Origin of the sequence: Bradyrhizobium sp. RP6 (genome assembly GCF_003837805.1) — a bacterium.
In the GTDB taxonomy this organism is placed as follows: Bacteria; Pseudomonadota; Alphaproteobacteria; order Rhizobiales; family Xanthobacteraceae; genus Bradyrhizobium.
This window is the reverse complement of sequence record NZ_RQIT01000015.1, coordinates 55,734-112,171: the sequence shown is the minus strand read 5'-3', so window position 1 is coordinate 112,171 and position 56,438 is coordinate 55,734. Positions and strand designations below refer to the sequence as shown.

General features: G+C 64.7%; 50 protein-coding genes, 1 tRNA gene, 1 pseudogene and 1 riboswitch (1 of these 53 only partly in view). Of the genes and pseudogenes, 24 read left to right on the top strand and 28 right to left on the bottom strand.

What is annotated here, in order from left to right:
* The 7 genes from hemJ to EHH60_RS24595 form a co-directional block, all read left to right on the top strand.
* A protein-coding gene (gene hemJ / locus EHH60_RS24625) for a protoporphyrinogen oxidase HemJ (protein ID WP_124162000.1) crosses the window boundary here: on the top strand, window positions 1-185 show its end. It extends 238 nt beyond the left edge of the window; only the last 185 of its 423 coding nucleotides appear in the window; its start codon lies beyond the left edge, outside the window; its stop codon occupies window positions 183-185.
* 250 nt (window positions 186-435) lie between these two features.
* Complete coding sequence (rho, locus tag EHH60_RS24620) at window positions 436-1,701, top strand: transcription termination factor Rho (protein ID WP_061880048.1); 1,266 nt, start codon at window positions 436-438, stop codon at window positions 1,699-1,701.
* 312 nt (window positions 1,702-2,013) lie between these two features.
* On the top strand, window positions 2,014-3,372 hold the full coding sequence (gene mnmE / locus EHH60_RS24615; RefSeq protein WP_124161999.1) for a tRNA uridine-5-carboxymethylaminomethyl(34) synthesis GTPase MnmE: 1,359 nt from the start codon (window positions 2,014-2,016) through the stop codon (window positions 3,370-3,372).
* A 388-nt stretch (window positions 3,373-3,760) separates the two neighbouring features.
* Window positions 3,761-5,641, top strand: coding sequence for a tRNA uridine-5-carboxymethylaminomethyl(34) synthesis enzyme MnmG (mnmG, locus tag EHH60_RS24610; RefSeq protein WP_124161998.1), 1,881 nt, complete (start codon window positions 3,761-3,763; stop codon window positions 5,639-5,641).
* A gap of 138 nt (window positions 5,642-5,779) precedes the next feature.
* Window positions 5,780-6,421: a 16S rRNA (guanine(527)-N(7))-methyltransferase RsmG gene (gene rsmG / locus EHH60_RS24605; RefSeq protein ID WP_245454577.1), complete on the top strand. Its 642-nt coding sequence runs from the start codon at window positions 5,780-5,782 to the stop codon at window positions 6,419-6,421.
* Window positions 6,422-6,449: 28 nt separating this feature from the next.
* A complete protein-coding gene (locus EHH60_RS24600; RefSeq protein WP_124161996.1) occupies window positions 6,450-7,325 on the top strand; it encodes a ParA family protein in 876 nt (291 codons plus the stop codon).
* Between the two features lie 173 nt (window positions 7,326-7,498).
* On the top strand, window positions 7,499-8,383 hold the full coding sequence (locus tag EHH60_RS24595; RefSeq protein WP_199751925.1) for a ParB/RepB/Spo0J family partition protein: 885 nt from the start codon (window positions 7,499-7,501) through the stop codon (window positions 8,381-8,383).
* A gap of 272 nt (window positions 8,384-8,655) precedes the next feature.
* On the opposite strand, the gene holA is transcribed toward EHH60_RS24595, so the two are convergent.
* From holA to leuS, 3 genes are all read right to left on the bottom strand, one after another.
* Complete coding sequence (holA, locus tag EHH60_RS24585) at window positions 8,656-9,684, bottom strand: DNA polymerase III subunit delta (RefSeq protein WP_124162061.1); 1,029 nt, start codon at window positions 9,682-9,684, stop codon at window positions 8,656-8,658.
* A gap of 122 nt (window positions 9,685-9,806) precedes the next feature.
* Window positions 9,807-10,358, bottom strand: coding sequence for an LPS assembly lipoprotein LptE (lptE, locus tag EHH60_RS24580; RefSeq protein ID WP_124161993.1), 552 nt, complete (start codon window positions 10,356-10,358; stop codon window positions 9,807-9,809).
* Window positions 10,345-12,981 (bottom strand): leucine--tRNA ligase, encoded by a 2,637-nt coding sequence (gene leuS / locus EHH60_RS24575; RefSeq protein WP_124161992.1) that lies wholly within the window; start codon window positions 12,979-12,981, stop codon window positions 10,345-10,347. Before leuS ends, lptE begins: the two co-directional genes overlap by 14 nt.
* Window positions 12,982-13,241: 260 nt before the next feature.
* On the opposite strand from leuS, the gene EHH60_RS24570 reads away from it, so the two are divergent.
* Window positions 13,242-14,219: a GGDEF domain-containing protein gene (locus tag EHH60_RS24570; protein ID WP_124162060.1), complete on the top strand. Its 978-nt coding sequence runs from the start codon at window positions 13,242-13,244 to the stop codon at window positions 14,217-14,219.
* Here EHH60_RS24570 and EHH60_RS24565 read toward each other — a convergent pair.
* Window positions 14,216-15,916, bottom strand: a complete 1,701-nt coding sequence (locus tag EHH60_RS24565; RefSeq protein ID WP_124161991.1) for a diguanylate cyclase domain-containing protein — start codon at window positions 15,914-15,916, stop codon at window positions 14,216-14,218. The two genes, EHH60_RS24570 and EHH60_RS24565, sit on opposite strands and share 4 nt — an antisense overlap.
* 109 nt (window positions 15,917-16,025) lie before the next feature.
* On the opposite strand from EHH60_RS24565, the gene EHH60_RS24560 reads away from it, so the two are divergent.
* A complete protein-coding gene (locus tag EHH60_RS24560) occupies window positions 16,026-16,715 on the top strand; it encodes a YggS family pyridoxal phosphate-dependent enzyme (protein ID WP_124161990.1) in 690 nt (229 codons plus the stop codon).
* Window positions 16,716-16,920: 205 nt separating this feature from the next.
* Here the strand turns inward: EHH60_RS24560 and EHH60_RS24555 are convergent, their stop codons facing one another.
* On the bottom strand, window positions 16,921-17,490 hold the full coding sequence (locus EHH60_RS24555) for a L,D-transpeptidase family protein (RefSeq protein ID WP_199751963.1): 570 nt from the start codon (window positions 17,488-17,490) through the stop codon (window positions 16,921-16,923).
* A gap of 202 nt (window positions 17,491-17,692) precedes the next feature.
* Between EHH60_RS24555 and EHH60_RS24550 the strand changes: the two genes are divergently transcribed.
* Both EHH60_RS24550 and EHH60_RS24545 read left to right on the top strand, forming a co-directional pair.
* The gene (locus EHH60_RS24550) at window positions 17,693-18,379 is read left to right on the top strand and encodes a response regulator transcription factor (RefSeq protein ID WP_024338712.1); all 687 of its coding nucleotides are present in this window, start codon (window positions 17,693-17,695) and stop codon (window positions 18,377-18,379) included.
* Between the two features lie 60 nt (window positions 18,380-18,439).
* The gene (locus EHH60_RS24545) at window positions 18,440-18,883 is read left to right on the top strand and encodes a Crp/Fnr family transcriptional regulator (RefSeq protein WP_124161988.1); all 444 of its coding nucleotides are present in this window, start codon (window positions 18,440-18,442) and stop codon (window positions 18,881-18,883) included.
* A 123-nt stretch (window positions 18,884-19,006) separates the two neighbouring features.
* Here EHH60_RS24545 and EHH60_RS24540 read toward each other — a convergent pair whose 3' ends face one another.
* The 8 genes from EHH60_RS24540 to EHH60_RS24505 form a co-directional block, all read right to left on the bottom strand.
* The gene (locus EHH60_RS24540; RefSeq protein WP_124161987.1) at window positions 19,007-19,822 is read right to left on the bottom strand and encodes an exodeoxyribonuclease III; all 816 of its coding nucleotides are present in this window, start codon (window positions 19,820-19,822) and stop codon (window positions 19,007-19,009) included.
* Between the two features lie 154 nt (window positions 19,823-19,976).
* A complete protein-coding gene (locus tag EHH60_RS24535) occupies window positions 19,977-20,729 on the bottom strand; it encodes an outer membrane lipoprotein carrier protein LolA (protein WP_124162059.1) in 753 nt (250 codons plus the stop codon).
* 152 nt (window positions 20,730-20,881) lie between these two features.
* Window positions 20,882-23,362: a DNA translocase FtsK gene (locus tag EHH60_RS24530; RefSeq protein ID WP_124161986.1), complete on the bottom strand. Its 2,481-nt coding sequence runs from the start codon at window positions 23,360-23,362 to the stop codon at window positions 20,882-20,884.
* Between the two features lie 9 nt (window positions 23,363-23,371).
* The gene (locus tag EHH60_RS24525) at window positions 23,372-24,586 is read right to left on the bottom strand and encodes an aminotransferase class I/II-fold pyridoxal phosphate-dependent enzyme (RefSeq protein WP_124161985.1); all 1,215 of its coding nucleotides are present in this window, start codon (window positions 24,584-24,586) and stop codon (window positions 23,372-23,374) included.
* A 312-nt stretch (window positions 24,587-24,898) separates the two neighbouring features.
* Window positions 24,899-26,347, bottom strand: coding sequence for an ammonium transporter (locus EHH60_RS24520; RefSeq protein ID WP_124161984.1), 1,449 nt, complete (start codon window positions 26,345-26,347; stop codon window positions 24,899-24,901).
* A gap of 37 nt (window positions 26,348-26,384) precedes the next feature.
* Window positions 26,385-26,723 carry a P-II family nitrogen regulator gene (locus EHH60_RS24515; RefSeq protein ID WP_008142813.1) on the bottom strand — a complete coding sequence of 113 codons (339 nt, stop codon included), beginning with the start codon at window positions 26,721-26,723 and terminating at the stop codon, window positions 26,385-26,387.
* 310 nt (window positions 26,724-27,033) lie between these two features.
* Complete coding sequence (locus tag EHH60_RS24510; protein ID WP_124161983.1) at window positions 27,034-28,335, bottom strand: ammonium transporter; 1,302 nt, start codon at window positions 28,333-28,335, stop codon at window positions 27,034-27,036.
* A gap of 128 nt (window positions 28,336-28,463) precedes the next feature.
* Window positions 28,464-28,802, bottom strand: a complete 339-nt coding sequence (locus EHH60_RS24505) for a P-II family nitrogen regulator (RefSeq protein ID WP_124161982.1) — start codon at window positions 28,800-28,802, stop codon at window positions 28,464-28,466.
* 235 nt (window positions 28,803-29,037) lie between these two features.
* On the opposite strand from EHH60_RS24505, the gene EHH60_RS24500 reads away from it, so the two are divergent.
* Window positions 29,038-29,928 carry a GYF domain-containing protein gene (locus EHH60_RS24500; protein ID WP_124161981.1) on the top strand — a complete coding sequence of 297 codons (891 nt, stop codon included), beginning with the start codon at window positions 29,038-29,040 and terminating at the stop codon, window positions 29,926-29,928.
* Window positions 29,929-29,967: 39 nt separating this feature from the next.
* Here the strand turns inward: EHH60_RS24500 and tesB are convergent, their stop codons facing one another.
* Window positions 29,968-30,831, bottom strand: coding sequence for an acyl-CoA thioesterase II (gene tesB / locus EHH60_RS24495; RefSeq protein ID WP_124161980.1), 864 nt, complete (start codon window positions 30,829-30,831; stop codon window positions 29,968-29,970).
* A 205-nt stretch (window positions 30,832-31,036) separates the two neighbouring features.
* Here tesB and EHH60_RS24490 point away from each other — a divergent pair, with 205 nt between their 5' ends.
* Entirely contained in the window at window positions 31,037-32,257 is a 1,221-nt protein-coding gene (locus tag EHH60_RS24490) for a ubiquinone biosynthesis hydroxylase (RefSeq protein ID WP_124161979.1), read from the top strand.
* A gap of 67 nt (window positions 32,258-32,324) precedes the next feature.
* On the opposite strand, the gene EHH60_RS24485 is transcribed toward EHH60_RS24490, so the two are convergent.
* Window positions 32,325-32,522, bottom strand: a complete 198-nt coding sequence (locus EHH60_RS24485; RefSeq protein WP_018459670.1) for a Trm112 family protein — start codon at window positions 32,520-32,522, stop codon at window positions 32,325-32,327.
* A gap of 59 nt (window positions 32,523-32,581) precedes the next feature.
* A complete protein-coding gene (locus tag EHH60_RS24480) occupies window positions 32,582-33,112 on the bottom strand; it encodes a TetR/AcrR family transcriptional regulator (RefSeq protein WP_124161978.1) in 531 nt (176 codons plus the stop codon).
* 95 nt (window positions 33,113-33,207) lie between these two features.
* On the opposite strand from EHH60_RS24480, the gene EHH60_RS24475 reads away from it, so the two are divergent.
* The 3 genes from EHH60_RS24475 to EHH60_RS24465 all read left to right on the top strand — a co-directional run bounded on the left by EHH60_RS24475 (window position 33,208) and on the right by EHH60_RS24465 (window position 34,582).
* Window positions 33,208-33,558, top strand: coding sequence for a hypothetical protein (locus EHH60_RS24475; RefSeq protein WP_124161977.1), 351 nt, complete (start codon window positions 33,208-33,210; stop codon window positions 33,556-33,558).
* Window positions 33,559-33,682: 124 nt separating this feature from the next.
* On the top strand, window positions 33,683-33,961 hold the full coding sequence (locus EHH60_RS24470; RefSeq protein ID WP_124161976.1) for a PepSY domain-containing protein: 279 nt from the start codon (window positions 33,683-33,685) through the stop codon (window positions 33,959-33,961).
* Window positions 33,962-33,994: 33 nt separating this feature from the next.
* A complete protein-coding gene (locus EHH60_RS24465) occupies window positions 33,995-34,582 on the top strand; it encodes a cytochrome b/b6 domain-containing protein (RefSeq protein WP_199751922.1) in 588 nt (195 codons plus the stop codon).
* A gap of 129 nt (window positions 34,583-34,711) precedes the next feature.
* On the opposite strand, the gene EHH60_RS24460 is transcribed toward EHH60_RS24465, so the two are convergent.
* Window positions 34,712-35,389: an LON peptidase substrate-binding domain-containing protein gene (locus EHH60_RS24460; RefSeq protein WP_124161975.1), complete on the bottom strand. Its 678-nt coding sequence runs from the start codon at window positions 35,387-35,389 to the stop codon at window positions 34,712-34,714.
* A gap of 32 nt (window positions 35,390-35,421) precedes the next feature.
* Window positions 35,422-36,345: a thioredoxin gene (trxA, locus tag EHH60_RS24455; RefSeq protein WP_199751960.1), complete on the bottom strand. Its 924-nt coding sequence runs from the start codon at window positions 36,343-36,345 to the stop codon at window positions 35,422-35,424.
* Between the two features lie 271 nt (window positions 36,346-36,616).
* Here trxA and EHH60_RS24450 point away from each other — a divergent pair.
* The 4 genes from EHH60_RS24450 to EHH60_RS24430 all read left to right on the top strand — a co-directional run bounded on the left by EHH60_RS24450 (window position 36,617) and on the right by EHH60_RS24430 (window position 40,183).
* Window positions 36,617-36,691: transfer RNA gene (locus EHH60_RS24450), tRNA-Gly, on the top strand.
* Between the two features lie 79 nt (window positions 36,692-36,770).
* A complete protein-coding gene (locus EHH60_RS24445) occupies window positions 36,771-37,757 on the top strand; it encodes an NAD-dependent epimerase/dehydratase family protein (RefSeq protein ID WP_199751919.1) in 987 nt (328 codons plus the stop codon).
* 380 nt (window positions 37,758-38,137) lie between these two features.
* Complete coding sequence (locus tag EHH60_RS24435; RefSeq protein ID WP_124161972.1) at window positions 38,138-39,418, top strand: PQQ-dependent sugar dehydrogenase; 1,281 nt, start codon at window positions 38,138-38,140, stop codon at window positions 39,416-39,418.
* 186 nt (window positions 39,419-39,604) lie between these two features.
* A complete protein-coding gene (locus EHH60_RS24430; protein ID WP_124161971.1) occupies window positions 39,605-40,183 on the top strand; it encodes a c-type cytochrome in 579 nt (192 codons plus the stop codon).
* A gap of 186 nt (window positions 40,184-40,369) precedes the next feature.
* Here the strand turns inward: EHH60_RS24430 and panE are convergent, their stop codons facing one another.
* From panE to EHH60_RS24410, 4 genes are all read right to left on the bottom strand, one after another.
* Window positions 40,370-41,293, bottom strand: a complete 924-nt coding sequence (panE, locus tag EHH60_RS24425) for a 2-dehydropantoate 2-reductase (RefSeq protein ID WP_124161970.1) — start codon at window positions 41,291-41,293, stop codon at window positions 40,370-40,372.
* 123 nt (window positions 41,294-41,416) lie between these two features.
* Window positions 41,417-42,031 carry a 2-hydroxychromene-2-carboxylate isomerase gene (locus EHH60_RS24420; RefSeq protein ID WP_199751916.1) on the bottom strand — a complete coding sequence of 205 codons (615 nt, stop codon included), beginning with the start codon at window positions 42,029-42,031 and terminating at the stop codon, window positions 41,417-41,419.
* A 103-nt stretch (window positions 42,032-42,134) separates the two neighbouring features.
* Entirely contained in the window at window positions 42,135-43,484 is a 1,350-nt protein-coding gene (locus EHH60_RS24415; protein WP_199751913.1) for an MATE family efflux transporter, read from the bottom strand.
* A gap of 88 nt (window positions 43,485-43,572) precedes the next feature.
* Window positions 43,573-44,169: a DUF2239 family protein gene (locus EHH60_RS24410; protein WP_124161967.1), complete on the bottom strand. Its 597-nt coding sequence runs from the start codon at window positions 44,167-44,169 to the stop codon at window positions 43,573-43,575.
* A gap of 150 nt (window positions 44,170-44,319) precedes the next feature.
* Between EHH60_RS24410 and EHH60_RS24405 the strand changes: the two are divergent.
* Window positions 44,320-44,986: pseudogene (locus EHH60_RS24405) on the top strand (glutathione S-transferase family protein).
* A gap of 109 nt (window positions 44,987-45,095) precedes the next feature.
* Here the strand turns inward: EHH60_RS24405 and EHH60_RS24400 are convergent.
* Together EHH60_RS24400 and ggt are read right to left on the bottom strand one after the other, a co-directional pair.
* Entirely contained in the window at window positions 45,096-46,391 is a 1,296-nt protein-coding gene (locus EHH60_RS24400; RefSeq protein WP_124161966.1) for an MFS transporter, read from the bottom strand.
* A 96-nt stretch (window positions 46,392-46,487) separates the two neighbouring features.
* A complete protein-coding gene (ggt, locus tag EHH60_RS24395; protein ID WP_124161965.1) occupies window positions 46,488-48,239 on the bottom strand; it encodes a gamma-glutamyltransferase in 1,752 nt (583 codons plus the stop codon).
* Window positions 48,240-48,340: 101 nt separating this feature from the next.
* Between ggt and EHH60_RS24390 the strand changes: the two genes are divergently transcribed.
* A complete protein-coding gene (locus EHH60_RS24390; protein ID WP_124161964.1) occupies window positions 48,341-49,726 on the top strand; it encodes an MFS transporter in 1,386 nt (461 codons plus the stop codon).
* A 56-nt stretch (window positions 49,727-49,782) separates the two neighbouring features.
* Here the strand turns inward: EHH60_RS24390 and purH are convergent, their stop codons facing one another.
* The 3 genes from purH to EHH60_RS24375 all read right to left on the bottom strand — a co-directional run bounded on the left by purH (window position 49,783) and on the right by EHH60_RS24375 (window position 54,761).
* Entirely contained in the window at window positions 49,783-51,375 is a 1,593-nt protein-coding gene (gene purH, locus EHH60_RS24385; RefSeq protein WP_124161963.1) for a bifunctional phosphoribosylaminoimidazolecarboxamide formyltransferase/IMP cyclohydrolase, read from the bottom strand.
* Window positions 51,376-51,399: 24 nt separating this feature from the next.
* Window positions 51,400-51,481: riboswitch (ZMP/ZTP riboswitch) on the bottom strand.
* 57 nt (window positions 51,482-51,538) lie between these two features.
* The gene (locus EHH60_RS24380) at window positions 51,539-53,257 is read right to left on the bottom strand and encodes a heparinase II/III family protein (protein ID WP_199751910.1); all 1,719 of its coding nucleotides are present in this window, start codon (window positions 53,255-53,257) and stop codon (window positions 51,539-51,541) included.
* A gap of 157 nt (window positions 53,258-53,414) precedes the next feature.
* On the bottom strand, window positions 53,415-54,761 hold the full coding sequence (locus EHH60_RS24375; protein ID WP_124161961.1) for an RsmB/NOP family class I SAM-dependent RNA methyltransferase: 1,347 nt from the start codon (window positions 54,759-54,761) through the stop codon (window positions 53,415-53,417).
* Between the two features lie 188 nt (window positions 54,762-54,949).
* Here EHH60_RS24375 and EHH60_RS24370 point away from each other — a divergent pair, with 188 nt between their 5' ends.
* Entirely contained in the window at window positions 54,950-55,150 is a 201-nt protein-coding gene (locus EHH60_RS24370) for a DUF1674 domain-containing protein (protein WP_124161960.1), read from the top strand.
* A gap of 70 nt (window positions 55,151-55,220) precedes the next feature.
* Window positions 55,221-55,814, top strand: a complete 594-nt coding sequence (locus EHH60_RS24365) for a thermonuclease family protein (protein WP_124161959.1) — start codon at window positions 55,221-55,223, stop codon at window positions 55,812-55,814.
* Between the two features lie 47 nt (window positions 55,815-55,861).
* Here the strand turns inward: EHH60_RS24365 and EHH60_RS24360 are convergent, their stop codons facing one another.
* Window positions 55,862-56,377 carry a L,D-transpeptidase gene (locus EHH60_RS24360; protein ID WP_124161958.1) on the bottom strand — a complete coding sequence of 172 codons (516 nt, stop codon included), beginning with the start codon at window positions 56,375-56,377 and terminating at the stop codon, window positions 55,862-55,864.
* Window positions 56,378-56,438 lie beyond the last annotated feature (61 nt).

The following is a 56,438-nucleotide window of genomic DNA, read 5'->3' as shown; positions in this document are numbered from 1 at the left end:
GGTTGCACGTAAAACTGGCATTGGTCCTGACGATGTCCGCGGTCCACGGCTTTTTTTCCCGTTGGCTGAAGGATTTCGCCGCCGACCGGCGCCCGCGGAGCCAGAAATTCTATCGAATAATCAATGAGGTGCCGACCGTTCTGATGATTTTGATCGTCATCATGGTGATCGTGAAGCCGTTCTAGGCACCGCGCGCCGACGATTAGCTCAGCGCTTCGGCTTGCGGAGCTGGAAGCGATTTTCTATATTGGTGACATCCCACCCAACGCAGGCGGATGTGGTCGTGTCCGGGCTTTCCAGAAGCCGGACACCGCATCAGGTTTGAAGCCTCCCGGCACTCACCTTGCCAGTCCTGCGGACCTTGCCTTCTCACGTCCGCATTTCAGAGCCTCCTCGCACCCCCCTCTTCTCAGGTTACTCCACAGGACCACCCCAATGCGGGAAATTAAACTCCAGGACCTCAAGTCGAAGACCCCGGCTGAGCTCGTCTCGTTCGCGGAAGAGAACGGGGTCGAGAACGCCAGCACGATGCGCAAGCAGGAGCTGCTGTTCGCCATCCTCAAGCAACTCTCGCTCGCCGAGACCGATATCGTCGGTGAGGGCGTCGTCGAAGTGCTCTCCGACGGCTTCGGCTTCCTCCGCTCGCCCGATGCGAATTATCTGCCGGGCCCCGACGACATCTACGTTTCGCCCTCGCAGATCCGCCGCTTTGGCCTGCGCACCGGCGACACCATCGAAGGCCATATCCGCAGCCCGAAAGAGGGCGAGCGCTATTTCGCGTTGCTGAAGGTCAACACGCTCAATTTCGAGGACCCGGAAAAGTCCAAGCACAAGGTCAATTTCGACAACCTGACGCCGCTGTTTCCGAATCAGCGCTTCCGGATGGAAATCGACGATCCGACGCGAAAAGACCTGTCTGCACGTGTGATCGACATCGTTGCGCCGATCGGCAAGGGCCAGCGCGCATTGATCGTCGCGCCGCCGCGCACCGGTAAGACCGTGCTGATGCAGAACATCGCGCATTCGATCACGCACAATCATCCCGAATGCTATCTGATCGTGCTGCTGATCGACGAGCGTCCGGAAGAAGTCACGGACATGCAGCGCTCGGTGAAGGGCGAGGTCGTATCCTCGACCTTCGACGAGCCGGCGGTGCGTCACGTGCAGGTCGCCGAGATGGTGATCGAGAAGGCCAAGCGCCTGGTCGAGCATGGCCGTGACGTCGTGATCCTGCTCGATTCGATCACGCGGCTTGGCCGCGCCTACAACACGGTCGTGCCGTCATCCGGCAAGGTGCTGACCGGCGGTGTCGATGCCAACGCGCTCCAGCGCCCGAAGCGGTTCTTCGGCGCCGCCCGCAACATCGAGGAGGGCGGCTCGCTCACCATCATCGCGACCGCACTGGTCGATACCGGCAGCCGCATGGACGAAGTCATCTTCGAAGAGTTCAAGGGCACCGGTAACTCGGAACTGATCCTGGACCGCAAGGTCTCGGACAAGCGTACCTTCCCCGCAATCGACATCTCGCGCTCCGGCACCCGCAAGGAGGAGCTCATCACCGATCCGCAGGTGCTCAAGAAGATGTACGTGCTCCGCCGGATCCTCAATCCGATGGGCACGATGGACGCGATCGACTTCCTGCTCGACAAGCTGCGCTCGACCAAGAGCAATTCGGAATTCTTCGACTCCATGAACACCTGAGTGCGGTGCAGCAAAGAACCAGAGGGCGCCTTCGGGCGCCCTTTTTTGTACGGGTTTGCTGCAGCAGAGGTGCAGCATGGGAGGGGCGGCTCGCCACCTCGCGCGCTTTCATCTAGCCTGTTGATATTTCGAAATGATCCTTGAGTTTTGCTCGACCTAGTCTCCGTACGAGGAGGCATTCTTGCAGCAGAAATGCTGTAATTATATTGCACTGCAATATATTCGTCGTTGCGAGATCTGGTGCAGCAAATTCTGCCGCACGCCGGCTGAAACGGATGTTTGCGTTTTCAGTGGGAGCCGGACAAATAGGCCATGCATCCGCAAGACCAGACCATTTTTGCGTTGTCATCCGGCCGGACGCCGAGTGCGATCGCCGTGGTGCGCGTCTCTGGATCGCAAGCCGGACTGGTGCTGACAACGCTTGGAGGCCGGCAGCCGGCGCCGCGACAGGCCAGCCGCCGACTGCTCCGGGACCGCGCGGGCCAGCCGATCGACGACGCGGTGGTACTCTGGTTTCCAGGACCGGCCAGCGCAACCGGCGAGGACATCGCCGAATTTCACGTCCATGGTGGTCGAGCAGTACTGGCGGCGCTCCTCGCCGCTATTTCAGATATTCCGAATACACGCGCGGCTGAGCCCGGCGAGTTCACCCGGCGCGCCTTCGAGAATGGCAAGCTCGACCTCACCGAGGCCGAGGGTCTCGACGACCTCATCCACGCCGACACCGACCGGCAACGACGCCAGGCGTTGCGCCAGTTGCAAGGCCTGCTCGGCGATCGCGCGCGCGACTGGCGCGACCGCATCATCGAGGCGTCCGCGCTGATCGAGGCCGGAATCGACTTCTCCGACGAGGGCGACGTGCCGGCCGAATTGATGGCGCCGGCAGTCAAGGCAATCCAGGCGCTGCATGATGAAATCTCAAAAGTCCTTGCGGCACAGGGACAAGCTGAACGTCTGCGCGACGGCTTGGTGGTTGCGATTGCGGGCGAGCCGAACGTCGGCAAGTCGACGCTGATCAATCAGCTCGCGCGGCGCGAGGTCGCGATCGTCTCGCCTCATGCCGGCACCACGCGCGACGTCATCGAGGTGCAGCTCGATCTCGATGGCTATCCCGTCACTGTCATCGACACTGCGGGCATTCGCGAGACCGATGATCCTGTGGAGCAGGAGGGCGTGCGTCGGGCGCGGGCGCGAGCCGAGGACGCCGATCTGGTTCTGTGGCTGGTGGAGGGCGGGCAGGCTGTCGACCCGGAAGCCGTGCGCTCGCTTCGGAGGTCTGGTGACGGTGCTGCTTCGTCGGGCGGCTCGGTCTGGATCGTTCGCAACAAGATCGATCTTGGCGGGGGCGAGAACGGCATGACGCCGGGCGAGTTCGCGATCTCCGCCAGCCGGGGCGATGGCATTCCGGAACTGGTCGAGGCGCTCGTGACATTCTCGGCCAAGTTCTTCGGAACGACCGAGGGCGCATTGGTGACCCGGGCGCGACATCGCGATTTGCTGCGTCAGGCGTCAGGCAGCTTGCGCCGGAGTCTGGAGCTTGTAGAAGATGGCGAAGAGCTGGCGGCCGAAGAGCTGCGTGCCGCCGCTTACGCCCTGGGCCGACTGTTGGGGCGAGTGGACGTCGAGGACGTCCTCGGGGCGATCTTTCAGAGATTCTGCATCGGAAAGTAGCGCTAGTTCTTCATTGTAGAACTAGGACTTGTTCCAATCTTTCCTGCGACAGAAGCAACGGATCTCCGCTTGTTTCACGTGAAACACCGATATAGTTTCGGTGGTTCACCGCGGAATTGATGCCGCTTCGTAAGGTGTGGAAGCTGGGGCTGGAGGTCGATCGTGCTCTCCGTTGGGGGGTCCGATCGTTGCTGCATGAGCCCCGCCATTGCTCGTCCCGGACCCCATACGGTTCACGTGAAACAGAAACGCCTACAACGCCCTTTCTACTGTGCATGGGGTTGTTTTCGCAAAAGTGGATCAGCCTCCGCCTTGTTGTTTCACGTGAAACACTGCCGCCCCGAGTTTCCACTTCCGGCTTTTTTCGCTCTGGGATAGAAGTCCGACTATGCGAACAGAGCGAGAGAGTTTCGACGTCATTGTGATTGGCGGCGGTCACGCCGGCTGTGAGGCCGCGGCCGCTGCTGCGCGGATGGGTGCCTCGACCGTTCTGGTCACGCACCGTTTCGCGACGGTCGGCGCGATGTCCTGCAATCCGGCCATTGGTGGTCTCGGCAAGGGTCATCTCGTCCGAGAGATCGACGCCCTGGATGGCCTGATGGGTCGCGTGGGCGACGCCGGTGGCATCCAGTTTCGTGTTCTCAATCGGCGGAAGGGCCCCGCTGTTCGTGGCCCGCGAGCCCAGGCTGACCGGAAGCTTTATGCGGCTGCCATGCAGACCGCGATCCGGGAGACCGGGGGCCTTTCGGTCATCGAAGGCGAGGCTGACGAGCTGATCGTGGCCGAAGGGCGGGTCACAGGTCTTCGCCTGGCTGATGGTCGGGAGCTGCGCGCAGGTGCGGTTGTGGTTACCACCGGTACATTCCTCCGCGGTCTGATCCATCTCGGTGAGAAGAGTTGGCCCGCCGGCCGTGTCGGCGAGGCTCCTGCGATGGGCCTTTCAAGCTCCTTCGAGCGTGCCGGCTTCACCCTCGGGCGCCTCAAGACCGGCACGCCGCCCCGTCTGGATGGCACCACGATCGACTGGTCCGCCGTCGAAATGCAGCCCGGAGACGAGCCGCCGGAGCCGTTGTCGGTCCTGACCGAGCGGATCACGACCCCGCAGATCCAGTGCGGGATCACCAGGACCACGGCCGCCACCCATGAGGTGATCCGCGCCAATGTCCATCGCTCTCCGATGTACTCCGGCCAGATCAAGAGCTCCGGGCCGCGTTATTGCCCTTCGATCGAGGACAAGATCGTCCGCTTCGGTGACCGCGACGGTCATCAGATCTTTCTGGAGCCGGAAGGGCTCGACGATACGACGGTCTATCCCAATGGCATCTCGACCTCGCTGCCGGAGGAGGTCCAGCTTGCGATCCTCGCCAGCATCCCAGGCCTGGAGCGGGTGAAGATGGTGCGGCCGGGCTACGCGATCGAATACGACCACGTCGATCCCCGTGAGCTCGATCCGACCCTCCAGACCAAGCGCCTGCGCGGGCTGTTCCTGGCCGGCCAGATCAACGGCACCACCGGCTACGAAGAAGCCGCAGGGCAGGGCATCGTGGCCGGGCTGAATGCGGCACTGGCCGCCAGTGGGGCCGCGCTGACGGTGTTCGATCGGGCGCACGGCTATCTTGGCGTCATGATCGACGACCTCGTCACTCGTGGAATTAGCGAGCCCTATCGGATGTTCACCTCCAGGGCCGAGTATCGTTTGACGCTGCGGGCCGACAATGCGGACCAGCGCCTGACCGAAAAGGGTATCGCCCTGGGATGTGTCGGCAGTGCCCGTATCAGGCATCACCGCGCCAAGATGGAGGCTCTCAACGCGGCCCGGACACTGTCGAAGTCTCTGACCGTCACTCCGAACGAGGCGAGCAAGCACGGACTGTCCCTGAACCGCGATGGCCAGCGCCGGTCGGCCTTCGAACTAATGGCGTATCCAGAGATTGCCTGGAGCCAGGTTCGTGCGATCTGGCCCGAACTGGCGGCGATCGATCCTGTCATCGCCACCCATCTCGAGATCGACGCGAAGTACGACGTCTATCTGGAGCGCCAAACCGCCGACGTCGAAGCCTTCCGGCGCGACGAGGGGATGGTGCTGTCGGAGGTCAACTACCAGCTGGTCCCCGGTCTCTCCAATGAAGTCCGCGCAAAGCTTGAGAAGGCCCGGCCGTTCACGGTCGGTCAGGCCGGCCGCATCGATGGTATGACGCCGGCAGCACTTGGCATCCTTGCGGCCTATCTCCGCCGCGAGGCGCGGAAGACCTCGAAGGCGATCGCATAGGCGTTTCACGTGAAACAAACCGGGCCGGGCCGCCGCAGATCGTCATCGGGGAAGAGCGCGGAGGGTGAGGGCGCTAGGCGTCGAACCGAACCGCCGGCCAAGCCGAGAATCGACAAGTCGAGCGCCAACGACCAGGCGCTGGACGCCATTATCGCAGCTGACAAGATCGCGGCGCTCAGGCTCGCTCCCGTTTCACGTGAAACCGAAGCTCAGCTCGATCGCTACATCGCGCTGCTGCGCGCGTGGCAGGCGAAGACCAATCTGGTCGCGCCGTCGACCTTGCCGCATCTCTGGACGCGGCACATCGCCGATTCGCTCCAGCTGGTCGATCTCGCGCCGACCGCAAAACGCTGGGCCGACCTCGGCAGCGGCGGCGGCTTCCCCGGTGTCGTCCTGGCCTGCACCATGGCGGGGACGTCCGGCGCGAGCGTCCATCTCGTCGAGCGAATCGCCAAGAAGGCGGCTTTCCTGCGCGAAGCTATTCGCGTCACCGCATCTCCGGGGGTCGTACATCTCGCTGAGATCGGGGATAATGTGGATAGAATCACCGGCCCCGTCGATTGCGTCACCGCGCGCGCATTGGCTCCGCTACATCAACTCATCGGCTTTGCGGAGCCGCTGATGCGCCAGGGCGCAAAGGCGCTGTTTCTGAAGGGTCAAGATGTAGAGGCTGAATTGACCGAAGCCGCTAAATATTGGAATATTCAACCTCAGCTCCACCAAAGCCGCACGGGTGACGGCTGGATCGTGGAGCTGACGTCCGTCGAACGACGCGGGTGAGGCGTTCAGGGGTGAGTGGGGAATTGCGATGAGCGTGATTGACGAACCGCAGCAAGAACAGGCGGCCCAAGGGTCCCAAGGGACCAGTGAGGTCCCGCATGGTCACCCGCGCATCCTGGCGCTGGCGAATCAGAAGGGCGGTGTGGGGAAGACAACCACAGCGATCAATCTCGGAACAGCACTCGCGGCGATCGGCGAGCGCGTTCTGATCGTCGATCTCGATCCCCAGGGCAACGCCTCGACTGGCCTTGGCATCGATCGCCGCAACCGCTCCTGCTCGATCTACGACGTGCTGGTCGGCGAAGCCGCCTTGCGCGAGGCGGTGGTCTCGACCGCGGTGCCGCGGCTGCACATCGCACCCTCGACCATGGATCTCTCCGGCCTCGAGCTTGAGCTCGGCACCACGCCCGGCCGCGCCTTCAAGCTGCGCGACGCCATCGGCGCGCTCAACAACAACGTCTCCCCGGATGCCGACTACACCTATGTGCTGATCGACTGCCCACCTTCGCTCAACCTGCTCACGGTGAACGCGATGGCGGCCTCCGACGCGATCCTGGTGCCGCTGCAATGCGAGTTCTTCGCGCTCGAAGGTCTGTCGCAATTGCTGCAGACGGTGGAGCAGGTGCGCTCGACGCTCAATCCCAACCTGTCGATCCACGGCATCGTGCTGACCATGTTCGATTCCCGCAACAACCTCTCGAACCAGGTCGTCGCCGACGTCCGCCAGTTCATGGGCGAGAAGGTCTACAAGACCATGATCCCGCGCAACGTGCGCATCTCGGAAGCGCCGTCCTACGGCAAGCCGGTGCTGGTCTACGATCTCAAATGCGTCGGCAGCGAAGCTTACTTGCGCCTCGCCACCGAAGTGATCCAGCGCGAGCGCGAGCTGCGCACGACGCATTGAATCCGATTGAATCCGGGTGAGTCATTCCGGACAATTCGCAGCAGCCGAATTGATCCGGAATCCCGAGATCTGAAATGAACAATGTCGAGATTCTGGGTTCGCGCTTCGCGCGCCCCGGAATGACGGGGACCAAAAGTGCAGGAGCGTTCGAGTTGAATCCAAGGGAGCTGGCGATGGCCGACGAAGCGCGTTCGCGACTGGGCCGAGGTCTTGCGAGTCTGATCGGTGACGTCGGCGGCGAGGCTCAGCATGTCGATCGTCCGCGCGCGCAGCGCAAGGTGCCGATCGAATTCATCAAACCCAATCCGCGCAACCCGCGCCGCACCTTTTTGGAGACCGAGCTCAAGGAGCTCTCCGACTCCATCAAGCAGCACGGCGTGATCCAGCCGATCGTGGTGCGTCCGGTGAAAGGCGCGCAGGATCGCTACGAGATCATCGCCGGCGAGCGGCGCTGGCGCGCCTCGCAGCTCGCCGGCCTGCATGACGTGCCGATCGTTCCGGTCGACATCAGCGACAGCGATGCGCTGGAGTTCGCGATTGTCGAGAACGTGCAGCGCGAAGACCTCAACCCGATGGAGGAGGCGCAGGGCTATCACGCGCTCGCCAACGAGTTCAAACGCAGCCAGGACGACATCGCAAAGGTCGTCGGCAAGAGCCGCAGCCACGTCGCCAACATGATGCGGCTGACGAAACTGCCGGCCGAGGTCCAGGCCTACATCGCGACCGGCGAATTGACGGCGGGCCACGCCCGCGCGCTGATCGGCGTGCCGGATCCGCTCGCCGCCGCCAAACGCATCGTCGAGGAGGGGCTCAACGTCCGCCAGGCCGAGGCTCTGGCGCACGAGGAAGGCGTGCCGGAGCGCAAGCCGCAGAAGGCGCGCGCCGGCGCGAAGGAAAAGGATCCAGATACGATCGACCTCGAAAAGCGCGTCAGCGACGCGCTGGGTCTCAAGGTGACCGTCAATCATCGCGATCCCGGTGGCTCCGTGCAGATCAACTACCGCAACCTCGATCAGCTCGACGAGGTGATGAAGCGGCTGGCGAAGGGCGCGCTGTAGACAGCCCCTGTCATTCCGGGGCGCGCGTAGCGCGAACCCGGAATTCAGAGATTGTGGCGCGAGATTTTCAGGCGCGATTACGCGCCGTAGTTCGGCTCTTCGAGCGCCCCGGATGACCCAGGTATTTGGCGCTCACTGACATCCTCCACGTCGTTGCGAGCGCAGCGAAGCAATCCAGAATCTTTCCGCGGAGAGACTCTGGATTGCTTCGTCGCTCACGCTCCTCGCAATGACGTGGAGAGAGTTGCGGCTGCGTGACGTTGGAGCGGAGCCTATCCCCGCCGCTTTGCATTGGCTGCGATCGCCATCAGCGTGCGCTGGGCGATGGCGGCGGCGAGCGTCGATTGCTTGCGGGTGTCGAGCGCGGCGGTTGCGAGCTGCTCGATGATGGCGGCAAGCCGTGCCGGGCTGAAATTGCGCAGCGCGGTTTCGACCGCGGGCTTTCGCGAAAAATGCAGGCGTGGAAAGCCGCCGTCGAGCACGGCGGAGGCCGGCGTACCGTCGGCGATGGCGAGCGCGGATTTGTGCAGCCATGCGGCCTGCCGCTGCGCGGCGGAGAGGATCACGCCGGGATAAGTGCCGGCGATCATGGCCTTTGCGAACTCGGTCTCGACAATGTCGGGCCGTCCGGCAAAGGCGCCGTCGACGATCGGGTCGAGCTTCAGCTCCGATGCATCGGCGACCACGGCCATGACGTCATCGAGCGTGATCTCGCCCTTGCCGTGGGCGTAGAGCGTCAGTTTGCGCAGCTCGTTGCGCGAGGCCTGGCGGTCACCGCCGAGAAATGACATCAGCGCGGCGCGGGCATCCTGCGCGATCCGCAAATTCGCGATGCGGAGCTCGTCCTCCATCAGCCTGGCTAGATCGCGCTCGGTGTCGGGATAGCAGCCGATCGCCACGGCCGTCTTGGCCTTCTCGCAAGCCTTGCGCAGCGGCGATTCCGGGCGTAGCTCGCCGGCCTCGATCACGATGCGGCAATCCTTCACGCTCATCTCGGCGAGCGTGTCGATGCCGCTGGCAAAGCTGCGCGAGCCGGCGCGAACGCGGATGGCGCGGCGGCCGCCGAACAGCGGCACCGTCATGGCCTCGTCGACGAGGCGCGAAGGCTCGGCGGAGAGCTCGTCGCCGTCGAGCTTGACCAGCGAGAACGGATCGTTGGGATCGTCGACGGCGGACGCGATCAGTGCATCGGCGCGCTCGCGCACAAGGCCGGCATCGGGACCGTAGAGCAGGATGATCGGACGGCCCGCATCAGGGCGGGCGAGGAAAGCGTCGATCTCTTTTCCGCGCAGCGCGACCATGGTCCAGATTGTCATTCCGGGGCGCGCGCAGCGCGAACCCGGAGGTTTGGGATCGAGATTCTCAGGTGCGCAATTGCGCACCGCAGTTCGCTCTTTGGGCGCCCCGGAATGACGGGAGCGAACTACGTCCCCGCGGTGAAGAACGAGGCGAGCCGGGTGGAGATGTTCTCGGCGATCTCGTTGGCGGCGCGATCCTCGGCATCGCGCACGGCGCGGGTGCGCGAGAAGCGCTGGTAGGACCCCGGCATGTCATAGGACACGCGCGAGAAGGTCGAGCCGGTCATGACCGACTTGCCGGTCGCGACATCGATCAGATTGTACTGGGCGTCGATGCCGAGATTTTCGTTCGTCGGCAGTCCCGTCGTGGGGCTGACGATCAGCGAGGAGCGGCTGGTCGTGAAGCGGATATCCAGCCGGTGGGTCGGCGGCATGCCCGTCGCGGTGCCGTACAGCTTGAAAGCCAGCGCGTTGCGGATTTCGACGCCGACGCGGGCCTCGCGGGACGCATTGGGTTTGTCGATCGGGGGCAGCTCGACGCCCATCAGCTTTTCGCGCAGGCCGGGGGTGCCGTCAGTGCGCTCGGCATACATCGGCTGGAAGCAGCCGGCCGTCAGCGCCGCCAATGCAGCAACTGCCAGCAAGCGGGCTGCGATACGGATCCTAGCCGACAACATTCACGATCCTCTTGGGAACGATGATCACCTTGCGGACGGGCTTGCCGTCCAGGGCCAGCTTTACCGCATCGAGGGCCAAAACGGCAGTCTCGATTTCCGGATTCTGGGCCGCTGTTGCAACTGTGACCTCACCCCGCTTCTTGCCGTTGACCTGGACCACCAGGGTCACGCTGTCTTCGACCAGCAAATCGCGTTCGATTTGGGGCCAATTGGCTTCCGAAACCAGCCCCTTCTGGCCCAGAACCCGCCAGCACTCCTCGGCCAGATGCGGCATCATCGGCGAGAACAGCTGCACGAGGATCTCGCTGGCCTCCCGGATCGCCCAGGCCAGATCTGGCGCCAGGTCGGCTGCGGGTTGGCCCGGGCGCTGGAGCACCTCCGAGAACGTATTGGTGAATTCGCGGATATGGGCGAGGCAGACATTGAAGTGCAGCCGCTCGATACCGGTGGTGACCTTGTCTAGCGCGCCGTGGGCGGCCTTGCGCAAGGTCGTCGCGTCCGGGCCGAAGCTGGCCGGCCGGGCCGCCGGTGCGGCGTTGCCGAGTTCGACGGAATCGTTCACCAGCCGCCACAGCCGCTGCACGAAGCGCGAGGCGCCCTGGACGCGCTCGTCGCTCCAGATCACGTCGCGGTCGGGCGGGGAGTCCGACAGCATGAACCAGCGGGCGACATCGGCGCCGTAGGTCTCGATGATGTCGTCGGGGTCGACCGTGTTTTTCTTCGACTTCGACATCTTCTCGATCGGGCCGATCTGGATGTCCTCGCCGGTGGCGAGCAACGTTGCGCGGCGCCCGTTGCCGCCGACCTCGATCTTCACCTCGGCCGGCTGCACATAGGTGCCGTCGGCCTTCTGATAGGTCTCGTGCACCACCATGCCCTGCGTGAACATGCCGGCGAACGGCTCGTCCAGCGCAACGTGCCCGGTCGCCTTCATCGCGCGGGTGAAGAAGCGGCTGTAGAGCAGATGCAGGATCGCGTGCTCGACGCCACCGATATACTGGTCGACCGGCAGCATCCGGTTGGCGACCGCAGGCGTCGTCGGCGCGTTCTCGTTCCAGGGATCGGTGAAGCGCGCAAAGTACCAGGACGAATCCACGAACGTATCCATGGTGTCGGTTTCGCGGCTAGCCTTGCCCCCGCATTTGGGGCAGGTGACGTGCTTCCAGGTCGGATGATGATCGAGCGCGTTGCCGGGCTTGTCGAATGTGGCGTCGTCCGGCAGCTTCACCGGCAGGTCGGCATCCGGTACCGGCACCACATCGCATTTCGGGCAATGGATGACGGGGATCGGGCAGCCCCAATAGCGCTGGCGCGAAATGCCCCAGTCGCGCAGGCGGAAATTCACCTGACGCTCGCCAACCGGTGCGTTGCCGCGCAGCTCCGTCTCGAGACGCTTCGCCACGTCTTCCTTGGCCTGCTCGATGGTCATGCCATCGAGGAAGCGCGAATTGATCATGCGGCCGTCACCGTCATAGGCGGTGTCGGTGATCACGAAGGTCTTGGGATCCTGGCCTTCCGGGCACACGACGGGCGTGTTGCCGAGATTGTACTTGTTGACGAAGTCGAGGTCGCGCTGATCGTGCGCCGGGCAGCCGAAGATGGCGCCGGTGCCATATTCCATCAGCACGAAGTTCGCGACATAGACCGGCAGCTTCCAGGACGGATCGAACGGGTGCACCGCGCGGATGCCGGTGTCGAAGCCCTGCTTCTCCGCGGTGTCGATGATCTCCTGCGCAGTGCCGATCTTCTTGATCTCCGCGATGAACTCCGCAAGCCTGGGGTTCTTCGCAGCTGCCGCCTGCGCCAGCGGATGATCCGCCGAGATCGCCATGAATTTCGCGCCGAACAGCGTGTCCGGGCGCGTCGTGAAGATCTTCAGCTCGCTCTCGCCGGCCGGCGTCGTCGCCGGATCGAGCGCGAAGCGGATCAAGAGGCCCTCCGAGCGGCCGATCCAGTTGCGCTGCATCAGCCGCACCTTGTCGGGCCAGCGGTCCAGCCCGTCCAGCGCGCTCAAGAGCTCCTGCGAGTACTTCGTGATCTTGAAGACCCACTGGTTCATTTCTCGCTGTTCGACCACAGCGCCCGAGCGCCAGCCGCGGCCGTCGATGACCTGCTCGTTGGCGAGCACGGTCATGTCGACGGGGTCCCAGTTCACCTTGCGCTTCTCGCGCTCGGCGAGACCTTCCCGCAGGAAGTCCAGAAACATCTTCTGCTGGTGCTTGTAATAGGAGGGATCGCAGGTTGCGATCTCGCGGCTCCAGTCCAGCGACAGCCCGATCGAGCGAAGCTGCTTCTTCATCGCGGCGATGTTGTCGTAGGTCCAGGCCTTCGGGGCGACCTTGCGCTCGATCGCGGCGTTCTCGGCCGGCAGGCCGAAGGCATCCCAGCCCATCGGATGCAGCACGTTGAAGCCCTTGGCGCGCATGAAGCGGGCCAGCACGTCGCCCAGTGTGTAATTCCGGACATGCCCGATATGGATGCGCCCGGAAGGGTAGGGGAACATCTCGAGCACGTAATATTTCGGCCGCGGATCGTCGTTCCTGGAGACGAAGATCGCCTGCTCGTCCCAGTGGCGTTGCCAGCGCGGTTCGGCGTCGCGGGCGTTGTAGCGTTCGGAGGTCATGGAATCGTTGGGTTTTCGTGGGTTCGGCCGTCTCAAGACGGCGGACTAGGCCATAGAAGACCTCAGGGGGTCAATGGGTTGCCGCGTTCTGGAACTTTGACTGCGCCTCCGCATAACTACGAGGGCCCGCGTTGGGGTGTGATTAAGGGGTCGATGCCAATTTGCGGCCCGACAAGACCCCATGGCCCGCGATGGATTCCAGCTTCGACGATCCCGATTACGACTATGCCGCGTCCATCGCCGGACGGGCGATGCGGAGCATGGCCGAACAGCGGATTGCGCCGATGCCGGCCAATTTTGCGGTCTGGTTCCAGTATTTCGCAGGCAGCCATGACGATCTGCGCAACGCGATCGATCTGCTCATCGACCACAATCGTCCCTTCGATGCGCGAACCAATCAGGATCTGTTCGAGACCTACGTCGCGCCCCAGGTGAGTACCGTCGTGGTCGACACCTCCGAGCGGCTCCAGGCGGTCATGGGGGCCGCGAAGGAGTTTCTGGCGACTGCGATCGCCGACAATCATTCGCAGATGCAGGTCATCAGCCAGGTGGCCGACCAGGGCAGGGCCGGCGTCGATCCAAAATTGCTGGTCGCCCAGCTCATGAACGAGCTTGCGCGGGCCGCCACAAGGGCGACGCGGCTGGAGGCAGGCTTTGCGGAAAAGACCCGCGAGCTCGACGTGATCCGCGATTCGCTGTCGAGGTCCGAGCAGCGCGCCCGGACCGATACGCTGACCGGGCTGGCGAACCGGCGGGCCCTCGACGAATTCCTGCGCAAGGCGCAGGCGACTGCGGAATGGGGCGAGCCGCTCAGCGTGCTCTTGCTCGATATCGACCACTTCAAGGCCTTCAACGACAATTTTGGCCATGGCGTCGGCGACCAGGTGCTGCGCCTGATGGCGAAGGTGCTGCGCGAAAAGGTTCGCGAGCAGGATTTGCCGGCCCGCTATGGCGGCGAGGAGCTGATCGCGGTGCTGCCGGACGCGGATCTGGCCGCTTGCGCTGAGATCGCCGAGCGTATCAGGCGCGCGATTGCCGATTGCACGATCACGCGCCGCTCGACCGGCGAGACCCTGCCCGGCATCAGCGTGTCGATCGGTGTGGCGCAATACCGGGTCGGCGAGGCGATCACCGATCTGATCGAGCGCTGCGACCGCGCGCTCTATCTCGCCAAGAGCGGCGGCCGCAATCGCGTGGTCACGGAGTTCGAGCTCGAGCGGTCCGGGGCCGCGGGCTAGGCGCTTGCTACCATCATCATATCCGCGCCGGTCTCGATCGCCTGCACGCCATGCTCGACGACATTGTTGCGGCCGCGGTGCTTGGCGGCGTAGAGCGCGGCGTCGGCGGCTTCGATCAGGTCGCCGGGACGCAAGGACTCGTTCGGCTTTGTCGCGGCGACTCCGATCGAGACCGTGACGATCATGTGGTTCGAGGTGATGTGCGGCAGGCAGAGTTTCAGCACGGCCGCGCGCACCTGTTCGCCGATTTCGGCGGCGCGCATCACGTCGGTATTCGGCAGCAGGAGACAGAATTCCTCGCCGCCATAGCGTGCCGCAAAGCCCATCGTGTCGGCGGCGATGCCGGACAGCGACTCGCCGAGCCGGGTCAGGCAGGTGTCGCCTTCGAGATGGCCATAGGTGTCGTTGAACAGCTTGAAATGGTCGACGTCGATCATCAGAAGCGCGAGGTCGCTGCCATATTGCTGCGCGCGCATCCATTCGAAGTCGAGCCGGCTCTGGAAGCCGCGGCGGTTGGCGAGCCCCGACAGCATGTCGATCGAGGCCATCACCGTCAGCCGGTCGTTGCTCGCAATCAGCTCGCGTTCGCGCTGGCTCAGCTGCGCAGCCATCGCATTGAAGGCGCGGGCCAGCGGAACGAACTCGGCCGGCAGCCGATTGCGCGCCGCGCGGGCCGACAGGTCGCCCTCGCCGAGACGCTTGGCCATGTCGACGAGCATCTCGATCGGCTTGATGACGAGTTTTTCGGCGGCAATCAGCGCGCCGAACAGGACGAACACGACGACGAAAGCGAGCTGGAGATACGCGGTGCGGATATCGCGGTTGACCGCCGCGGACACCTTGTCTTCGTCGATGCTGGCGATCAGGCGAGCATTGGTGCCGGCGATGCGGATGTAGCTGACCGCGCGGCGGGAGCCGTCGGCGGCGAGGAAAGACAGTGAACCCTCATCCTGGTCGGAACGCAGCGCCTTGTCGGCGATCGCGGACATCAGTGGCATGTTGTCGAGGGGCCGGCCGACTGCACTGTGCTGATCGGCCGGGGCCGCCAGCACGGTGCCCGCGCTGTCGACCAGCACCGCGGTGATGCCGGCGCGGCCGCCCAGATTGCTCATGACCTTCGACATCCAGTCGAGATTGACGGTGGCGAGCACGACGGCATCGGGTACGCCGCTGAAGGCGGAGACCGGATAAACCGCCATCACCGTCGGCGACGGTACCGGCCGCGACAGGATGAAATCGCTGAGAACGAAGCGGCCGGTTTCCTGCGCCTGCTGGAAGTAGGGCCGGTCACTGAGATCGAGGCCGACATACATGTTGTTGGTGGCGCATTGGATGCGTCCGTCCTGGCCGGCGATCAGCAGCGTGCGGATCCAGGGAAGGCTCGACGGCAGGCTTGCGCGCAGCACGTCGCAGCTCTTGCTGATTCCGCCGGCGGAGGCGCGGATGAAGGCCTCCGATTTCAGGATGGTCTCGACCGACGAGATCACCTCGCGCTGCGCATCGGCACTGTGCCTTGCCACCGTGGTGAACTCGGCCGCAGCCTGCGCGATCTGCCGCACACGCGTGTCTTCGAGCGAGCGGATCCGCTCAAGCATCAACGGCGTCACAAGAATGACCGCAAGCAACGCAAGCCGCGCCCGGATTCCCAGAACCTGCTTGAGTTTCGCTCGTTTGCGGTTGAGACTGACGCTTGCCATCTTCGCTACCCACCCCGTGGAGCAAGGTAAAGCGAAGGGTTCAAAAACTGTTTCTTGAACTCGGTAAAATTGGATTTAACCCGGGCTACGATCGCAGCCAAGAGACGTCATGACAGAAGCCAATGCCGCGCCGGTAACCGGCCATTCACCAAACGCGCTCGCCGCGGTCGAAGCTGAAATCGCCCGCGCCTGCAAGGACGCGCGGCGCGACCGCGCCTCGGTGACGCTGATCGCGGTGTCCAAGACTTTCGCCGCCGATGCAATTATCCCGGTCATCGCCGCCGGACAGCGCGTATTCGGCGAGAATCGGGTGCAGGAGGCCAAAACCAAGTGGCCGGCATTAACGTCTGTTTACCCCGATATCGCGCTGCATCTGATCGGGCCGCTGCAATCCAACAAGGCGAAAGACGCGGTCGCGCTGTTCGACGCCATCCATTCGGTCGACCGCCCGAGCATTTGCCAAGCGTTAGCCAAGGAAATCGAATCCCAGAACAAGCACCCGCAACTCTTCGTCCAGATCAACACCGGCGAGGAGCCGCAGAAGGCCGGCATCGCGCCCGACGAGGCCGATGCCTTCCTCGCGAACTGTCGCGACACCTATGGGCTCGCGATCTCCGGACTGATGTGCATCCCGCCGGTCGACGAACCGCCGGCTGCGCACTTTGCTCTCACCGCCAAGATCGCGGCGCGTAATGGGTTGAAGAATCTCTCGATGGGCATGAGCGCCGATTTTGCGACGGCGATCATGCTCGGCGCCACGCATGTGCGCGTGGGGAGTGCGATTTTCGGGCACAGGTAAGAGCCGTTCGCGGGGTACGCGCTCAGCAAACCGCCATCGATTTCGTCGTTGCGAGCCAACGGGGCCGCGCAGAGCGCGGCCCGATGACAGGCTCCGCGAAGCAATCCAGAATCTTTCCGCGGGGACCCTGGATTGCTTCGTCGCAAGGGCTCCTTGCAAGGATGGCGGCGACTTAAACGATTCGGTCGTTGTCGAGCATGCACACTCACCCGATGATGATTCTTGTTCGCGGGCCCAGGCGCCGCAGCAATTGCAGCATCGCAGATTTCGTCATGGAGACGCAGCCCGCGGTCGGGCCGAAATTGTCGCGGGCGAGGTGCAGGAACACCGCGCTGCCGCGCCCGGCAATGCGTGGTCTGGTGTTGTGGTCGATCTCGATAATGAAGTCATAGAGGTGGTCGGCCCGCTTGAGCCGGTCACCGCCCTGCCCCTCTCCGAGCCGGATGCCCTGATTGTATCGGCGGTCCCGTGGATCCTCGCACCAGGCGTCTGCGCCGGTGATCATCCGGGTCGGCAACAACGTCGGGGGGCGGCTGTGCCGGTCGCCCCGCCACCACAGCCGTCTGGGACGGAAGCTGCCCCTGGGCGTGCCGCCATCGCCCTCGCGCTTGTTGGCCAGAATGCCGCCCCGCCCCAATGCAACCGGGATGGTCAGCGTCCCGGCCGTCAGCCAGCCCCGGCGCGGGTTTCCGGCCGCAGCCTTAACACGGATCGCAGACAGCGGCATCGCGCTTCGATTACTGGCGTAACCAACTGAAGTTGCTTTATTTTTCATGTGAACGTGCAATGTCGAATTCATTACAGGACATTCATCAAATCGCCCTGCTATTCTGAGCTAGAGTGCTTTTGGCTTGTGAATCGGTAACAGCCCACTACTTCAACACGAACAACAAAAACAACGGCGACCCTAAACTTCCCCTCGCGGCTGGGTGCGGCATGGATGCGCGCCGAGCCGGACCCTAAAAGGATGACCTCCCATGCCCAACGCCCGCAAGATCCTCATCGTGGATGACGATACCGATCTGCGCGACACGCTGGTGGAGCAATTATCGCTGCACGAAGAATTCGAAGCCTCCGCCGTGGATACCGGCGCCAAGGGCGCGAGCGCCGCCAAGGCAAATTCTCCCGATCTCGTCCTGATGGATGTCGGCCTACCCGATACTGACGGCCGCGAAGTTGTCCGTTCGTTGCGCAAGGGCGGATTCAAGGCCCCGATCATCATGTTGACCGGGCACGACACCGATTCCGATACGATCCTGGGGCTGGAATCCGGCGCCAACGACTATGTCGCAAAACCCTTCCGCTTCGCCGTTCTGCTCGCCCGCATCCGTGCCCAGCTCCGCCAGCACGAAGCCAGCGAGGACGCGGTGTTCTCGGTCGGCCCCTACTCCTTCCGTCCCGGCTCGAAGATGCTGACGGCGGCCAATGCGCGCAAGGTCCGCCTGACCGAGAAGGAAACGGCGATTCTCCGCTTCCTCTACCGGGCCGGCCAGATGCCGGTGTCGCGCGAGACCCTGCTCCAGGAGGTCTGGGGCTATAATTCCGGCGTCACCACCCACACGCTGGAAACCCACATCTATCGGCTTCGCCAGAAGATCGAGAAGGACGCCGCCAACCCCGAGATCCTGGTCACCGAAGCCGGTGGCTACAAGCTGGTGCCGTGATACGTTCCGGAAACGCGCGATTCGTCGTAAATTGGCGCGTTCCTCGAGCCACGGACCGGAATGTCAATCGACGACGACGTAGCGCTTCTCGAGCGTGTCCCGACACTGCGCCTGTTGGGAGACGCCTCGTTGCGCATGGTGGCGATCGGTTCCGAGCAGCGTGACTTCGTCCGCGGTGACGTCCTGTTCAATCTCGGCGACGACGCCGATGCCGGCTTCGTGGTCCAGCGCGGCGCCTTCAGGGTCGAGGACGGCGCCGGCGCCGAAATGATCGCCGGCCCCGGCGCGCTGATCGGCGAGCTCGCACTGGTGGTGCCGATGAAGCGGCCATCGCGCGCGATCGCGCTGGAGCATTCTTCCGTCATCCGCGTTGCACGCAGCCTGTTCCAGCGTGTGCTCGAAAGCGACCCCGCCGCCGCCGTTCGCCTCCGCGACGAATTCGCGGTGCGCTCCAGCCAGATCGCCAGCGATATCCTGATGGCCGGGGCGAAGCTGACGTCGTGAACCTCTCCGTCGTCATTCCGGGGCGCGACGAATTCGCGAGCCCGGAATCCATCGAACCGCAGCGTTAACGGATGAATGGATTCCGGGCTCGCGCTGCGCGCGCCCCGGAATGACGGCAGGGGCTCACACCTCGATCGTCACCGTCACCGGCACGTGGTCCGACGGCCGCTCCCAGCTCCGCGCATCGCGCAGGATCTTGAAGTCGCTGACCGCGTCCTTCAGCGCACGCGAGACCCAGATGTGATCGAGCCTGCGGCCGCGGTCGCCGACGGTCCAGTCGGCGGAACGATAGCTCCACCACGTATAGACCTTCTCCGACATCGGGATGCGCTCGCGCGCGACGTCGATCCATTCGCCGGCGGCGAGTGCCGCCTTCAGCTTCTCGGTTTCGACAGGTGTGTGCGAGACAACTTTCAGAAGCTGCCTGTGCGACCACACGTCGTTCTCGTGCGGGGCGACGTTGAGATCGCCGACCAGGATGTGGCGGTCCTCACCGCGCGGATGCAGCGGCTCGCACGCCTTCATCTCGTCGAGGAAGCGAAGCTTGTGGTCGAACTTCTCGTTCAGCGCGGGATCGGGAATGTCGCCGCCGGCGGGCACGTAGAAATTATGCAGCACCAGCGGCTTTGCGATGCCCGCCTTGGTTCCGAAGGACACGGATATGTGGCGCGAATCCACCTTGTCGCAGAAGGTACGGATGTCCTTGGACTCGAAGGGAATCTTCGAGACGATGGCGACGCCGTGATAGCCCTTCTGCCCGTTCAGCGCGACGTGCTCGTAGCCGAGCCGCTTGAAGCGCTTCAGCGGAAAGGCATCGTCGATGCATTTGGTCTCCTGCAGGCACAGCACCTCCGGCCGCGCGCTCTTCAGGAATTTTGCGACCAGGTCGATGCGCAGCCGCACCGAATTGATGTTCCAGGTTGTCAGGGAAAGACGCATGGGGAATGCGTCTTAGCAAGCTCTCGTCGGGTGGGCAAAGGCGCAAAGCGCCGGTGCCCACTGTCTTTTGCCTATGAATGGCGGGTAAACTCTCTCGTTCCCCGGACGCTGAGCGTCACTTCGTGCCGCACAGCGTCCGGGACACGAGACCGACCTATCCGGGCGACGGGCCGTAATTGGTGAAGTCGATCTTGAACATGCCGGGGTCGAGCTTCTTGCTCGAATCCAGATTGTAGACCGCGATCGTGGTGTCGTAGCCCTGCGGGTCGGTGACGGTCCACTGCTTGAGCTGGCCGTCCTTGGCGCCGAACATCAGGAGCAGCCGGCTGGTGCCGACCAGCGCCTGCTTCTCCTCGATGGTGACGCTGACATAGACGTCGTCGGCCGAGACGCTGACGACGTTGGTGTCCTTCATCAGGTCGATGCGGTCGGACAGCAGGAAGCGCAGCGGTGTCTGCGACAGCGGATAGACGTCCTGGGTCGCGAGCTTGCGGTCGCGCACCACCAGCGAGGATCCGTCGGCGACGATGTCGATCGGGCTCGGCGCGTCATATTCGAAGCGCACCTTGCCCGGCTTCTGGATGTAGAAATCGCCCTGCGTCTTGCTGCCGTCGGGGCCGACCTGGACGAAATTCCCGACCAATGTCTGAAGCGACGACAGATAGGCGCTGACCTTGGCCGCCTGCGCCTTCTGGTTGGCATCGAAGGTCTGGAAGATGCTGCTCGGCACGTTGCGCCGCGGATCCGGGATGACCGGATTGGGCGGCGTCTGCGTCGCGCCGGTGACAGCGGGCCCGCCGGCAGGCGCGCCATCGCGGCCCTTCGGTGCAGGCTTCGGCACGGGCACGGTCTGCGCGAACGACGCCGTGGTCACCATCGCGGCGGTGACGAGAAGCACGCCGGCCACGCGCGCGCTTCGCGCGGCGATGGTGGCAGCGTATCGGATGTCCGGATGTCTGATCAACGCGTCGTCCTGTATGGCTGGGCGCCTTTCTAGCGTGATTTCGGGCAAAAGCAGATATCGATTTTGCGTGAAATGATGCCTCGATGCGGCTCGCCTCACATATGGCTGTCTTCTTCCTCGACCAGAATCTCGCGCTTGCCGGCGTGGTTGGCGGGACCGACGATGCCCTCCAGTTCCATGCGCTCCATCAGTGATGCGGCGCGGTTATAGCCGATTTGCAGGCGGCGCTGGATATAGCTGGTCGAGGCCTTGCGATCACGTTTGACGATGGCAACCGCCTGCTGGAATAGATCGCCGCCGCCATCCCCCCCCATGCCGGTCGCGTCGAACACGGCGCCGTCCTCGTCCTCGGTCGGCTCTTCGGCGGTGACCGCTTCGAGATATTCCGGCTGTCCCTGCGTCTTGAGGTGACGCACCACCTTCTCGACTTCCTCGTCCGAGGCGAAAGGTCCGTGCACGCGGCTGATGCGGCCGCCGCCGGCCATGTAGAGCATGTCGCCCTGGCCGAGCAGCTGCTCGGCGCCCATCTCGCCGAGGATGGTGCGGCTGTCGATCTTGGACGTGACCTGGAAGGCGATGCGGGTCGGGAAGTTCGCCTTGATGGTGCCGGTGATGACGTCGACCGACGGACGCTGCGTGGCAAGGATCACGTGCAGGCCTGCGGCGCGCGCCATCTGCGCGAGACGCTGCACCGCGCCTTCGATGTCCTTGCCGGCGACCATCATCAGGTCGGCCATTTCGTCGACGATGATGACGATATAAGGCAGCGGGTCGAGCGAGAGCTTCTCTTCCTCGTAGATCGCCTTGCCGGTTTCTTTGTCGAAGCCGGTGTGCACCGTGCGCGTCGGCTCCTCACCCTTGGCCTTCAATTCGAGCAGGCGCGTATTGTAGCCGTCGATATTGCGCACACCGAGCTTGGCCATATTCTTGTAGCGCTCTTCCATCTCGCGCACAGCCCATTTCAGCGCGACCACCGCCTTCTTCGGATCGGTCACGACGGGCGTGAGCAGATGGGGAATGCCGTCATAGACGGAGAGCTCGAGCATCTTCGGGTCGACCATGATCAGCCGGCACTGGTCCGGGCGCAGCCGGTAGACCAGGCTGAGAATCATGGTGTTGATCGCGACCGACTTGCCCGAGCCGGTGGTACCGGCGATCAGCATGTGCGGCGTGCGGGCGAGATCGATGATGACAGGTTCGCCGCCGATGGTCTTGCCGAGGCACAACGGCAGCTTTGCCACCGACTCGGTCGCCTCCTTCGCCACCAGCAATTCGCGCAAATAGACTTTCTCGCGATGGGCGTTCGGCAGCTCGATGCCGATCGCGTTGCGGCCGGGCACGACGGCGACGCGCGCCGACAGCGCGCTCATCGAGCGGGCGATGTCGTCGGCGAGTCCGATCACGCGCGAGGACTTGATGCCGGGCGCCGGCTCCAGCTCGTACAGCGTGACGACGGGGCCCGGATTGGCCTTCACGATCTCGCCGCGCACGCCGAAATCCTGCAGCACGCCTTCGAGCGACCGGGAATTGGTCTCCAGCTCGGCCTTGCTGAGTGGCTGGCGATCGCCGGCCTTCGGGGCGGCCAGCATGGAGACGGACGGAAGGTCGAACTTCTCGGAGGACTTCTTCGCCGCGGCCTTCGGTGCAGCCTTCTTGCGTGGGGCGCGCGCGGCGGGCTGCTCCTCTTCCTCCTCCTCCTCGTCTTCCTCTTCTTCGTGCTCGTCCTCATGGTCCTCGTCTTCGGACTGCGGCGAGATCGAGGGCGCGGCGCGACCGCCGCCCAGATTCGGCTCCTGGCGGCTGAATGCAACCGCTTTGGTCTTCGGTCCACTCGAGACCAGCGAGCGGTACGCGGCGCCAAGCAGCCAGATCAGCCGCGCCTTGGTGCTCATCAGCGCGTGGAACAGCCAGCCCAGCGATACCGAGCCGCGATCGCTCTCCTCGTCTTCGTCGAGCGGCTTGTCATCATCCTCGATCTCCGCGAACTCGTCGTCCTGCTCGCGCGCGCCAAGGCCGCAGGCGATCAGGAAGGTCGCGGTCATCGCGGCGAACAGGATCGTGCCCAGCACGATGCGGTAGATCGTGCCGGCCGGCCCGAAAATCACCGCCGGCGCGCGCACCAGCGCGTCGCCGACCACGCCGCCGAGGCCGGTCGGCAGCGGCCATGCGCCGCCATGCGGCCAGCAGCTGACGAAGCCCGCCGCGATCACCGTGCAGAGAATCCAGGAGCCGAGCCGCAGCGCTTCGCGGTCGAACGGGCGATGCGTCATCATGCGCCAGCCCCACACCGCAACCGTCAGGACCAGCATGATGGCGCCGAGCCCGAGAATCTGCATCGCGAGGTCGGCGCCGATGGCGCCGGCATAGCCGAGAATGTTGCGGATCGGCCGCGAGGTGGCGTGGCTGAGGCTGGGGTCCTGCACCGACCACGTCATCAGCGCCGCCGAGGCGACGCCCGCCAGCGCGATCAGGCCGAGGCCGGTGAGCTCGCGCATGCGCCGCGCCAGACCCTCGCGGATCGATGGCGGCAGATGGCCGACCAGCGGAATGACACGTTCGATTGCCGACATGCTCATGGGCCCCGCCTAACCCAGAGTCTCGACCAGGCGGTGCAGCGCCTGCGCCGTGGTCTCTCCATCCTGCACCAGTGCGAGCCGAATGTAGCCTGCACCGGGATTGAAGCCGTCGGGCTGGAGCCGGGCCAGATAGCTGCCGGGCACCACGCGCACACCTGCCTCCTTGAAGAGTCTCAGCGTCACCGACACGTCGTCGCCGAGCGCGGACGTGTCGAGCCAGACGCAGAAGCCGGCATCGGGCCGGCGATAGCCGTAACGGTTGCCGATGATCTGGTCGGCGAGGTCGAACTTGATGCGGTAGAGCCTGCGGTTCTCCTCGACATGCGCTTCGTCGCCATAGGCGACGGTCGCGACGTGCTGGAGCGGCACCGGCACCTGCGGCGCCGCAACGTTGCGCAGCTCCAGGAACATGCCGATGAACTTCTTGTCGCCGGCGGCGAAGCCGACGCGCATGCCAGGCAGGTTGGATCGCTTCGACAGCGACTGGAACGCGACCACGCGGGTGAAGTCGGGGCCGGCGCATTCCAGCGCGCTGCCCGGAGCCTGGCGGGTGTAGATCTCGGAATAGCACTCGTCGCTGAGGATCACGAAGCCGTAGCGGTCGGCGAGTTGCTTCAATCGCCTGAAATAATCGGGCGAAGCGACGGAGCCCTGCGGATTGGCCGGCGAAGCCAGATAGAACGCCACCGTGCGCGCCAGCGTAGCCTCGTCGATGGCATCGAGATCGGGCAGGAAGCCGTTCTCGACCGTAGTCGGCAGATAGACCGGCTCGCAGGCCGCGGCACGGGCGCCGGCGCCATAGACCGGATAGAACGGGTTCGGCATCAGGATCGCAGGCTTGCCGGGACGCGGCCCGACATAGCGCGCCGCGGTGATCGCAGCGAAGAACAGCCCTTCGCGACTGCCATTGAGGACGAGAATCTCGCTCTCGGGATCGAGCGGCCGCGGCAGCTTGAACCGCGACGACAGCCAGGCGCCGGCGGCTTTGCGGAACGGCTCGATACCCTTGCCGAGCGGGTAGCGGCCGAAATCGGCGATGTGTTTCGCCAGCACCGGGCCGACGAAGTCGGGCACGGGATGCTGGGGCTCGCCCACTGCAAGCGTGATCAAGGGCTTACCCGGCTGATGCGGCGCCAGCAGCTCGTTCAGCCGGATGAAGGGCGAGCGGTCGCTGTCGGGGCTTCCACCGGCCTGCGGCGCACGGGATGAAGCGATCATAGCCATTCTGGGCGCCAGCACTCTTGGAACAGCCGGTCGCGCGAAGGCACCGGCGGGAAGCGGTTCAGTTCACCATAGATAGGGCGAGGTTAAGACGCGATTAACCATCGGCCGCCGCCTGCGTCCAGAGCGGGAATATCGAGGCCGGATCACAATATGTTCGGGACGCTTCTGCCCTGACCTGCAAGCGGAACCGACCAAAAGAAAGGGGCTCCAGCTTGCGCTGGAGCCCCTCAACGGTCAGGGCATTGCCGGGTATGTGCCCGAACCGTAGTTGTGGACGCGGTCTTCCAGAGGGGACCGCGCCCGGGAGGAGACTTACATGTTGTAGGCGCGCTCGGTGTGCTCGGTGATGTCGAGGCCTTCACGCTCGCTCTCGACATTGGCGCGGAGGCCGACGATCACGTCGACGACCTTGTAGAGGATCGCCGAACCGACGCCCGACCACACCAGCGTGGTGCAGACGGCCTTGATCTGGGCGAGGATCTGCGTGGCGAAGTCGTAATCGGCAACCTTCGGCGGGATGGCCGTGTAGTCGACGATGCCGGCGCCGCCGAGAGCGGGGTTGACCAGGATGCCGGTGCCGATGGCACCGACGATGCCGCCGATGCAGTGCACGCCGAACACGTCCAGCGAGTCATCGTAGCCGAGCGCGTTCTTCACGACGGTGCAGAAGAACAGGCAGACCACGCCGACCACGAGGCCGAGGACGATCGCGCCCATCACACCGGAGAAGCCGGCTGCAGGCGTGACGGCCACGAGACCCGCGACGGCACCGGAAATGACGCCGAGCACCGAGGGGTGACCCTTGATGATCCATTCCGCGAACATCCATGACAGCGCGGCGGCCGCGGTGGCCACGAAGGAGTTGGTCATGGCGAGCGCAGCGCCGCCGCTGGCCTCGAGGTTGGAGCCGGCGTTGAAGCCGAACCAGCCGACCCAGAGCAGCGAGGCGCCGATCATCGACATGGTCAGCGAGTGCGGAGCCATCAGCTCCTTGCCGTAGCCGACGCGCTTGCCGATCAGGAGAGCGCCGACGAGACCTGCGATGCCGGCGTTGATGTGCACCACGGTGCCGCCCGCGAAGTCGATCGCGCCCATCTTGAAGATCCAGCCGGCGTCGGCGTTGATCTCGTCGAGCTTGGCCTGTGCCGCGGTCTTCGCCGCCGCATCACCCGCCGCAGCCAGAGCCTTGGCCGCGTCCTGGATCAGGTCCGGACCGGGCCAGTACCAGACCATGTGCGCGATCGGGAAATAGATCAGCGTCACCCAGAGCGGAACGAACAGAGCGAGCGCCGAGAACTTCATGCGCTCGGCAAAGGCGCCGACGATGAGGGCGGGCGTGATCGCCGCGAAGGTCATCTGGAAGCACATATAGATGAGCTCCGAGATGTTGGCGTCGACCGAGAAGGTCGCGGCCTTCGAGTCGGTGGTGACGCCCATCATGAAGGCCTTGGAGAAGCCGCCGATGAAGTCGGAGCCGCCGGTGAAGGTGAGGCTGTAGCCGTACACGGCATAGATCACGGTGACGACGCAGACGGTGTAGAACACCTGCATCAGGACGGAGAGCATGTTCTTGGAACGGACCAGGCCGCCGTAGAACAGCGCGAGGCCGGGGATCGTCATCAACAGCACCAGCACTGTCGATGTCATCATCCAGGCGTTGTCTCCCTTGTTGACCGTTGGCTCGGCGTAGGCTGCGGTCGCAGCGAACAGGCCGACTGCGAGAGCCGCCAGTCCCGCGCCATAGGGACGCTTGAACGTCATATTATTCACTCCTGATTGGATAAGGTTGAGCGCGAAATCAGAGGGCCGCGGCATCGGCCTCGCCGGTGCGGATGCGCACGGCATGGTCGAGGTTGATGACGAAGATCTTGCCGTCGCCGATCTGTCCGGTTTTCGCCGCCGACGTGATGGCGTCGATGGTCTTGTCGACCTGGTCGGAAGCGACAGCGACCTCGATCTTGATCTTGGGCAGGAAGCTCACGGCATATTCGGCGCCGCGATAGATTTCCGTATGGCCCTTCTGGCGGCCATACCCCTTGACTTCCGTCACCGTGAGACCGTGAACGCCGATGGCGGTCAGGGCGTCACGGACTTCTTCCAGCTTGAATGGCTTGATAATCGCCATAACAATTTTCATGGGTCCTATCCCCGCTTGGGCCCGGTCCGGACGTGGCCGGGCGTTTCTCGACTGGTTCGCCACGAGGGAGAAGATTCACTACGCGGGCACAGCCGGACCCCTAGAATCAAATGCCGTGCCAGATCGGGCGTGTTGCCTAACGGACTATGAAAACGGGTGTTTTCGCGTTCGAGGGGTATTGTGGTGCAGTGCGCTATTACGTCGCGCTTAAAACATGGTCATGCCTGCTCAAATCGACGGCATGACAGGCTGTCGACACAATGTTGCTCACGCGTCGGGCAGCAAGAAGGTAATTTCGTAGCGCAGTCGCCTATTGCAGGGCTTCACCGTGCTGCGAAATATCCAGCCCCTCGAGCTCCTGCTCACGGGATACGCGCAAGGGTACGAACAGGCCAACCAGCTTGAGCAGGATGAAGCTCACGCCCGCCGACCAGACGAAGGTGACGGCGACCCCGAAGAGCTGGATCAGGAGCTGCCGAGGATGGCCCTCCAGCAGGCCGGCGGTGCCGCCGATGGCGCTGGTCGCGAACACGCCGCCAAGCAGGGTGCCGGTCAGCCCGCCGATGCCATGGACGCCGAACACGTCGAGCGAATCGTCATAGTTGAAACGGTGCTTCAGCCAGGTACAGGCCCAGTAGCAGACCGCCCCGGCGACGATACCGATGACGATACCGTGCCAGGGGGCGACGAAGCCCGAGGCCGGCGTGATGGTGCCGAGCCCGGCCACCGCGCCGGAGATCATGCCGAGCACGGAGGGCTTGCGCCGCGTCGACCATTCGATGGCGCCCCATGTCAGCGCGCCGGCACAGGCGGCAAGATGGGTCGCGATGATCGCCATCACCGCGCGAGAGTTCGCCGCCAGCGCCGAGCCGCCGTTGAAGCCGAACCAGCCGACCCACAACAGGCCGGTGCCCATCACCGCGAGCGACAGATCGAACGGCGAGAGATTCTCGGTGCCGTAGCCGTGACGGCGGCCCATCACCTTGGCCGCAACGAGGCCGCCGGTGCCCGCCGACAGGTGCACCACGAGGCCGCCGGCGAAATCCAGCACGCCCATGCCGGCGAGGAAGCCGCCGCCCCACACCCAATGCGCCAGCGGAATGTAGACGAAGATGAACCAGGCGACCGAGAACAGGAGATAGGCGGAGAACCGCATGCGGTCGGCGACCGAGCCAGCGACCAGCGCCACCGTGATGATGGCGAACGTCATCTGGTACAGCATGAACAGCGATTCCGGGATGGTCTTGGCCGCAGGGTTGATGCTGTCCATGGTCATGCCGGCAAGAAACCAGCGGTCGAGCGTGCCGATCCACGGCCCATCGCCGACGAAGCAGAGCGAATAGCCGAATGCCACCCAGAGAATGGAGATCAGTGTCACCGCGGCGAGGCTCTGCGCCATGGTGGCGAGCACGTTCTTCTTGCGCACCATGCCGGAATAGAACAGCGCGAGCCCCGGGATCGTCATCATCAGCACCAGCGCGGTGGCGACGATCATCCAGGCCGTGTCGGCGGCGTTGATCTCGGAGCCGGCGGCATGTGCCGGAAAAGCCATGATGGACACAAGCCCGATCGGCGCAGCCATACACGCTGCGCGGCGCAACCATCCCGCCATGTCATTCCCCCCAGCATCAATTGGCGTCGCACGCTGTGGCGTCGTTGCCCGGTGCGATCGAAGATTTATCGAAGCGTTTTTGCGACGCGGATACCGGTTCGCGTCGAGAGAACGCGTCAAGCCGAAATCTAGAGCGCGTCGCTGTCGGTTTCGCCGGTGCGGATGCGCAGCGCATGGTCGATCGGCGTGACGAAGATCTTGCCGTCGCCGATCTGCCCGGTGCGCGCGGTCGCGGTGATCACGCTGACCGCCTTGTCGGCAACGTCGGAGGGGACCGCGATCTCGATGCGCAGCTTGGGCAGGAAGTTCACGACATATTCGGCGCCGCGATAGATCTCGGTGTGGCCCTTCTGCCGGCCGTAGCCCTTCACTTCGGTCACGGTCATGCCGTGGACGCCGATCGCGGTCAGGGCCTGACGGACCTCATCGAGCTTGAACGGTTTGATGATCGCGACGACGAGTTTCATGGTCAGGCCTATTCCCCGGGATGCACCGCGCCGTATGTCCCCGACGCAGCGTCAATCTGGCATCTTTCCGGGCAAATGGCATAAAAAAGTTGCAGATTGAAGCGGAAAAACGTCTGACCGTGTGAACGGCCGCCTCTGTACAGGGCAACCGTTCATCATTCACAATGCATTTTTGGCATGGATGCGGTGAACCCGCGGCGGTCGAGCGGTACAAAAGAGTTTTGGGGGACGCTTCATGGCGAGTTGGTTCTACGCATCCGAGGGCAAGCAGCAGGGGCCGTTTCCGGAGGGGCAATTCCGCGATCTGATCGCCCAGGGCATCGTGCGCCCGGATACGCTGGTATGGACCGAGGGCATGGCCGGCTGGCAGAAGGCCGCCGAAATCCCCGGCCTGATCGGAGGTGGCTCCGCGCCGCCGATGATGCCGGCCGGCGGTCCGCCGATGATGGGTTCCGGCGGCTACGCCGGCACGGGCAGCGGCGGCTCTCTGGCGGTCGATTTCGGCATCCTGGAATTCACCTGGCGCAGCATCGTCCTGCTGATCGGAATGATCCTCGTCATCCCGGCGCCGTGGGTGTTCGTCTGGTACACGAAATGGATCGTGTCCTGCGTCAAGGTCCCGGGCCGACCCAACCTCAGCTTCACCGGCGATGCGATGACGCTGGTGCCGTGGTATTTCGGCTTCATCGTTCTGGCGATCGCAATCGGCTACATCGGCAGCCAGTTGCTGAGCAACCTGCTGTTCATCGTTCAGCTCGTTCTCTACTGGCTCCTCATCAAATGGATAGTCGCCAACCTCGCCTCCAACGGGCAGCCGCTGGGCTTGAGCTTCACCGGCTCGATCTGGGCCTATATCGGCTGGAATCTGCTGTTTGCGATTTCCATCATCACCATCATCGGCTGGGCCTGGGTCGCCGCGGCCCAGATGCGCTGGTTCTGCCGCAGCGTCGAAGGCACGCGGCGCGAGGTCGTGTTCAGGGGGAGCGGTCTCGACATCCTCTGGCGCGGCATCGTCGCTGCGATCCTGTGCAGCCTGATCATCCCGATTCCGTGGGTCTATCGCTGGATCATGAACTGGTTCGCCTCGCAGACCGAGCTCGTTGCGCGCGGTTCGCTCGCAGCATGACCCGGACAGCCACCGGCGCGATCCATCGCGCCCGCGGCGCTATGCCTTCCGCTCGCGCACGGAGCCTTCCTGCGCGACGGAGGCGACCAGCGTGCCATCGGGCTTGAAGATCGAGCCGCGGGTCAGGCCGCGACCGCCGCGCGCGCTTGGCGAATCCTGCGCGTAAAGCAGCCATTCGTCGGCGCGGAACGGGCGGTGAAACCACATCGCGTGGTCGAGGCTCGCCGGCATCATGCGCTTGTCGAACAGCGTACGGCCATAGCGCGCCATGATCGCATCGAGCAGCGAGAAATCCGAAGCATAGGCGAGCGCGCACATATGCAGCGCCGGATCGTCGGCCAGCTTCGCGGCGGTCCTGATCCAAACGTGAATACGGCCGTCGTCGATCTTCTGGCCGAAATAACGGCCGAGCTCGACCGGGCGCAGCTCGATCGGACGATCGGATTCATAGTAGCGGCGGATGAAGTCCGGCATCTCCTTGAACATCGGTTGCTTCGCGACCTCCTCCGCCGTGAGCTTCTCCGGCGGCGGCACGTCGGGCATCTTGTCCTGATGGTCGAACGCGCTCTCCTCCTCGGCGTGGAACGACACCATGATCGAGAAGATCGCGTTGCCGTGCTGGATCGCGGTGACGCGGCGGGTCGAATAGCTCTTGCCGTCGCGCAGGCGCTCGACCTGGTAGATGATCGGGATCTGCGGATCGCCCGGCAGGATGAAATAGCAATGCAGGGAGTGCGGCAGCCGTCCCTCGACGGTGCGGCACGCGGCAACCATCGCCTGCCCGATCACCTGGCCGCCGAACACCCGCTGCCAGCTCGTCTTCGGGCTGTTGCCACGGAACAGGTTCACCTCGAGCTGCTCGAGGTCGAGGATCGAAATGAGGTCGATCAGGCTTTTGGACATGATGATGCTTTCGAAGATCTCGTCATTCCGGGGCGTCGCGATGGCGATGAACCCGGAATCCCGAGCTGACAACCTCTGGATTCCGGGTTCGCGCATTTGCGCGCCCCGGAATGACACATAGGGGCCATTCGGCCCTTGTTTCACCGCACTGTTTCGCCCAGCTCAAGTCTGCTAGCAAGACCGAGAATTGACCGGGAAACTTGGTATGTCGGTACAGGGTAGCATTGTCATCGGTGGCGGCGCGTTTGCAGGGCTTGCACTGGCCCTGGCGCTGCGCCAGGGGCTCGGGCCCGAGATCCCCGTCATCGTCGCCGATCCCGCGCTCGGCACGCGGCCGAGCCGCGATCCCCGCGCCACCGCGATCGTGGCCGCCTGCCGCCGCCTGTTCGAGACGATCGGCGCCTGGGACGCCGTCAGGAGCGAGGCGCAGCCGATCCTCGACATGGTCGTCACCGATTCGAAGCTCGAGGACGCCACCCGTCCGGTGTTCCTCAACTTTGCCGGCGATGTCGCCCCGGGCGAGCCCTTTGCGCATATGGTCGAGAACCGCCGCCTGATCGATGCGCTGGTGGTGCGTGCGGAAGCCGAGGGCATCGATCTGCGCGCCACTCCGGTTGCATCCTACGATGCGCGTTCCGACGGCATCGAGGTGACGCTCGGCGACGGCAGCGTGATCGCGGCGAGCCTCTTGGTCGCCGCCGATGGCGCGCGGTCGAAATTGCGCGAGCGCGCCGGCATTGCCACCCATGGCTGGGAGTACGACCAGTCCGGCATCGTCGTCACCGTCGGCCACGAGCGCGATCATGGGGGCCGCGCCGAAGAGCATTTCCTGCCCGCAGGTCCGTTCGCGATCCTGCCGCTGTCGGGCAAGCGCTCGTCGCTGGTATGGACCGAGCGCCGCGCCGAGGCCGCGCGCATCATTGCGCTCAGTGACGAGGAATTTCACGGCGAGCTCGAGCAGCGCTTCGGTCTGCATCTCGGTGAGGTGAAGGCACTCGACAAGCCGCGCGCGTTTCCGTTGTCCTATTTCGTTGCGCGTTCCTTCATCGCCGAGCGCCTCGCGCTGGTCGGCGATGCCGCCCACGTCATCCACCCGATCGCGGGCCAGGGCCTCAACATGGGCCTGAAGGATGTCGCCGCGCTGGCGGAAGTGGTCGTCGATGCCGCGCGGCTCGGCATGGATATCGGCGGTGCCGATGTACTCGAACGCTATCAGCGCTGGCGCCGCTTCGACACCATGGCGATGGGCGTTGCCACCAACTCGCTGAACTTCCTGTTCTCCAACCAGTCGACGCTGTTGCGCACGGTGCGAGACATCGGCCTCGGCCTCGTCGACCGCGCCCCGCCGCTGAAGAACCTGTTCATCCGCCAGGCCGCGGGGCTCACGGGCGAGGTGCCGCGGCTGTTGAAGGGCGAGGCGTTGTAGCGGCGATGGTGAGTAGCGAACAGCGAGTGGTGTCCATTCGCTATTCGCCAGTCCCAACTCGCTAAGCTCAATCGATCTTGCGCGCCTCTTCCGGCAGCATGATCGGGATGCCGTCGCGGATCGGATAAGCCAGCTTGGCGCTGCGCGAGATCAGCTCCTGCTTTGCGGCATCGAACTCGAGGGGCCCCTTGGTCAGCGGGCAGACCAGAATCTCCAGCAATTTGGGATCGACGCTGGCTTCGGGACGTTCGGTGGGCGCGTTCATTGGGGTCTCCGGCAGTTAGTAGACTTTAGCACAGAAATTCGCGCCCGCCCATCGGAGGCCTAAGCCGAGACCATCGCCAGGAGCTCGTCGAGCAGCGCCTGAAGCCGTGCGGCCGGCACCGGCGGGCCGGACAGGGCGAAACCGAGAAATGTCCAGTACAGGATCTGTGCGCGGGCCTGCGCCGTCGCCGGGGCAAGTCCCCGCTTGTCCAGCAGCTCTTCGATATAGTCGAGCCTGCGGCGGTCGATCGCGCGCACCGCCCCTTGCGCCGCCGCATCGAACGCCGCCCAGTTGCGCACCGCGCGTTCGAGGTCGAGCCGCGCCCCGAACGATCTCCGCAGCAGCGTCTTGAGCGGCTCGTCACTGGCGGCCTCGACATCGGCGATGATCTGCTCGGCCGCGATCTCGCGCCAGCGCTTCAGCACGGCGGCGTGGAACGCGGCCAGGTCGGCGAAATGCCAATAGAAGCTGCCGCGCGAGACGCCCATCGCCTTGGCGAGCGGATCGGCCTTCAGCGCCGTGAAGCCGCTCTTGGCGAGCACCTTCAGGCCCTCCTTGGTCCAGTCGTCGGCGGAAAGCTGTTCGGTCATGTCCGGCTCCAGATGGCGTCCATACACTAATGTATTGACAGCTTCCAGCAAACGGGTGCATATCCATACAGGACCGTACGGATGGAGCATGCCCCATGCGCGACCTTCTCCTGCAATGTTCCGGCCTCGCCGCGATCGTGCTGGCGCTCATCCACGGCGTGCTCGGCGAAACCAAGGTCTTCGCCCGCGCCAGCATCGAGCCGGCGCGCCTGCGCACGCTGATTCGACTGGTGTGGCAGGCCGGCACGGTGGCGTGGATCGGCGGCGGCGTGCTGCTGCTGGTTGCACCCCGGCTGGAATCGAGCCTAGCCCGGCACTGGATCGTCGCCACGCTCGCCATCGTGTTCGGCGCTGCGGCCCTCGCCAACGCCTACGCCATGCGCGGCCGCCATTTCGGCTGGGTCGGCATGGGTGCAGTGGTCGCGCTCGCGGTTGCCGGCTACTAGCCCGCGCCACGTTAGAACTTATCTAAAGCGAACCAGGCCCCTGCCCGATTGACTTCATCTCCTCCTTTGCTTCCTTCGCTGGGCCCCGCGGCTCTGCGGGCGCCCACGAGAGGAGGAAAGCTTCGTGAAGGTCATTCGTGTTGTTGCCATTGCACTGACGATTGGGATTGGCGCGGGATCGGCGGCCATGGCCGACGGTTTCAAGGATTGCACCAAGCTCGCCAAGGCGTCGTGGAAGCCGGCCAGCGAAGCCGAAGCCAAGGCCAAGGCGGCGGGCTATGAGGTGCGCCGCTCCAAGGCCGAGGGCTCGTGCTACGAGGTCTATGGCGTCAAGGAAGGCAAGCTGTACGAGCTGTTCTACAGCCCCGAAGATCTCAGCCTGAAGCACACCATCGCCAAGTAGATCGCACCTGAGCCCCGAAGCGAATTGGGCTTGATGAAACAAGTGCCGGAAGAGCGCGGGGTGTCCGACGGGACACCCGCGAATCGACTCGTCTCGCGGACGGTCGCGGTCTGGGACCTCCCGCTGCGCCTCTGGCACTGGGTTCTCGCGATCTCGGTCGTGATCGCGTGGTTCACGCCGACCGTGCATGACGGCGTTCACCGCATCGTCGGCTATGCGGTCATCGGCCTGATCGCTTTCCGCCTGCTCTGGGGCTTCGCGGGGAGCCGCTATTCGCGCTTCCGGATGCTCGGCGTCAGGCTTCGCGCGTCGCCTCGCTATCTCTGGAATCTGCGGCGCGGCATGACCGGCCGCTATATCGGGCTCAATCCCGCCGGAAGTTTGATGCTGGTCGCGCTGCTGGCTTCGCTCGCCGTCTCGACGATCACGGGCGCGATGTCGGTGACCGTCACCTTCTTCGGCGTCTGGTGGGTCGAAGACACCCACCACTATTCGTCGGACGCGGTCATCGTTCTGGTCGTGCTGCACGTGTTGGGCGTGCTGGTGATGGGAATTCTGCAGCGCGAGAACCTGATCCGCGCGATGGTCACCGGACGCAAGCGCATCCGGCATCATTCGTAGAATTTTGAAGGTTACACTTCCTTCTCGTCATGGCCGGGCTTGTCCCAGCCATCCACGTTCTTCTGTGTGGCAAAGACGTGGATGCCCGGGTCAAGCCCGGGCATGACGGCGCTTGTAGTACCTACCGTCTCACTGCAGCGGCGGATCGCCGCTGGTGCGCTTCTTGGCGAGGTCCATCTCAGTGACGGCGATCAGGATCTCGGCGCGGGTCTTCAGGTCGGGCGCCTCCAGCATCGCCTGCTTCTCCGCGGGGCCATAGGGCGACATCATCGCCAGCGCGTTGACGAGCGCCTCGTTAGGCGCGCTCTCGACGCCTTCCCAGTCGACCTTGAGATTGTTGGCCTTCAGGAAGTCGGCCAGCACGGCCAGCAGCGCTTCCCGATCGACCTCCTCCTCGCCCATGCGCGCGGTGAAGTCGTCGACGAAGGCGAAGAAGTCCACCTTGCACTGCCGGTAGGCGGTCAGCACTTCGAGCTCCTCGACAACCTTGAAGCGCGCGACGCCGGTGAGCTCGAGGATGTAGCGGCCGTCGCCGGATTCGGCGAGCTGCGTGATGCGGCCGACGCAGCCGACGCGGAACAGCGCCGGCTTGTCGGAATTCTTCGGCGAATGCGCCACGTCGGGCTGGATCATGCCGATCAGGCGATGCCCGTCGCGGAAGGAATCGTCGACCATCGCAAGGTAGCGCGGCTCGAAGATGTTGAGCGGCATCTGGCCGCGGGGCAGCAGCAGCGCGCCGGGCAGCGGAAACACCGGAATGATCTCCGGAAGGTCGGCGGGCCCGCGATATTCGATGTTGATCGGCATCTGCCCGGTCCCCTGGCGTCGCCAGCACGTCCCTATGAAAACAGGATCGTCGACAAACGTTTCCGCCCCTCGACGGTTGCATCATCCGTGCCGCCCCAGGCCTCGAAGAACTGCACCAGCTGCTTGCGGGCGCCGTCGTCGTTCCACTTGCGGTCGCGCTTGATGATCTCGAGCAGCTGCTCGGTCGCCGCCGCGCGATTGCCCTGCGCATTGAGCGCGGTGGCGAGGTCGAATCTGGCCTGATGATCGAGCGGGTTTGCGGCGACTTTCTGTTCCAGCTCGGCGACCGGTCCAAGGGATTTCGCCTGCTCGGCGAGATCGATCGCGGTCTGCACGGCCTTCACGGCCGGATCGTTGCGCTTGGATTCCGGGACCATGGTCAGTGTCTGCTTGGCCTGCTCCATCGCGCCGGAGACGGCGTAGCACTTCGCGAGGCCCGCGAGTGCCGCGATATTGGTCGAATCGTGCTGCAGCGCCTCGGCATAGATCTGCGCTGCCGCCGCCGTGTCGCCCTCGGCGAGCACCGCTTCGGCTTCCTGCACGATCTCGGCGACGTTGACCTCGCCCGGCGCGGTGACGCCCTTGGTCAGCCGCTCGATGAAGGCATTGATCTGGCTCTCGGGCACCGCGCCCATGAAGCCGTCGGCTGGCTGGCCGTTGACGAAGGCGATCACGGCCGGGATCGACTGAATGCCCATCTGGCCCGGGATCGCCGGATGCTGGTCGATGTTCATCTTGACCAGCTTGACCTTGCCCTTGGCCGCCTTCACGGCCTTCTCCAGCACGGGGGTGAGCTGCTTGCAGGGGCCGCACCACTCCGCCCAGAAATCGATCAGCACCGGCTGGCGCTTCGATTCCTCGATCACGTCCTTCACGAAGGTCTGGGTGGTGGTGTCCTTGATCAGGTCGGCCGCAGCCGGGCCCGCCGCTCCGTTACCCTGGTCGATGATCGTCACGGGATTCCTCGTCATGTCTGGAATGGCGGCTCTTTAGCACGCCGCTACATCATATGCTTGTTGTCGGCACCTAAATTGGGCCGAATGGGCCGAATTTCAATCCAGGCGACCCGATTCGCCGGTTCCGGGGCACTTTCGGGCGGTTTGGTCCCAATAGGGCTCCATATGGGGCCTCCGATTGCGAATTGATGCCGCCAGTAGCTGTTGCATTCCCCTCCCGCTTTTGGCATACGACAGCCGTTGCCGGCGCGTCACGCGACCGACACAGGATGCGGGTGTAGCTCAGTGGTAGAGCACGACCTTGCCAAGGTCGGGGTCGAGGGTTCGAGCCCCTTCGCCCGCTCCAATTTTTCCCAGAGCATCCAGCCGAACCGGGTCGGGCCGTGGTTTTCCGCGCCGCTGACGGCTGTATTGTTGAGTTTTGCATGTCAATACTGATCACCGGCAGCGCAGGCCACCTCGGAGAGGCCCTCTTGCGGACGCTCCGCGGCCGTGGTTCCTCCGTGCGCGGCCTCGATCTCAAGCCTTCCCACTTCACCGACGCGGTCGGCTCGATCGTTGATCCCGTCTTCGTGCGCGAGCAGATGGACGGCGTCACCGCCGTCATCCACACCGCGACGCTGCACAAGCCGCATGTGGCGACCCACTCCAAGCAGGACTTCGTCGATACCAACGTCACGGGCACGCTCAACCTGCTCGAGGCGGCCGCGGCGGCCGGCGTGAGGAGCTTCGTCTTCACCAGCACCACCAGCGCGTTCGGCTCGCAGTTGCGCCCCGAGGCGGGGCAGGCCGCGGTGTGGGTCACCGAGGATCTGCCGTGCATCCCGAAGAACATCTACGGCACCACCAAGCTGATGGCCGAGAGCCTCTGCGAGCTGTTCTTTCGCGAGCGCGGTTTGCCCGTCGTGGTCTTGCGGACCTCGCGCTTCTTTCCCGAGGACGACGACGATCCCTCGATGCGGTCGGCCTACGCGCTCGAGAACGCGCAGGCCAACGAGCTGCTCTATCGCCGGCTGGATATCGCGGACGCCGTGAGCGCGCATCTGCTCGCCGTCGAACGCGCGGCCAGAATCGGCTTCGCCCGCTACATCGTCTCGGCCACCAGCCCGTTCGATCAGCGTCATCTCGCCGCGCTCGCGCGCGACGCGGCGGGCGTGGTGTGCGAGCTCTATCCGGAATGCGCGCAGCTCTATGCGGCGCGCGGCTGGCGGCTCTTCCCCGCGATCGACCGCGTCTATGTCAACGACCGCGCGCGGCGCGAGCTGGGCTGGCGGCCCGAATTCGACTTCGCGCATGTGCTGCGCAGCCTGCAGGGCGACCGCGATTATCGCAGCATGCTGGCACGCGAGATCGGGTCGAAGGGCTATCATGACACGGTGTTCGACGACGGCCCCTACCCCGTCGCCTCGTAAACGCTGCGATCGCTATTTTACTCGACGATTCAGATGTCTGTCCGGTCTCACCGGGAGCGGGCCAGCCTGAGCCGTTCTACTGTGCATGGGGTTGTTTTCGCGTTTTTGCATGAGCCATCCCTCGTGCCGCCGGCAAGACGATCCGCGCGCCACCTTGATTCCGCGCTGCAGCGAGAGCGTTGTTGTCGCGGCGTTCGCTCCTTCATTGACATTCTGTCTCAATTTTCTCGGGGCGCGAAGGCGATGCAGGCGCGCTTCTCACCGTTCGCAGATGTGCTAACCTTTTTGGGTCTGTCGTTCTGACAGACCCAAAACTTCGCCTCGACTGGCAAAACCAAAATAACGCGCAGCCCTGACGGCTGCCTTAGGGGAGTGACGCGATGAAATTCCATCGATCCGTCTTTCAATCCGTTCTGGCGCTTGCAGCGGTTGCCCTTCTCGCGGGGACCAGCGCCGGCCATGCGCAGCAGCAGGACAAGAGCAAGCCGCTGAAGAAATACGAATCCGGCACCAAGGAGTTCTGGACCCATCCGCCGGACGACTGGTTCCTCGGCGACGAGACCGAGGCGCAGAAGGGCCTCGCGCCGCCCTCGGGCCCGCCGACCGGCGCCTCCGACGCCGAGCTCGCGAGCATCGTCAAGAAGATCAAGCTGCCGCCGGGCTTCAAGATCGAGGTCTATGCCTCGGGCGTGCTGGCCGCGCGGCAGATGGCCTGGGGTGACAAAGGCACGCTGTTCGTCGGCTCGTTCGGCCTCGGCAACGTCTACGCCATCAAGGACAACAACGGAAAGAAGGAGGTCAAGACCGTCCTCAAGGGGCTGAACATGCCCACCGGTCTCGCCTTCAAGGACGGCGCGCTCTATGTCATCGCCGTCGACAAGCTGATCCGCTACGACAACGCCGAAGCCAATCTCGACAATCTCGGCCAGGGCAAGGTCGTCTATGACGACATGCCGTCCTATGCCGCGCATGGCTGGAAATACATCGCAGTCGACAAGGAGGGCTGGTTCTTCCTGCCGTTCGGACCGCCCTTCAACATCGGCATCCCGCCGACCAGCGTGTCGCAGATCCGCCGCGTCGATCCCAAGACCGGCAACGCCGAAATCTGGGCGCTCGGCGTCCGTAACTCGGTCGGCGGCGACGTCGATCCGCGCACCGGCAAGCTCTGGTTCACCGAGAATGCCCGCGACTGGATCAGCGACGATCTGCCCTCGGACAAACTGAACATGATCAACAGGATCGGCGAGCATTTCGGCTATCCCTATTGCCACCAGGGCAACCTTCCTGATGACAAGTTCGCGATGGGCCACAAGTGCTCCGAGTTCACGCCGCCGGTGCTGAATCTCGGTGCGCATGTCGCTCCGCTCGGCATGAAGTTCTATACCGGCGATCAATTCCCCGCCGAGTACAAGAACAACATCCTGATCGCCGAGCACGGCTCCTGGAATCGCCACAAGTACCAGGGCGCGCGCATCGTGCGCGTGATCGTCGGGCCCGACGGCAAGAACCCCAAGCAGGAGATCTTCGCCTCCGGCTGGCTCGAGGGCGACCAGGGCTATCTCGGCCGTCCCAACGACATCATCCTCGCCAAGGATGGGTCGATCCTCGTCGCCGACGACTGGGCCGGCGCGATCTACCGCATCAGCTACAGCAAGAAGTAGCGCGCGACACGATGTGAGGCTGCGACCGCGCGATGGCCGCAGCCTCTTTGCTTGACGCGGCGTGCTCGCCGCGGAACAGGTTCGTCATGCCCGGACTTGATCCGGGCATCCATCATACGAGAAACCCTCTGCAACAGGGATGGATTGCCGGGTCAAGCCCGGCAATGACAGCTGGAGAAGTCAGCCATGCGGACCGTTCGGTTCGGAATTCTATCTGCGACGCTACTATTCGTTCCGGCCCAGGCCGCCGACAATGCCGCGATCAAGGAGAAGGCCGCCGTCTGCTCAGGCTGCCACGGCGAGAACGGCATCTCGCAGACCGAGAACATCCCCTCGCTGGCCGGTCAGCCCGATCAATTCCTGCAATGGCAGCTGGTGTTCTTCCGCGCCGGCTCGCGCAAGAACGAGCAGATGCAGCCGATCGTCGAGGAGATGACCAACGAGGACATCCGCAATTTCGGCGCCTATTTTTCTTCGCTGACGTCGCCGAAGGGCGCCGAGGACGGAGATCCGGACCTGTCGAAGAAGGGTGCGCAGGTTGCCGCCGGCCGCCGCTGCGCTTCATGCCACACGGACAGCTATGCCGGCACCAAGGCGGTCGCGCGGCTCGCGGGGCAACGCGAGGAATATCTCGTCAAGGCGTTACATGACTACAAGGCCGGCCAGCGCGTCGGTGGCGGCGTCGCGGCAATGGCCGATGTCGCCTATCACATGAGCGACGAAGAGATCACGGCCGTCTCACACTATCTCGCGAATTTGAAATAGCACGGGACGCTGCGGCAAACACAACCCGTCATCCCGGGTCGCGCAAAGCGCGAGCCCGGGATCCATAACCACAGGGCGTGGTTTGGCGAGGGCTAGTGGTGATCAGCTTGCGTGACGACTCAATCCTGTGGCTATCGGTCCCGGGTTCACGCTACGCGCGCCCCGGGACGACAACGGAGGGCGTGGCTAGCTAGCGCGCTGCTTCTCATATGCCTTCAGATGCGTGTACGCGATGCGCAGCTTCGGCACCGGCACCTTGGCCGCATCGGCGCGCGCGATGAGATCGCCGATCACGTGATCGGCCTCGACCGGCAGGCCTGCCTTGATGTCGCGGAACATCGAGGCCGTCATAGGCGAGCCTTCGGCGGTGAGGTTGCCTTTCACCCGCTCGAAGAAAGGGCCACCTGGCGGATAGCCCGACGCGGCGGCGACCGCACTGGTCTCGTCCAGCATGCCGAGCAGGAAATCCCGGCCGCCCGGAGCCGCAAGGATGTCACCGACCGAGGCACGCATCAGGCTGGTGGATGCCGCGAGCGAGGAGAGGAAAACCCACTTCTCCCACATGTCCTGCATGATGTTCTGGCTGGCGGTCGCGCCAGTGATGCCGCTCTTGAAGGCTTCATCGATCGCCTTCACCCGGTCCGACATCTTGCCGTCGCGCTCGCCGTAATTGATCGACTGCATCGGCTGGAGCTGCACCACCTCGCGCTTCTCGTTCAAGGTCGCCGCAATGGCGCAGAGGCCGCCGAGCACGCGCTCGTTGCCGAACCTGGCATCCAGGGTGTCGAGCTGCTTCATGCCGTTGAGCATCGGAATGATCGCGGTGTTCGGTCCGACCGCCGCGGCGAACGACTTGATGGCGTCGTCGAGGTCGAACGCCTTGCAGCTCAGGAGCACGACGTCGAACTTATCCCTGAGCGCGTCCGCCTGCACGGTCGGCGGATTCTTTAAGGTCACGTCGCCGTTCGGGCTCTTGATGACGAGGCCGGCGCTCGCGAGCTCGCCAGCGCGCCGTGGCCGGACCAGGAAGGTGACGTCGTGGCCGGCCTGCAACAGCCTGCCACCAAAATAGCCGCCGATGGCGCCGGCGCCGACCACGAGGATACGCATGAGACAAACTCCGTCTTTGTCGTTGTTCTTCAGAAAGAGGCGAATGGCGAATAGACAGTAGCGAACAGAATAGCACGCGACGAAACGCGAGTAACGCTTTCACTGCTCGCCATTCGCCATTCGCTACTCGCCCCCTTCCAGCACCATCTCCTCGACCTCGCGCAGCTGCTCCTTGCCGAAGAACATCTCGTTGCCGACGAAGAAGGTCGGCGAGCCGAACGCGCCGCGGGCGACCGCCTCCTCGGTGTTCTTGATCAGCTTGCCCTTCACCTCGGGTTCCCCGGCGCGGGCGAACAGCCTTTGCGCGTCGAGGCCGGAGGACGCCAGCGCCTTCGCCGCGATTTCAGGATCGTCCATCTTCTTCGGCTCGCGCCACATGTGGTGGAAGGCGGCCTCGACATACTTTTCGAACACGCCCTCGAGCTGTGCCGCGATCGCCGCGCGCATCAGGTTAAGCGTGTTGACGGGAAAGTGCGGATTCCAGACATAGGGCTGGACATGGAAGCGCTTGACGAAGCGCTCGGTCTCGACCTGCTGGAACTCCCGCTTGTTCTTGATGCCGGCGAGCGTCTCGGCCGGCGACTTGTTGTTCGTCGACTTGAAGATGCCGCCGAGCAGGATCGGCACATATTCGAACTTGACGCCGATCCTCTGTTCGATCGCCGGTATCGCCAGATGACTGAGATAGGCGTTGGGGCTGCCGAAATCGAACAGGAATTGCGGGGCGGTGCGGGTCAAGATCATTCTCCCTGGCCTGACTTTCTGAGTTGGATTTTCCTCCATTGTGGCGCAGGCCGCGCCACAGGTCCATCGTTTAATGACGGTCATAATACTTTGACGGTCAGATCAGCCGCTGGATCGCCCGCTTGCGCCACACCAGATGGTAATAGCCCATCTGCAGAATCAACATGGCGCAGAACACGATTGGGTAAGCGGCCCAGACGCCGGTCAGGCCGATTGTGTGGCTGAGGATGATTGCGGCCGGCAGCTCGATTGCAGCGATCGCGCAGATCGACAGCAGCATCGGCGTCAACGCGACGCCGGCCCCGCGCATCGCGCCTGAGAACACGGTGGCGAGTCCGAACGGCACCGAGCTCCACAAGGCGATGTGTAGGAATCCCTTCGCCAGATCCAGCACGGCGCCGTCGGTGATGAAGATGCCGAGCACCGCGCGTGGCGCGAGATAGATCAGCGCCACCAGCCCGCCGGTCAGGACGATGTTGAACGCAAGGCCCATCCGCACGATGCCGTCGAGCCGGGCCCGGTCGCCGCCGCCGACGGCCTGGGCGCCGAGGATCGAGACCGCGATCGAAATCGACATCGCCGTGAACTGCGTGTAACCCATCACCTGGTTGACCGCGCCATAAGCGGCTGTGGCATCGGACCCATAGCCGTTGACGAGGCCGAGCAGCACCAGCTCGGCGATCGCCATCGCCACCATGCCGATGGCGCTCGGCAGTCCGATGCCGAGGACCTTTCCGAGCACGGCGCTGTTCAGCCGCAGGTGACGCAGCAACGCCGCGTCCGGCGCGAGCGCATGTTTCTTCCGGAGCAAATAGACGGCGAGCACGATCAGCGTCAGCGCGTTGGCGATTGCCGCCGCCCATGCCGGACTGGTGATACCGGCCACCGGCAGTCCGAACGTGCCGCGGATCAGGATCGGCGTCAGGATCAGGCCGATTGTCGTCGACAACGCCAACGCCAGCAGCGGCGTCAGCGTGTCGCCGACGCCGCGGATCATCGCGGTCATCAGCAGGAAGACGAAGCCGAGCGGCATCGTGAGCAGCACGATGCGCGCATAGGCACTGGCCTGGTCGAGAATGTCAGCAGGAGTCGCGAGCATCATCATCAATTGCCGGCTGAAGATCCCTCCGACCAGCGCAACGGAGACCGACAGCAAGAGACCGACTGCGAGCGTCGTGCCCACAACGATCTTGATGCTGCCGCGCTCGCCGGCGCCGAAGGCCTGGCCGATCAGCACGGTGGCGCCGGTGCTGAGGCCCATGACGAAGGCGAACAGGAAGAACATCACCGGGAAGAACGCCGAGACCGCGGCGAGCGCGTCGACGCCGATCATCTGGCCGAGATAGACGTTGCTGACGGTACCGAACAGCGATTGCAGCGCGTTGCTCAGCATCAGGGGTGCGAGGAAGCGGAGGAATGTGGTCCAGAGCGGTTTTGGGGCGGACATGGATCGGCCTTTCATCAGGGCGTGCGAAGCCGTTGCCGCGCAATGCGCGGCCCGGCCGTCGATGGAGTTGTGAGGAGCGGTGCGCGGTTTAAGCGCGGTCGCTGTAGGCGAGCTTGACGATGTGGTCGCGGATGTCGGTCGGCCAGTCCGCGATCAGTCCGGTGAAGCGCCGCCGGTCGTCCGCGAACAGCGCGCGCGAGGCCTCCTCGAACTGCGGCAGATTGCCGGCCATGGTCGACATGAAGTGATAGGCCGCATCGCGCGCCTGGCGCTCGCGGTCCTTGGCGCCGCTGACGCGCCTGGCCTCGTCGACGAGCTTGCGCAGCGCGACCGAGGCGCCGCCCGCCTGCGCATTGAGCCACTCCCAGTGCCGCGGCAGCAACGTCACCTCGCGCGCGACCACGCCGAGCTTCGGCCGGCCGCGACCGCGCGGTTCACTCGGAGGCGCGGTTTCCTCGACCGGGGGCGGGACAAGCTTGGTCAGCCGCGCCAGCACCTCGCGATCGCCGCCGCGCAGGTCGAAGTCGATCGGCCGGCCCGTTGCGTCCTCGAAGATGATGATCGGCTCGTCCGGCCGCGCCGCCACCCGCTTGACGACCAGTGCGACCTCTCCCGCCGCGCCGGACACCAGGCGACGCTGCCCTTGGAAGGCGGTGAAAATCCTCTGCATTGGAATCATTGCCATATTGATCGCGTTGGGCGTTTAATACCCGGGTAAATTATGCCCGTCAATACACCCGGGTGAAAATATCCGCGCCGATGGCTCGACATTGTGTTCCCGGGCTGGCACGAACGGCGCGGCCGATCGACCGCGCCTAGCCCTGAGGACCCCGCGATGCTGACCGTTCACCACCTCAACAATTCCCGCTCGCAGCGCGTGCTGTGGCTGCTCGAGGAGCTGGGCGTTCCTTACGAGATCGTGCGCTATCAGCGCCAGCCGGACATGCGCGCGCCGAAGGAGCTGCACGCCATCCATCCGCTCGGCAAGTCGCCCGTCATCACCGACAATGGCAACACCATCGCCGAGTCAGGCGCGATCATCGAATATCTCGTCGCGACCTACGGCCAACGGCCGGCTGATCCCGCCGGCGAACACGCCGGAGCGGCTGCGGTACACCTATTGGCTGCACTATGCGGAAGGATCCGCGATGCAGCCGCTGCTGCTCAAGCTGCTGTTCACGCTGATGCCGAAACGCGCGCCGGCATTGCTGCGCCCGCTGGTGCGCAAGGTGTGCAACCAGGCGCTGACCGCGCTGGTCAATCCGCAGCTCAAGCAGCACATGGACTACTGGGAAGACGAGCTTGCCAAGAGCGAGTGGTTCGCCGGCAGCGAGTTCACCGCGGCCGACATCCAGATGAGCTTTCCGCTGGAAGCAGCCCAAGCGCGCGGCGGGCTCGAGCAGGGCCACCCCAAGGCGATGGCGTTCCTGGAGCGCATCCACGCCCGGCCGGCCTATGCGCGCGCGCTGGAAAAGGGCGGGCCGTATCAGGTCGGAAGGTAGTTTCGTCACAGTCATTCCGGGGCGCCCGAGGGCGAACCCGGAATCTCGAGATTGTGGCGGGAGATCCCGGGTTCGATGCTTCGCATCGCCCCGGGATTACATTCGAATATCAATCGGCGTACAGCACGCGCCCGCGCGTCTCCGGCAGCGCGAAGGCGGCGATGAAGAAGACCGCGTAAGCCACCACCGCGAAGATCGCGATCGCATTCGCGAGCGACGTCGTCGCCGACAGCGCGCCGACGAGGAATGGAAACAGCGCGCCGATGCCGCGGCCGAAATTGTAGCAGAAGCCCTGGCCCGAGCCGCGCAGCCGCGTCGGGTAGAGCTCGGTCAGGAACGCGCCGATCCCGGAAAAATAGCCCGAGGCGAAGAAGCCGAGCGGGAAACCGAGTATCCAGAGGATCTCGTTGGTCAGCGGCAGCTGCGTGTAGAGAAGCACCACCGCCATGGCTCCGAGCGAGAAGATCAGGAACAGATTGCGCCGCCCGATCCGGTCGGCGAGCCACGCGCCCACGAGATAACCGATGAAGGAGCCGATGATCAGGGTCGCAAGATAGCCGGTCGATCCGACGATCGACAGGTGCCGTTCCTTGGTCAGGAATTGCGGGACCCAGAAGGTGACGGCGTAGTAGCCGCCCTGGCAGCCTGTCGCCATCAGCGACGCAAGCACCGTGGTCTTCACGATCGGGAAGGCGAAGATCTCCCAGAGCTTCGGATGACTGCCCGTTTCTGCGTGCCTGGCGCGGGCCTCGGCTGCGATCTCCGGCTCGGTGACAGAGCGGCGGATGTAGAACACCAGAAGTGCCGGCAGCGCACCGATCACGAACATCCAGCGCCAGGCCATCTCCGGGGGCAGTAGCGAGAACAGGATCGCCTGCGACAGCACCGCGAGGCCCCAGCCGACCGCCCAGCCCGATTGGACCGAGCCCACCGCGCGCCCACGATACTGAGGCCGGATCGCCTCGCCCATCAGCACGGCGCCAGCCGCCCATTCACCGCCGAAGCCGAGACCGAGCACGGCACGTGCGATCAGGAGCTGATCGAAATTCTGCACGACGGCGCAGACCAGCGAGAAGAACGAGAACCAGATGATGGTGATCTGGAGCGTCCTGACACGCCCGATATGATCGGAGAGATAGCCGCCGAGCCAGCCGCCGATGGCGGAGGCGAGCAGCGTCACGGTGCCGGCAAGGCCGGCCGAGGCCGCATCGACCTTCCACAGGGCAATGATGGTGCCGATCACCAGTGGGTAGATCATGAAGTCCATGCCGTCGAGCGCCCAGCCTGCCGCGCAGGCCCAGAACGTCCGCCGCTCCGGCGCGTTCATGTCGCGATAGAAGGCGAGCAGGCTGGTGTCCTCGATCGCGGCGCGTTCGATGCGCTGGCTCGGATCGGCAGTGGTCATGTGCGTTTCCTTGGCAATTGCTTTGGCCGGGCGGTGGTAACACGCACGCCGGCCTGCGCAAGCCGGGGCGCGCTGCCGTGCCATGCAGAGAGCGGGCTACTGCCCCGCCGCTTCCGCACCGCGCGTCCGCAGATCTGCCGCGCCAAGCAATCCGTTCGGCGTCGCGAGAATCGAATTCGCCGATGTCTGCCCCATCGGCTCGACGACGGGGTGGCCCATGGCCTTCAGTGCGAGCAGCACGTCGTCGGGAAAGCCGCGCTCGACGCGCACCTCATCCGGTAACCATTGGTGATGCAGCCGCGGCGCCGCGACGGCGGCCGCAACATCCATCTTGTAGTCGAGAACGTTCACGATCACCTGGAGCACCGTCGAGATGATGCGGCTGCCGCCGGGCGAGCCCGTCACCAGCACCGGCTTGCCGTCCTTCAGCACGATGGTCGGCGACATCGACGAGAGCGGCCGTTTGCCGGGACCAGGCAGGTTTGCCTCGAAACCGACGAGGCCATAGGCATTGGAGGCCCCGACCGCCGCGGTGAAATCGTCGAGCTCGTTATTGAGCAGCACGCCGGTGCCGCCGGCGACGAGGCCGACGCCATAGCTGAAGTTCAGCGTATAAGTGTTGCTGACCGCGTTGCCGCGGGCATCGACGACGGAAAAATGCGTCGTGTTGCTGCCCTCACGCGGTACGGCAGAAGCGGACACGAGCTCCCTCGACGGCGTGGCGCGTTCGGCGGAAATGCCCGCGCGCAGCCTGGCGGCGTAATCCTTCGCGATGAGCGTCTCGATCGGGGCGTTGACGAAGGCGGGATCGCCGAGATAGCGCGCGCGATCGGCATAGGCGCGTTTCATGGCCTCGATCAGCAGATGCAGCGATGCCGGCGATCCCTGCTTCAGATCGGCAAGCTGAAAGCCTTCGAGGATGTTGAGCGTCTCGATCAGCACCACGCCTCCGGACGACGGCAGCGGCATCGAAACGATGTCATAGCCGCGATAAGTGCCGCGCACCGGCGCGCGGATGACCGGCTGATAGACCTTGAGGTCGGCCGGCGTCATGATGCCGCCGGCATCGGTCACGGCCTTGGCGAGTTTCTCGGCGACCTCCCCCTCGTAGAAGCCGCGCGGCCCCTGTGCGGCGACGGCCGACAGCGTTTCGGCGAGGTCGCCCTGCACCAGCCGGTCGCCTTCGCCCAGCGGCGCGCCATCAGGCCGCGAGAAGATCTTGGCCGAGGAGGGCCAGCGTGCCAGCCGCCTGTGCCAGCCCGGCAGCGTATCGGCGATGTCGTCGCTGACGATGAAACCATCGCTTGCAAGCGCGATGGCGGGCGCGAGCAGTTGCGCCAGCGTGAACCGGCCGGAGCCGTATTTGTCCAATGCCAGCGCGAGGCCCGCGACCGTGCCGGGAACGCCGACGCCGAGCGCGGAGTCCCGCGACTTCGCCGCGTCAGGCTTGCCGTCGGCGCCGAGGAAAATCTGTGGCGTGGTCGCAGCCGGTGCGGTCTCGCGATAGTCGATCGTGATGTCTTCGTTGCGATCGGCGGAATGGATCACCATGAAACCGCCGCCGCCGATATTGCCGGCGCGGGGATAGGTGACGGCCATCGCAAAGCCGGTCGCGACCGCAGCGTCCACCGCATTGCCGCCGCGCCGCAGAATCTCGGCGCCGACCTGCGCAGACAACTTCTCCTGCGCCACCACCATGCCGTGCTCGGCGGCGACGGCGCGCACGGTGTCGCGCGCGGGCGGCACATAGCCTCGCCGCGCATCCTGAGCGGTCGCGGGAGCGAGACTGAACGCCAGAGTGGCTATGAAGGCGAAGAATGCCCGCCGTGTCGAACATGATGACATCATCAAAACTTCCGCCGCGGCCTCGGGCCAGTTCACACACCTCGCTGCAATGCTATACGGTTTGCTCCAAGAGGGACAAAACTGTTCGTGATGAGGACCGCGGGATGACGACGATTGCCCCCGATGTGCGTATGGCCGGCGCGCAGCGGACCTATCCGCCGCGCGCCGCCGTCGTCAGCTGGATCTTCTTCGACTGGGCCGCGCAGCCTTATTTCACGCTGATCACGACCTTCGTGTTTGCCCCCTATTTCGCGACCAGCGTTGCGCCAAATCCCGCCACCGGCCAGTCGTTGTGGGGTTTTGCGATGGCCGCCGCAGGCCTTGCGATCGCGCTGCTGTCACCGGTGCTGGGGGCCATCGCCGACGCGGCTGGCCGCAGGAAACCATGGATTGCAGGATTCGGCGCGGTGCTGGTGGTGGCATCCTGCACGCTGTGGATCGGCAAGCCCGGCGATGACGCCATCATTCCGTTGCTGCTCACCGCGGTCGCGCTCGCCAGCGTCGGTGCGGAGTTCGCCACCCTCTTCAACAACGCGATGATGCCGACCCTGGTGCCGCCGGAGCGCATCGGCCGGCTCTCCGGCACCGGCTGGGCTACCGGCTACGTCGGCGGCATCGTCAGCCTGATCGTCGTGCTCGGTTTCCTCGCCGCCAATCCCGAGACCGGTCGCACGTTGCTCGGCTTCACGCCGTCGTTCGGGCTCGATCCCGTGACTCATCAGGGCGACCGCGCTGCCGGGCCGTTGACCGGGCTATGGTTCATCATCTTCGTCATGCCGATGTTCCTGTTCACGCCGGATTATCCGGCGAAGCGCCCGTTGCGCGAGGCGCTGCGCGAAGGGTTGTCCGAGCTGAAGCGATCGATCAACGGCCTGCCCAAGCAGAAGTCGCTCGCGGCATTCCTGCTCGCCAACATGATCTACACCGATGGTCTGGTGTCGCTGTTCGCGTTTGGCGGCATCTATGCCGCCGGTACGTTCGGCTGGCACACGATCCAGATCGGCACCTTCGGCATCATGCTCGCGATCGCCGGCGCGTTCGGCGCATGGCTCGGCGGCAAGCTCGACGATCGTCTCGGGCCGAAGCGCGTGATCGCCGGAAGTCTGCTGGTCCTGCTGCTCTCGGTTGCCGCGATCCTTCTGGTCGACAAGGACAGTGTCCTGTTCGTCAAGGTCGCACCGCCGCAAGCAGGCGCTCCCCTGTTCTGGAGCGCGGCGGAGCGCGCCTATCTCGTGCTGGGCTGCTTGATCGGCGCAGCCGGCGGTCCGCTCCAGGCCGCCTCCCGCACATTGCTGATCCGCCTCGCACCGAAGGATCGCATCGCGCAGTATTTCGGCCTGTTCGCATTGACCGGGAAGGTGACATCCTTCGTCGGCCCGCTCTTGATCGGCATGATCACCGCCGTGACCGCAAGCCAGAAGGCCGGCATGGCCGTGCTGGTGGTGTTCTTCGTTGCAGGACTGGGGCTGCTGGTGCGGGTGCGGCAATAGCTGCACCACCGTCATTCCGGGGCATCGCTCCGCGCGCCCCGGGAACGACAGCGACGTCAGTGCCGGAAGTGCCGCGTGCCCGTGAACACCATGGCGATGCCGTGCTCGTCTGCAGCCTTGATCACCTCGTCGTCGCGCATCGAGCCGCCGGGCTGCACCACGGCGGTGGCGCCGGCCTCGATACAGGCGAGCATGCCGTCAGCGAACGGGAAGAACGCATCCGACGCGACGACCGAACCCTTGGTCAGCGGCTCGGCGAGCTTCAGCTCGTTGGCTGCATCCTGCGCCTTGCGCGCCGCGATCCGCGCCGAATCCACCCGGCTCATCTGGCCCGCGCCGATGCCGACGGTGGCGAGATCCCTGGCGTAGATGATGGTGTTGGACTTGACGTGTTTTGCCACCCGGAACGCGAATTTCAGGTCTCGCATTTCGGCATCGGTCGGGGCGCGCTTGGTCACGACCTTGAACGTCATGTCGTCGACCACGGCGTTGTCACGGCTCTGGACCAGCAGGCCGCCGGCCACCGTCTTCGCGGTGAGGCCCGGCGCGCGGGGATCGGGCAGGCTGCCGGCGAGCAGCAGGCGCAGGTTCTTCTTGCCGCCGATGATGGCGATCGCCTCCTCGCTGGCGTCGGGCGCGATGATGACCTCGGTGAAGATCTTGGTGATCTCGCGCGCGGTGTCGGCATCGAGCGGACGGTTCATCGCAATGATGCCGCCGAACGCAGAGGTGGAATCGCAGGCCAGCGCCTTGCGATAAGCGTCGACGAGGCTGGAGCCTTCCGCGACGCCGCAGGGATTGGCGTGCTTGACGATGACGCAGGCCGCGGTGCGCCTGGCGTCGAACTCGCCGATGCATTCATAGGCCGCATCGGTGTCGTTGATGTTGTTGTAGGAGAGCTCCTTGCCCTGGAGCTGCCGTGCGGTGGAGACGCCCGGACGCTTGTCCGGCGTCGCGTAGAACGCCGCGGTCTGGTGCGGATTCTCGCCATAGCGCAGCGACTGGATCAGCCGGCCGCCGAAGGCGCGGAAGTCGGGCGCGTCGATCTCGAGCTGACGGTTGAACCAGTTCGAGATCGCGGCGTCATACGCCGCGGTGCGGGCATAGGCCTTCGCGGCAAGGCGCCGGCGCAGCTTCAGCGTGGTCGCACCGTTGTTGGCGGCGAGCTCGTCGAGCACGGCCTGATAGTCCTGCGCCTCGACCACGACGGCGACGTCGTCATGGTTCTTGGCGGCGGCGCGGATCATCGCGGGGCCGCCGATGTCGATGTTCTCGATGCAATCCTCGAAGCCGGCGCCCTTCTCGACGGTCGCCTCGAACGGATAGAGATTGACGACGAGGAGATCGATCGGCGCGATGCGATGCGCCTTCATCGCGTCGGCATGGTCCTTGTTGTCGCGGATCGCGAGCAGGCCGCCGTGCACCTTCGGATGCAGCGTCTTGACGCGGCCGTCCATCATCTCGGGGAAGCCGGTCAGCTCGGACACGTCCTTCACCTCGAGGCCGGCTGCGGCGATGGCCTTGGCGGTGCCGCCGGTCGAGACCAGCTCGACATCGTGCGCGGCAAGCGCCTTCGCGAATTCGATCAGGCCGGTCTTGTCGGAGACGGAAAGGAGGGCGCGGGTGACGCGGCGGGGATGGTCAGTCATGAGCAAGATCCTCTGTTCAGGGAGTGTCTATGCCCAGGCGCGCGGCTTCTATGTCCCGCGCTTCCCGATGGTGCTCCATCCAAGGTCGCCAGTCGCGCGAGCGAGGGCTCGATAGCAGCTTTCGTCCGTTTTCACAACGAGGAGATACGCCGAATTCGCGCGTTTACAGCGGAAGTTCCGGCTCGCGGCGAGCGTTGCGGCGGGCGTTGGTGACGGCTGGCGAGGCGCTGGAACGGACAAAGCTCCAGCGGATCGAGGGCGCTTGCCGTGCGTCCTGCCGGATCACGATCTGCGCGGTGCGGCGCGGCCCGTCATTGCCGGCCAGGAACACGCTGTCCTCGAGGTCGACCTTGTCGTCGAGTGCCTCGAAGGTCCATACGTCGCGGTTCGGCAGCACCAGCATCACGCCGCGGGCGTCCGACAGCCGGCTCGCCTTCACGGCCGGATGCAGATGGAAGCGCAGCGCGAAATCGGCATTCGCGCCCTTGAAGCGTCCGCCCTGCGGCGGCGACAGCGTGTCCTCGCCGTCGATGCGCGCGCCGTCATTGGCGATCATCAGCACGCGACGGTGGATTGCCCCGAACTTGGCGAGATAGCCGTCATGCGAGGTCGTGAGCAGCGTGCCGTTCTGCACGACCTCGCGATAGTTCTCGACCTCGACGGGGCCGCTGGTGATGGGCGCGCCGTGCAGGAGCCGCTTCATCGCCGACATCTCGACGAACTGGCAAGACGAGGTCTCGTGATAGGTCAGCGTCGAATGCGCCGCCGTGCTGCGTGCGAACGGTCGCCAATTGTCGCGGCCGGTGGTCGGCATACCGCAATTGGTGACGATGCGGCTGATGCCCGAGGACAGTTCGAACGACAGGCAGCCGGCATGGGCGTCGTGGCTGACGCCGGCGGGCGGCGGCGGGCCGGTGTCGATGATCACGGTGGTCTGGCCGGCATCGAGGCGCTGGAAGCCGGTATGCGGCATGTTCGCCATCGGCGTGCCGTGGGTGTCATCATAGGCGAGCAGCGTTGCGAGCAGGTCCGAAGATGTTGCGCTCATGCCGTTGAACAGGGCGAAATTGCCGTCCCCGTGCCGGAAGAAGCGCAGCATCGGCATCATGCGGTCGATCGCATTGAGCAGCGCCGGCGGCGGCGCGATGTTGCGCGCGGCAAAGGTCTGCCGCAACGGCAGCAGGTCGATCAAGAGTTCGATCAGCGCGCCCGGGTTGCGGGAGATGTGTCCACCGTCGGGCAGGATCTGCCGCTGCAATTCATCGGAGAGCTTCTTCGAGGCGCTGCGGATGTGACGCGCCTGGTTGGCGAGACACAGGGCCGCATAGCACAGTGCGATCAGCACCTGGAGCTTCGGCACCCCGTCCGGAATGTCGACCATGGTATAGCGCAGGAAGCGGATCTCGCGCGCCAGGGCGCGCAGGTAACGGCGGTAGAACTTGTTGTCGGTCTCGCCCAGCACCAGCGGCGCCTGCGACAGCAGCGAGATCACGCGCCGGGCCAGCACGTCGGCGCGGCGCGCGACGGGGCGGCGCTTGTTGGCGGGGTTGGCGATCCAGTCCTCGATGAGCGCGCGCGCATTCGCCCGCGTCAGCGCAGTGTCGGCCGCGCGCAGATGACGCAACCAGCCGAAGCCGAGCAGCGCAACCTCCCAATCCTCCGACGGCGGCTCGAGATCGAAGATCGAACGGCCGTGGCAATTGACGATCTTGCCGGCGAAGACGAAGCGGCCGGCATAGATTTCGGCGGCGCGGGTCGCGTCCGCGGTGCGCAAATCGTGCGGTGCGATGATCAGCCGGTCGGTGCGGCCGGGCCAGACCCGCGACAGCGCAACGGAACCGCCGCTCGCGCGCGCGAGCATGTTCCGCGCGAAGCGGTTCATGACCAGCGTCGAGATATGTCTGCGTTGAGCGACCGACACGCCTTGCCTTGAAGGGGGAGAGGATTAACGACGAATCCTTATTAATCCCAAAATCGGACGTCTGACACCACCTTGAACGGTGCGAATCAGCGTCGTGATCGCAAAATCCAGTGCAAAATCAGGATTTAACGAGCCGGGCGGCGAAAAATCCGTCGAGGCCGCCGAGCTTGGGATCGGCGTTCGGCAGATGGCAGGGCAGGGTGCGAAGGTCGCCGTCAGCGGTCACGATTTCGTCGAGCCCCGCTACCTCCGACGCCTCGATCGGAACGCGGTGAAGCGCAGGCTCGGCGGCGAGCAGCGCGGCCACGGCCTGCTCGCCTTCCTCGGGTTCCAGCGAACAGGTGCAATAGACCAGCGTTCCGCCGGGCTTGAGCAGCGACACCGATTTTTGCAGCAGCCGCTGCTGGAGCGCCGCCAGCGCAGCGATATCGGATTCCTGCCGCAGCCATGCCACGTCGGGATGACGGCGGATCGTACCTGTCGAGGTGCAGGGCGCGTCGATCAGAATACCGTCGAAGGCCTCGGCCGGGCCAGCCCATTCCACGGCGTCAGCAACGACGGTTTCGGCCTGGAGCGACAGTCGCGCCAGGTTTTCGCGCAGCCGCGCCACCCGCGCCGGCGAGCGGTCGATGGCCGTGACACGCGCGCCTGATAGCGCCAGCTGCGCGGTCTTGCCACCGGGAGCGGCGCAGAGATCCGCAATGGATTTGCCTTTGACGTCGCCGAACAGCCGGGCGGGCAATGCGGCGGCGGCGTCCTGCACCCACCATTGTCCTTCGGCGAAGCCGGGCAGCATGGTCACTGAACCGTGCAGCAGCATCCGCACCGTTCCCGTCGGCAGTGTCTCGCCATGCAGGCGGCTCGCCCATTGTGCGGGATCCGACTTCACCGTCAGATCGAGCGAGGGCTCGTGGCCGAGCGCCAGCGCCATGTCGCGTGCGGTCGCCTCGCCATAATGCGCGCTCCAGCGCGCAAGCAGCCATGGTGGCAGGTCGAGCGATTGCGATGCGACCTCCTCGATCAGCCCCTTGCCCTCGCGCGCGCAGCGGCGCAGCACGGCGTTGACGAGGCCGGCATAGCGCGCGGCGCGGCGGTCGGATTGCACGAGGCGAACGGAGAGGTCGACCGCGGCGTGATCCGGAACGTCCATCCAGAGGATCTGCGCGGCGCCGATCAGGAGTGCGCTCTGCGCGCGCGGTGCGTCGGATGGAATGCCCTTGTCGAGCAGGCGGGACAGCACATGGCCCAGCGTGCCGAGCCGGCGGAGCACCGTGGCGACGAGGCGGCGCATCAGCGCGCGGTCGCGATCGGCCAGCGTCTTCAGTCCGGGATGCGCGCCGCTGCCGTCGAGCTGGTCGTCGAGCGTGCGGTGCTTGTGCAGCACGCCGTCGACGATGTCGGCGGCAATCCGCCGTGCCGCAAGACCGGGCACTTCGGATGGAGGGACGAAACGTTGAGATGGCATGCGGAAGCAAGGTTCTGAGCGAGCGGCAGTTCCGCCGCAATGGCGCATGCCTCGAGAAACTGATCTCTGGCACGCGAATATGCCAAATGTAAGAATGGACCCTCGCGATTGCAGCCCGCAATGACCATTTCAGCAATGCGTTATTGGACCTCGCACTTCCCGTGATCCTGCGCTAGGAACCCGCCGAGATGAGTGACCAGCCCTCCCTTCCCGATCGCAAGCCGCTGTCGCCGGCCGCTCAGCGGGCGTTGGCCGAAGCCGAGGCGCGCCGGCAGGCTGCGGCGGCCGCGCAGGCTGAAGCTGCGCCGAAGGAGGTGCAGGGGCCAAAGGGGCCGGAGCCGACTCGTTATGGCGATTGGGAGCGCAACGGCATCGCTTCGGACTTTTGAGGCGCCGCTTTACGCGCGCTCTTCCTAAGCCATCTTGCCGGTTCAGCCGACTCAGCCCTAGCGTGCGTGGATGTCGCGCTTCGATCCCAGCCGTCCATACCGGTCTTCATACAGCGGCTCGCCGTTCGGCCGTCGCTTCTCCGGACTGTTGCCGTGGATGTTCGTGGTCGGCGTCGTGACGGCCGTCGTGCTCGGCTTCCGCCAGGGAACGATCTGGCCTATCCCGCATGTGAGTGACGAACAATCGCCCGATGCCGAAATCATCCTGCAGCAGTCCGGCAATTCCGATGTGAGGCAACCGGTCGAGGTCGTCCGCACCATCGACGGTGATACCTTCCTCGCGCGCGTGCATCTGCGCGACGGCCGCGATCTCGTCGCTCGCGTCCGTCTGCGCGGCATCGATGCGCCCGAGATAAAGGCATCCTGCCGGGACGAGCTGGACAAGGCCGAGGCCGCCAGCGATGCGTTGCGCAACCTGCTCGGCCAGGGCGGCGTGATGGTCTACAATCTTGGTCAGGACAAATACGGTCGCGTTCTCGCCGATGTGGCCACCAGGCGCACCGCCAACGTTTCGGCGACGCTGCTCGCGAGCGGTCATGTGCGCAGCTACAATGGCGGCCATCGCAACGGCTGGTGCGCGCGGGGCTGGCGCTTCTGGCAATAAAAAATCGCGCTGCAACGCGCAGCGTTCATCCCGACTGATTCTGGCGGTCAGCGCGTCACGACTACCGTCGTGCCGATCGAGACGCGGCCGTAGAGATCGGTTATGTCGTCGTTGAGCATACGGATGCAGCCATAGGAGACGAAGCCGCCGATCGAGCCCGGCACGTTGGTGCCGTGGATGGCGTATTCGCCGCCGGCCAGCGTCATCGCCGCGACGCCCATCGGATTGCGCGGCGAGCCGCCGGGAATGACATCGGGGATATCAGGCTTGTCGCGCTTCACCTCGGCGGGCGGTGCCCAGGCCGGATTGAGATACTTGCCCTCGATCTTCGTCGTGCCGGCCCATTGCTTGCCGGCCTTGCCGACGCCGACCGGATAGCGCACGGCGTGGCCGTTATCGAGGATGAGATAGAGCCGCCGCTCGCTGGTTTTGACCACGATGGTGCCCGGTGAATAGTCGGCCAGGTGCGTGCCGACCAGCTCCGGCCGCGCCTCTGCCGCCGTCGAAATCAAGAGCGCAACCCCGATGGTGGCGGCCAGCGCCGCCGCAATCCTCATCGACATCGATGCTTCCCCTTGCCCCAAATGGTTTGTCCAAAAAATTACGCAAAACCCGGCAATCGTC

Coding starts and splice junctions, on each gene's coding strand:
- rho (WP_061880048.1), top strand. CDS start 436: ATGCGGGAAATTAAACTCCAGGACCTCAAGTCGAAGACCCCGGCTGAG.
- mnmE (WP_124161999.1), top strand. CDS start 2,014: ATGCATCCGCAAGACCAGACCATTTTTGCGTTGTCATCCGGCCGGACG.
- mnmG (WP_124161998.1), top strand. CDS start 3,761: ATGCGAACAGAGCGAGAGAGTTTCGACGTCATTGTGATTGGCGGCGGT.
- EHH60_RS24600 (WP_124161996.1), top strand. CDS start 6,450: ATGAGCGTGATTGACGAACCGCAGCAAGAACAGGCGGCCCAAGGGTCC.
- EHH60_RS24595 (WP_199751925.1), top strand. CDS start 7,499: ATGGCCGACGAAGCGCGTTCGCGACTGGGCCGAGGTCTTGCGAGTCTG.
- holA (WP_124162061.1), bottom strand. CDS start 9,684: ATGGTCGCGCTGCGCGGAAAAGAGATCGACGCTTTCCTCGCCCGCCCT.
- lptE (WP_124161993.1), bottom strand. CDS start 10,358: ATGTTGTCGGCTAGGATCCGTATCGCAGCCCGCTTGCTGGCAGTTGCT.
- leuS (WP_124161992.1), bottom strand. CDS start 12,981: ATGACCTCCGAACGCTACAACGCCCGCGACGCCGAACCGCGCTGGCAA.
- EHH60_RS24570 (WP_124162060.1), top strand. CDS start 13,242: ATGGCCGAACAGCGGATTGCGCCGATGCCGGCCAATTTTGCGGTCTGG.
- EHH60_RS24565 (WP_124161991.1), bottom strand. CDS start 15,916: ATGGCAAGCGTCAGTCTCAACCGCAAACGAGCGAAACTCAAGCAGGTT.
- EHH60_RS24560 (WP_124161990.1), top strand. CDS start 16,026: ATGACAGAAGCCAATGCCGCGCCGGTAACCGGCCATTCACCAAACGCG.
- EHH60_RS24555 (WP_199751963.1), bottom strand. CDS start 17,490: ATGAAAAATAAAGCAACTTCAGTTGGTTACGCCAGTAATCGAAGCGCG.
- EHH60_RS24550 (WP_024338712.1), top strand. CDS start 17,693: ATGCCCAACGCCCGCAAGATCCTCATCGTGGATGACGATACCGATCTG.
- EHH60_RS24545 (WP_124161988.1), top strand. CDS start 18,440: ATGTCAATCGACGACGACGTAGCGCTTCTCGAGCGTGTCCCGACACTG.
- EHH60_RS24540 (WP_124161987.1), bottom strand. CDS start 19,822: ATGCGTCTTTCCCTGACAACCTGGAACATCAATTCGGTGCGGCTGCGC.
- EHH60_RS24530 (WP_124161986.1), bottom strand. CDS start 23,362: ATGAGCATGTCGGCAATCGAACGTGTCATTCCGCTGGTCGGCCATCTG.
- EHH60_RS24525 (WP_124161985.1), bottom strand. CDS start 24,586: ATGGCTATGATCGCTTCATCCCGTGCGCCGCAGGCCGGTGGAAGCCCC.
- EHH60_RS24520 (WP_124161984.1), bottom strand. CDS start 26,347: ATGACGTTCAAGCGTCCCTATGGCGCGGGACTGGCGGCTCTCGCAGTC.
- EHH60_RS24515 (WP_008142813.1), bottom strand. CDS start 26,723: ATGAAAATTGTTATGGCGATTATCAAGCCATTCAAGCTGGAAGAAGTC.
- EHH60_RS24510 (WP_124161983.1), bottom strand. CDS start 28,335: ATGGCGGGATGGTTGCGCCGCGCAGCGTGTATGGCTGCGCCGATCGGG.
- EHH60_RS24505 (WP_124161982.1), bottom strand. CDS start 28,802: ATGAAACTCGTCGTCGCGATCATCAAACCGTTCAAGCTCGATGAGGTC.
- EHH60_RS24500 (WP_124161981.1), top strand. CDS start 29,038: ATGGCGAGTTGGTTCTACGCATCCGAGGGCAAGCAGCAGGGGCCGTTT.
- tesB (WP_124161980.1), bottom strand. CDS start 30,831: ATGTCCAAAAGCCTGATCGACCTCATTTCGATCCTCGACCTCGAGCAG.
- EHH60_RS24490 (WP_124161979.1), top strand. CDS start 31,037: ATGTCGGTACAGGGTAGCATTGTCATCGGTGGCGGCGCGTTTGCAGGG.
- EHH60_RS24485 (WP_018459670.1), bottom strand. CDS start 32,522: ATGAACGCGCCCACCGAACGTCCCGAAGCCAGCGTCGATCCCAAATTG.
- EHH60_RS24480 (WP_124161978.1), bottom strand. CDS start 33,112: ATGACCGAACAGCTTTCCGCCGACGACTGGACCAAGGAGGGCCTGAAG.
- EHH60_RS24475 (WP_124161977.1), top strand. CDS start 33,208: ATGCGCGACCTTCTCCTGCAATGTTCCGGCCTCGCCGCGATCGTGCTG.
- EHH60_RS24465 (WP_199751922.1), top strand. CDS start 33,995: ATGAAACAAGTGCCGGAAGAGCGCGGGGTGTCCGACGGGACACCCGCG.
- EHH60_RS24460 (WP_124161975.1), bottom strand. CDS start 35,389: ATGCCGATCAACATCGAATATCGCGGGCCCGCCGACCTTCCGGAGATC.
- EHH60_RS24445 (WP_199751919.1), top strand. CDS start 36,771: ATGTCAATACTGATCACCGGCAGCGCAGGCCACCTCGGAGAGGCCCTC.
- EHH60_RS24435 (WP_124161972.1), top strand. CDS start 38,138: ATGAAATTCCATCGATCCGTCTTTCAATCCGTTCTGGCGCTTGCAGCG.
- EHH60_RS24430 (WP_124161971.1), top strand. CDS start 39,605: ATGCGGACCGTTCGGTTCGGAATTCTATCTGCGACGCTACTATTCGTT.
- panE (WP_124161970.1), bottom strand. CDS start 41,293: ATGCGTATCCTCGTGGTCGGCGCCGGCGCCATCGGCGGCTATTTTGGT.
- EHH60_RS24415 (WP_199751913.1), bottom strand. CDS start 43,484: ATGTCCGCCCCAAAACCGCTCTGGACCACATTCCTCCGCTTCCTCGCA.
- EHH60_RS24410 (WP_124161967.1), bottom strand. CDS start 44,169: ATGGCAATGATTCCAATGCAGAGGATTTTCACCGCCTTCCAAGGGCAG.
- EHH60_RS24400 (WP_124161966.1), bottom strand. CDS start 46,391: ATGACCACTGCCGATCCGAGCCAGCGCATCGAACGCGCCGCGATCGAG.
- ggt (WP_124161965.1), bottom strand. CDS start 48,239: ATGATGTCATCATGTTCGACACGGCGGGCATTCTTCGCCTTCATAGCC.
- EHH60_RS24390 (WP_124161964.1), top strand. CDS start 48,341: ATGACGACGATTGCCCCCGATGTGCGTATGGCCGGCGCGCAGCGGACC.
- purH (WP_124161963.1), bottom strand. CDS start 51,375: ATGACTGACCATCCCCGCCGCGTCACCCGCGCCCTCCTTTCCGTCTCC.
- EHH60_RS24380 (WP_199751910.1), bottom strand. CDS start 53,257: ATGAACCGCTTCGCGCGGAACATGCTCGCGCGCGCGAGCGGCGGTTCC.
- EHH60_RS24375 (WP_124161961.1), bottom strand. CDS start 54,761: ATGCCATCTCAACGTTTCGTCCCTCCATCCGAAGTGCCCGGTCTTGCG.
- EHH60_RS24370 (WP_124161960.1), top strand. CDS start 54,950: ATGAGTGACCAGCCCTCCCTTCCCGATCGCAAGCCGCTGTCGCCGGCC.
- EHH60_RS24365 (WP_124161959.1), top strand. CDS start 55,221: ATGTCGCGCTTCGATCCCAGCCGTCCATACCGGTCTTCATACAGCGGC.
- EHH60_RS24360 (WP_124161958.1), bottom strand. CDS start 56,377: ATGTCGATGAGGATTGCGGCGGCGCTGGCCGCCACCATCGGGGTTGCG.